48 protein-coding genes and 1 pseudogene (2 of these 49 cut by a window edge) are annotated in these 57,671 nt (G+C 67.9%); 29 read left to right on the forward strand and 20 right to left on the reverse strand.

The genetic code is table 11. The annotated features are described in order from the left end of the window. From MC45_RS13865 to phbB, 8 genes are all read left to right on the forward strand, one after another. Positions 1 to 220: the end of a helix-turn-helix domain-containing protein gene (locus MC45_RS13865; protein ID WP_081974444.1), read on the forward strand. Its footprint begins 737 nt before the window's first position; only the last 220 of its 957 coding nucleotides appear in the window; its start codon lies off the left edge, out of view; it ends in the stop codon at positions 218 to 220. Between the two features lie 75 nt (positions 221 to 295). Then, positions 296 to 1,234, forward strand: a complete 939-nt coding sequence (locus MC45_RS13870) for a tetratricopeptide repeat protein (RefSeq protein WP_038667456.1) — start codon at positions 296 to 298, stop codon at positions 1,232 to 1,234. After that, positions 1,197 to 2,228 carry a tRNA lysidine(34) synthetase TilS gene (tilS, locus tag MC45_RS13875; RefSeq protein ID WP_038664306.1) on the forward strand — a complete coding sequence of 344 codons (1,032 nt, stop codon included), beginning with the start codon at positions 1,197 to 1,199 and terminating at the stop codon, positions 2,226 to 2,228. The genes MC45_RS13870 and tilS overlap by 38 nt, the downstream gene beginning before the upstream one ends. 55 nt (positions 2,229 to 2,283) lie before the next feature. Continuing rightward, entirely contained in the window at positions 2,284 to 4,257 is a 1,974-nt protein-coding gene (gene ftsH / locus MC45_RS13880; RefSeq protein ID WP_038664309.1) for an ATP-dependent zinc metalloprotease FtsH, read from the forward strand. Between the two features lie 72 nt (positions 4,258 to 4,329). Continuing rightward, positions 4,330 to 4,695: a hypothetical protein gene (locus MC45_RS13885; RefSeq protein WP_245640730.1), complete on the forward strand. Its 366-nt coding sequence runs from the start codon at positions 4,330 to 4,332 to the stop codon at positions 4,693 to 4,695. A 318-nt stretch (positions 4,696 to 5,013) separates the two neighbouring features. Then, positions 5,014 to 7,203 carry a xanthine dehydrogenase family protein molybdopterin-binding subunit gene (locus tag MC45_RS13890; RefSeq protein WP_038664314.1) on the forward strand — a complete coding sequence of 730 codons (2,190 nt, stop codon included), beginning with the start codon at positions 5,014 to 5,016 and terminating at the stop codon, positions 7,201 to 7,203. A 1-nt stretch (position 7,204) separates the two neighbouring features. Then, positions 7,205 to 8,212 (forward strand): ferrochelatase, encoded by a 1,008-nt coding sequence (gene hemH / locus MC45_RS13895; RefSeq protein WP_038664317.1) that lies wholly within the window; start codon positions 7,205 to 7,207, stop codon positions 8,210 to 8,212. Positions 8,213 to 8,283: 71 nt separating this feature from the next. Then, positions 8,284 to 9,006: an acetoacetyl-CoA reductase gene (phbB, locus tag MC45_RS13900; protein WP_038664319.1), complete on the forward strand. Its 723-nt coding sequence runs from the start codon at positions 8,284 to 8,286 to the stop codon at positions 9,004 to 9,006. A gap of 460 nt (positions 9,007 to 9,466) precedes the next feature. Here the strand turns inward: phbB and MC45_RS13905 are convergent, their stop codons facing one another. After that, the gene (locus tag MC45_RS13905) at positions 9,467 to 9,850 is read right to left on the reverse strand and encodes a glycine zipper 2TM domain-containing protein (RefSeq protein WP_038664322.1); all 384 of its coding nucleotides are present in this window, start codon (positions 9,848 to 9,850) and stop codon (positions 9,467 to 9,469) included. A gap of 163 nt (positions 9,851 to 10,013) precedes the next feature. Between MC45_RS13905 and MC45_RS13910 the strand changes: the two genes are divergently transcribed. Then, positions 10,014 to 11,024 carry an esterase-like activity of phytase family protein gene (locus MC45_RS13910; protein ID WP_038664325.1) on the forward strand — a complete coding sequence of 337 codons (1,011 nt, stop codon included), beginning with the start codon at positions 10,014 to 10,016 and terminating at the stop codon, positions 11,022 to 11,024. 77 nt (positions 11,025 to 11,101) lie between these two features. On the opposite strand, the gene rpmB is transcribed toward MC45_RS13910, so the two are convergent. Beyond that, positions 11,102 to 11,407: a 50S ribosomal protein L28 gene (gene rpmB / locus MC45_RS13915; protein WP_038664329.1), complete on the reverse strand. Its 306-nt coding sequence runs from the start codon at positions 11,405 to 11,407 to the stop codon at positions 11,102 to 11,104. A 155-nt stretch (positions 11,408 to 11,562) separates the two neighbouring features. On the opposite strand from rpmB, the gene MC45_RS13920 reads away from it, so the two are divergent. Together MC45_RS13920 and MC45_RS13925 are read left to right on the forward strand one after the other, a co-directional pair. Continuing rightward, positions 11,563 to 11,772: a hypothetical protein gene (locus MC45_RS13920; protein WP_038664332.1), complete on the forward strand. Its 210-nt coding sequence runs from the start codon at positions 11,563 to 11,565 to the stop codon at positions 11,770 to 11,772. A gap of 58 nt (positions 11,773 to 11,830) precedes the next feature. Further along, positions 11,831 to 12,259, forward strand: coding sequence for a nucleoside deaminase (locus MC45_RS13925; protein WP_038667459.1), 429 nt, complete (start codon positions 11,831 to 11,833; stop codon positions 12,257 to 12,259). A gap of 300 nt (positions 12,260 to 12,559) precedes the next feature. Here MC45_RS13925 and MC45_RS13930 read toward each other — a convergent pair whose 3' ends face one another. Next, the gene (locus tag MC45_RS13930; RefSeq protein ID WP_038664335.1) at positions 12,560 to 13,231 is read right to left on the reverse strand and encodes a YiaD family glycine zipper/OmpA-like lipoprotein; all 672 of its coding nucleotides are present in this window, start codon (positions 13,229 to 13,231) and stop codon (positions 12,560 to 12,562) included. A gap of 151 nt (positions 13,232 to 13,382) precedes the next feature. On the opposite strand from MC45_RS13930, the gene MC45_RS13935 reads away from it, so the two are divergent. Further along, the gene (locus tag MC45_RS13935) at positions 13,383 to 14,684 is read left to right on the forward strand and encodes a hemolysin family protein (protein WP_038664338.1); all 1,302 of its coding nucleotides are present in this window, start codon (positions 13,383 to 13,385) and stop codon (positions 14,682 to 14,684) included. Positions 14,685 to 15,041: 357 nt separating this feature from the next. Next, positions 15,042 to 16,019 (forward strand): phosphatase PAP2 family protein, encoded by a 978-nt coding sequence (locus tag MC45_RS13940; RefSeq protein WP_038664341.1) that lies wholly within the window; start codon positions 15,042 to 15,044, stop codon positions 16,017 to 16,019. Here MC45_RS13940 and ppc read toward each other — a convergent pair. From ppc to MC45_RS13955, 3 genes are all read right to left on the reverse strand, one after another. After that, a complete protein-coding gene (ppc, locus tag MC45_RS13945; RefSeq protein ID WP_038664344.1) occupies positions 16,002 to 18,686 on the reverse strand; it encodes a phosphoenolpyruvate carboxylase in 2,685 nt (894 codons plus the stop codon). The genes MC45_RS13940 and ppc overlap by 18 nt on opposite strands. Positions 18,687 to 18,958: 272 nt before the next feature. Further along, on the reverse strand, positions 18,959 to 19,414 hold the full coding sequence (locus MC45_RS13950) for an EF-hand domain-containing protein (RefSeq protein WP_245640731.1): 456 nt from the start codon (positions 19,412 to 19,414) through the stop codon (positions 18,959 to 18,961). 17 nt (positions 19,415 to 19,431) lie between these two features. Then, positions 19,432 to 19,998, reverse strand: coding sequence for an HNH endonuclease (locus tag MC45_RS13955; RefSeq protein WP_038664347.1), 567 nt, complete (start codon positions 19,996 to 19,998; stop codon positions 19,432 to 19,434). A gap of 107 nt (positions 19,999 to 20,105) precedes the next feature. Between MC45_RS13955 and gluQRS the strand changes: the two genes are divergently transcribed. From gluQRS to MC45_RS19595, 7 genes are all read left to right on the forward strand, one after another. Then, on the forward strand, positions 20,106 to 20,978 hold the full coding sequence (gluQRS, locus tag MC45_RS13960) for a tRNA glutamyl-Q(34) synthetase GluQRS (RefSeq protein WP_038664350.1): 873 nt from the start codon (positions 20,106 to 20,108) through the stop codon (positions 20,976 to 20,978). 3 nt (positions 20,979 to 20,981) lie between these two features. Continuing rightward, on the forward strand, positions 20,982 to 21,212 hold the full coding sequence (locus MC45_RS13965; protein WP_038664354.1) for a twin transmembrane helix small protein: 231 nt from the start codon (positions 20,982 to 20,984) through the stop codon (positions 21,210 to 21,212). Positions 21,213 to 21,216: 4 nt separating this feature from the next. Then, the gene (locus tag MC45_RS13970; protein ID WP_038664356.1) at positions 21,217 to 21,765 is read left to right on the forward strand and encodes a cob(I)yrinic acid a,c-diamide adenosyltransferase; all 549 of its coding nucleotides are present in this window, start codon (positions 21,217 to 21,219) and stop codon (positions 21,763 to 21,765) included. 346 nt (positions 21,766 to 22,111) lie between these two features. Next, positions 22,112 to 23,362 (forward strand): ergothioneine biosynthesis protein EgtB, encoded by a 1,251-nt coding sequence (egtB, locus tag MC45_RS13975; RefSeq protein WP_038664360.1) that lies wholly within the window; start codon positions 22,112 to 22,114, stop codon positions 23,360 to 23,362. Further along, entirely contained in the window at positions 23,363 to 24,340 is a 978-nt protein-coding gene (gene egtD / locus MC45_RS13980) for an L-histidine N(alpha)-methyltransferase (protein WP_038664362.1), read from the forward strand. Positions 24,341 to 24,396: 56 nt separating this feature from the next. Next, complete coding sequence (locus MC45_RS13985) at positions 24,397 to 25,266, forward strand: 3-hydroxybutyryl-CoA dehydrogenase (protein WP_038667465.1); 870 nt, start codon at positions 24,397 to 24,399, stop codon at positions 25,264 to 25,266. Beyond that, positions 25,263 to 25,409, forward strand: a complete 147-nt coding sequence (locus MC45_RS19595; protein WP_169742552.1) for a hypothetical protein — start codon at positions 25,263 to 25,265, stop codon at positions 25,407 to 25,409. The genes MC45_RS13985 and MC45_RS19595 overlap by 4 nt, the downstream gene beginning before the upstream one ends. A 76-nt stretch (positions 25,410 to 25,485) precedes the next feature. Here the strand turns inward: MC45_RS19595 and MC45_RS13990 are convergent, their stop codons facing one another. The 4 genes from MC45_RS13990 to ykgO form a co-directional block, all read right to left on the reverse strand. Continuing rightward, the gene (locus MC45_RS13990; RefSeq protein WP_081974445.1) at positions 25,486 to 26,844 is read right to left on the reverse strand and encodes an amino acid permease; all 1,359 of its coding nucleotides are present in this window, start codon (positions 26,842 to 26,844) and stop codon (positions 25,486 to 25,488) included. 10 nt (positions 26,845 to 26,854) lie between these two features. Next, a complete protein-coding gene (locus tag MC45_RS13995) occupies positions 26,855 to 28,186 on the reverse strand; it encodes a NupC/NupG family nucleoside CNT transporter (RefSeq protein ID WP_038664365.1) in 1,332 nt (443 codons plus the stop codon). Between the two features lie 232 nt (positions 28,187 to 28,418). Continuing rightward, positions 28,419 to 29,048 carry an HAD family hydrolase gene (locus MC45_RS14000; protein ID WP_245640732.1) on the reverse strand — a complete coding sequence of 210 codons (630 nt, stop codon included), beginning with the start codon at positions 29,046 to 29,048 and terminating at the stop codon, positions 28,419 to 28,421. Between the two features lie 25 nt (positions 29,049 to 29,073). After that, entirely contained in the window at positions 29,074 to 29,199 is a 126-nt protein-coding gene (ykgO, locus tag MC45_RS14005; RefSeq protein ID WP_003046794.1) for a type B 50S ribosomal protein L36, read from the reverse strand. A 137-nt stretch (positions 29,200 to 29,336) separates the two neighbouring features. Between ykgO and MC45_RS14010 the strand changes: the two genes are divergently transcribed. The 6 genes from MC45_RS14010 to MC45_RS14035 all read left to right on the forward strand — a co-directional run bounded on the left by MC45_RS14010 (position 29,337) and on the right by MC45_RS14035 (position 34,328). Then, the gene (locus MC45_RS14010; RefSeq protein WP_038664373.1) at positions 29,337 to 29,948 is read left to right on the forward strand and encodes a DUF4136 domain-containing protein; all 612 of its coding nucleotides are present in this window, start codon (positions 29,337 to 29,339) and stop codon (positions 29,946 to 29,948) included. A gap of 137 nt (positions 29,949 to 30,085) precedes the next feature. After that, complete coding sequence (locus tag MC45_RS14015) at positions 30,086 to 31,195, forward strand: M14 family metallopeptidase (protein ID WP_038664376.1); 1,110 nt, start codon at positions 30,086 to 30,088, stop codon at positions 31,193 to 31,195. Next, positions 31,195 to 31,659, forward strand: coding sequence for a GNAT family N-acetyltransferase (locus MC45_RS14020; protein ID WP_038664379.1), 465 nt, complete (start codon positions 31,195 to 31,197; stop codon positions 31,657 to 31,659). The genes MC45_RS14015 and MC45_RS14020 overlap by 1 nt, the downstream gene beginning before the upstream one ends. Positions 31,660 to 31,671: 12 nt before the next feature. Further along, positions 31,672 to 32,358, forward strand: coding sequence for a 2,3-diphosphoglycerate-dependent phosphoglycerate mutase (gpmA, locus tag MC45_RS14025; RefSeq protein ID WP_038664381.1), 687 nt, complete (start codon positions 31,672 to 31,674; stop codon positions 32,356 to 32,358). 438 nt (positions 32,359 to 32,796) lie between these two features. After that, on the forward strand, positions 32,797 to 33,273 hold the full coding sequence (gene purE, locus MC45_RS14030) for a 5-(carboxyamino)imidazole ribonucleotide mutase (protein WP_038664385.1): 477 nt from the start codon (positions 32,797 to 32,799) through the stop codon (positions 33,271 to 33,273). Beyond that, positions 33,273 to 34,328 carry a 5-(carboxyamino)imidazole ribonucleotide synthase gene (locus tag MC45_RS14035; protein ID WP_038664388.1) on the forward strand — a complete coding sequence of 352 codons (1,056 nt, stop codon included), beginning with the start codon at positions 33,273 to 33,275 and terminating at the stop codon, positions 34,326 to 34,328. The genes purE and MC45_RS14035 overlap by 1 nt, the downstream gene beginning before the upstream one ends. 6 nt (positions 34,329 to 34,334) lie before the next feature. Here MC45_RS14035 and MC45_RS19940 read toward each other — a convergent pair whose 3' ends face one another. The 4 genes from MC45_RS19940 to MC45_RS14055 all read right to left on the reverse strand — a co-directional run bounded on the left by MC45_RS19940 (position 34,335) and on the right by MC45_RS14055 (position 40,246). Next, entirely contained in the window at positions 34,335 to 35,099 is a 765-nt protein-coding gene (locus MC45_RS19940; protein ID WP_038664390.1) for an energy transducer TonB, read from the reverse strand. Positions 35,100 to 35,109: 10 nt separating this feature from the next. Then, entirely contained in the window at positions 35,110 to 37,008 is a 1,899-nt protein-coding gene (locus tag MC45_RS14045; protein WP_038664393.1) for a CocE/NonD family hydrolase, read from the reverse strand. A gap of 78 nt (positions 37,009 to 37,086) precedes the next feature. Further along, positions 37,087 to 37,386 (reverse strand): hypothetical protein, encoded by a 300-nt coding sequence (locus MC45_RS14050; protein ID WP_038664396.1) that lies wholly within the window; start codon positions 37,384 to 37,386, stop codon positions 37,087 to 37,089. Positions 37,387 to 37,396: 10 nt separating this feature from the next. Further along, positions 37,397 to 40,246: a M16 family metallopeptidase gene (locus MC45_RS14055; protein WP_038664399.1), complete on the reverse strand. Its 2,850-nt coding sequence runs from the start codon at positions 40,244 to 40,246 to the stop codon at positions 37,397 to 37,399. Positions 40,247 to 40,442: 196 nt separating this feature from the next. On the opposite strand from MC45_RS14055, the gene clpB reads away from it, so the two are divergent. After that, complete coding sequence (gene clpB, locus MC45_RS14060) at positions 40,443 to 43,022, forward strand: ATP-dependent chaperone ClpB (protein WP_038664403.1); 2,580 nt, start codon at positions 40,443 to 40,445, stop codon at positions 43,020 to 43,022. A gap of 49 nt (positions 43,023 to 43,071) precedes the next feature. Here the strand turns inward: clpB and MC45_RS14065 are convergent, their stop codons facing one another. Then, complete coding sequence (locus MC45_RS14065; RefSeq protein ID WP_081974446.1) at positions 43,072 to 46,353, reverse strand: TonB-dependent receptor; 3,282 nt, start codon at positions 46,351 to 46,353, stop codon at positions 43,072 to 43,074. A gap of 552 nt (positions 46,354 to 46,905) precedes the next feature. Between MC45_RS14065 and MC45_RS14070 the strand changes: the two are divergent. Continuing rightward, a pseudogene (locus tag MC45_RS14070) lies at positions 46,906 to 47,499 on the forward strand (AAA family ATPase); the annotation flags it as partial. 75 nt (positions 47,500 to 47,574) lie between these two features. On the opposite strand, the gene MC45_RS14075 reads toward MC45_RS14070, so the two are convergent. The 4 genes from MC45_RS14075 to xseA all read right to left on the reverse strand — a co-directional run bounded on the left by MC45_RS14075 (position 47,575) and on the right by xseA (position 53,405). After that, entirely contained in the window at positions 47,575 to 50,646 is a 3,072-nt protein-coding gene (locus tag MC45_RS14075) for a TonB-dependent receptor domain-containing protein (protein WP_038664408.1), read from the reverse strand. 280 nt (positions 50,647 to 50,926) lie between these two features. Continuing rightward, complete coding sequence (locus MC45_RS14080) at positions 50,927 to 51,766, reverse strand: M23 family metallopeptidase (protein ID WP_038664412.1); 840 nt, start codon at positions 51,764 to 51,766, stop codon at positions 50,927 to 50,929. Next, entirely contained in the window at positions 51,763 to 51,963 is a 201-nt protein-coding gene (locus MC45_RS14085) for a DUF2093 domain-containing protein (RefSeq protein ID WP_038664415.1), read from the reverse strand. Before MC45_RS14085 ends, MC45_RS14080 begins: the two co-directional genes overlap by 4 nt. Before the next feature lie 14 nt (positions 51,964 to 51,977). Beyond that, entirely contained in the window at positions 51,978 to 53,405 is a 1,428-nt protein-coding gene (gene xseA / locus MC45_RS14090; RefSeq protein WP_038664418.1) for an exodeoxyribonuclease VII large subunit, read from the reverse strand. On the opposite strand from xseA, the gene purD reads away from it, so the two are divergent. After that, positions 53,404 to 54,663 carry a phosphoribosylamine--glycine ligase gene (gene purD, locus MC45_RS14095; RefSeq protein WP_038664421.1) on the forward strand — a complete coding sequence of 420 codons (1,260 nt, stop codon included), beginning with the start codon at positions 53,404 to 53,406 and terminating at the stop codon, positions 54,661 to 54,663. The two genes, xseA and purD, sit on opposite strands and share 2 nt — an antisense overlap. Positions 54,664 to 54,735: 72 nt before the next feature. Here purD and MC45_RS14100 read toward each other — a convergent pair whose 3' ends face one another. Then, a protein-coding gene (locus tag MC45_RS14100) for a TonB-dependent receptor domain-containing protein (RefSeq protein WP_052075681.1) crosses the window boundary here: on the reverse strand, positions 54,736 to 57,671 show its 3' portion. Its footprint extends 115 nt past the window's final position; 2,936 of the gene's 3,051 nt are visible here — the last part of the coding sequence; the start codon falls outside the window, past its right edge; its stop codon occupies positions 54,736 to 54,738.

Consider the following 57,671-nt stretch of genomic DNA (forward strand, 5'->3'; position numbering starts at 1 on the left):
CAAGGATGTCGCGGTCAGCGGCTCGGCGGTCGCGCTGCGCCTCGCCGGCCAGCCCGCCGCCCAGCCCGCCGGGACGCCGACGGCGGCGCCTCGACCGACCCGCAGCGGCGGTGCGCGGCGCGACGGCGGCAACCGGCGCAGCAGCCCCGCCGACACCGCCGGCGCCGACCGCATCGTCCCGCAAGAGCCGGCGGCGACAGGCAATTCTTTCGCACCTTAAGGCTGGCGACAGGTGGCCGGATGCAGCTATGGCGGCATGGAATTGACCCAAGCCGCGCCGGGGGGTGCCAAGATTATGCGTACGATCATCTGGGCGCTTGCCGCCACCTCGCTGATACCGGTCGCCGCCGCGGCGCAGAGCAACGTCGAAGGCCGCGTCGGCAAGCTCGAGAGCGAGATGCGCGCGGTGCAGCGCAAGGTGTTCCCAGGCGGCGCCGGCCAGTATCTCCAGCCGGAGATCACCCGCCCCGACGCGCCGCAGCAGGCGGGCGGCACCCCGGCGACCAGCGCGGTCGCCGACCTCACCGGCCGCGTCACCGCGCTGGAACAGCAGATGGCGTCGATGACCGACCAGATCGAGCAGACCGGGTTCAAGCTGCGCCAGCTGCAGGATCAGTTCGACGCCTATAAGCGCAGCAACGACGCGCAGCTGAAGGCGCTGGCGACTACCCCGGCGCTCGCCGCCGCGCCCGGCTCGGCACCGCTCGGTGGAGGCGACGACACTGCGCGCCCCGCCGCCACGCCCGCCCGGAGCAACACGCCCGTGTCGGTCGCCGCCGCCGGTGACACCGCCCCCTCCGCCGCCGCGGTGGCCGGCGCCAAGGTCGACAAGCCGAGCACCGGCGACACGCCCGAGGACGAATATCTCTACGGCTATCGCCTGTGGGCGGCGAAGCAATATCCGCAGGCCGAGGTGCAGCTGAAGAAGGTCGTCGCCGACTATCCCAAGCATCGCCGCGCGAGCTGGGCGCAGAATCTGCTCGGCCGCGCCTATCTCGACGAGGGCAAGCCGAGCCTCGCCTCGATGGCCTTCTACGACAATTACAAGAAGATGCCGGACGGCGAACGCGCCCCCGACAGCCTCTATTATCTCGCCCAGGCGCTGATGAAGCTCAACAAGCCGGCCGACGCATGCAAGGTCTATGGCGAACTGACCGACGTCTACGGCACCAAGATCTCTCCGAGCATGAAGGCCGATGTCCAGAAGGGCCGTACCGCCGCCAAGTGCAAGTGACCCGTTCGCCGTCGCGGCGGAGCGGTTCCATCACGACCTCAACCGCGCGCTCGGGGTCGAGCCGCGCGGGGTGATCCTGCTCGCCGTGTCGGGCGGGCCCGATTCGATGGCGATGCTGACGCTCGCCGCGGCGACCTTCCCCGGCCGTATCCGCGTCGCCACCGTCGACCACCGGCTGCGCGCCGCCGCGGCCGGGGAGGCGGCGATGGTGGCGAACCATTGCGCGTTGCTCCACGTGCCGCATGCGACGCTGATCCCCGACCAGCCGATCACCGGCGCGAGCATCCAGGCGGCGGCGCGGCAGGTCCGCTATCGCCTGCTCGCCGACCACGCCCGCGCCATCGGCGCCGAGACGATCGCCACCGCGCACCATGCCGACGATCAGGCCGAGACCTTCCTGATGCGCGCCGCGCGCGGATCGGGCATCGCCGGGCTCGCCGGGGTGCGGCCGCGTGCGACGATCGAGGGCGCCACCGTCATCCGGCCGCTGCTCGAATGGCGCCGTGCCGAACTGCGCGCGATCGTGCGGCGCGCCGAGGCGCCGTTCGTCGACGATCCCTCCAACGCCGATCCGGCGCACGACCGCACCCGCTTCCGCCGCCTGCTTGACGCCAACGAATGGCTCGGGCCGCCGCAGCTCGCCCGCGCCGCCGCCGCGCTCGCCGAGGCGGATGGCGACGTGCGTGCGATCGTCGAATGGCTGTGGTCGAGCCGCGCGGCCGCCGACGGCGCCGGGGTGCGGATCGACATAGCCGGCCTGCCCCGCGAACTCGTCCGCCGCCTCGCCCGCCGCGCGATCGGCATGGTGGTCGAGGCCGCCGCTTTGCCCGCGCCGAAGTGGAGCGACTCGGCGAATATCGAGGCGCTGCTCGACGCGCTCGCCGCCGGCCGGCGGGCGACGCAGGCGGGCGTGCTGGTGTCGCCGCACGGCGACAGCTGGCGTTTCCGTCCCGCCCCGGCGCGTCGTTCTTCCGGATCGGCCGAATCAGGCTGAGCGTTCCATTGCCATTAACCTCCACACGCCTATCTTGTGCTGCGAAAGGTTCCCCATGAACGATAACGACAAGCAGCCCCAGAACGGCGATGGCGGCAACGGCGGCAACGGCGGCAACCCCTGGATGAAGAGCCTGCTCATCTGGGTCGGCATCCTGCTCGCGCTCGCGCTGTTCGTCACGATGTTCAACGGACCGAATACGGCCGGCGCGCGCAACACCGTCGCCTATTCGAAATTCCTCGACCAGGTCGACGAAGGTACCGTGAAGGATGTCGCGATCAGCCGCGACGTCATCACCGGCACCTATTCGAGCGGCGAGACGTTCCGCACCTATCCGATCCAGGACCCGACGCTGGTCCCGCATCTGCGCCAGAAGAACGTCACCATCGCCGCCAAGCCCGACGAGGGCACGTCGATGTGGATGCTGCTGCTCTACCAGTCGCTGCCGTTCCTGCTGTTCCTCGGCATCGCCTTCTTCGTCATCAAGCAGATGCAGAAGAACACCGGCGGCGGCGCGATGGGCTTCGGCAAGAGCCGCGCGCGCATGCTGACGCAGAAGGAAGGCAAGGTCACCTTCGACGACGTCGCCGGCATCGACGAGGCGCGCGCCGAGCTGACCGAGATCGTCGACTTCCTCAAGGACCCGACCAAGTTCGCGCGGCTCGGCGGCAAGATCCCGAAGGGCGCGCTGCTGGTCGGATCGCCCGGTACCGGCAAGACGCTGCTCGCCCGCGCGATCGCGGGTGAGGCGGGCGTGCCGTTCTTCACCATCTCGGGCTCCGACTTCGTCGAGATGTTCGTCGGCGTCGGCGCCAGCCGCGTCCGCGACATGTTCGAACAGGCCAAGAAGAGCGCGCCGTGCATCGTCTTCATCGACGAGATCGACGCGGTCGGCCGCCATCGCGGCGCCGGCCTCGGCAACGGCAACGACGAGCGCGAGCAGACGCTCAACCAGTTGCTCGTCGAGATGGACGGTTTCGAGGCGAATGAGGGGATCATCATCGTCGCGGCGACCAACCGTCCCGACGTGCTCGATCCCGCATTGCTGCGTCCGGGTCGCTTCGACCGTCAGGTCGTCGTGCCGCGCCCGGATATCGAGGGCCGGATCAAGATCCTCGAAGTCCATATGAAGAAGGTGCCGCTGGCGCCCGACGTCGACGCGCGGGTGATCGCGCGCGGCACTCCGGGCTTCTCGGGTGCCGATCTCGCCAACCTCGTCAACGAGGCGGCGCTGATGGGCGCGCGCAAGGGCAAGCGGCTGGTCGCGATGGCCGAGTTCGAGGAGGCCAAGGACAAGGTCATGATGGGCGCCGAGCGCCGCAGCATGGTGATGACCGAGGACGAGAAGCGCATGACCGCCTATCACGAGGCGGGCCATGCGATCGTCTCGATCCACGAACAGGCAAGCGACCCGATCCACAAGGCGACGATCATCCCGCGCGGCCGTGCGCTGGGCATGGTGATGCGCCTGCCCGAGCGCGACAGCTACAGCTATCATCGCGACAAGATGTACGCCAACCTCGCGGTGTCGATGGGCGGCCGCGTCGCCGAGGAGATCATCTTCGGCTACAACAAGGTCTCGTCGGGCGCGAGCGGCGACATCCAGTACGCTACGGGTCTGGCGCGCGACATGGTCACCAAATGGGGCATGTCGGACAAGGTCGGCCCGGTCGAATATGCCCAGCCAGAGGGCGAATCGTTCCTCGGCTATTCGTCGTCGCAGCCGGTTCGCATGTCGAATGCGACCGCGCAGCTGATCGACGACGAGATCAAGGGCATCGTCGAGGGCGGCCTCGCCCGTGCCAAGCAGTTGCTGACCGAGCATGTCGACCAGCTCCATCTGCTCGCCGGTGCGCTGCTCGAATATGAGACGCTGTCGGGCGACGAGATCAAGAAGCTGATCGCCGGCGAGGAGATCGGCCGGATCGACTCGGGTCCCAAGCCGAGCGTGCCGCGGGCCGGCACCTCGATCCCCAAGACGCGCCGCCCCGGCGGCCCGTTCGGCAACCCGGCACCGGCGGGGGCGTAACCCCCGCGGCGGTTCAGCCCGCCGTCAGTTTGTTCGCGCTAATCGGCGGCATTCCCATTCGGAGTGCCGCCGATGTCGCGTAAAGCCTTGATCGCCCTTGCCGTTTCCCTTGCCGCCGCGGCGCCGGCCAGCGCCGCGATGAGCGTCGGCACCTTCCTGACCCGCGCCGCGCCGCTGCGTGAGAATCCCTTCACCGCGCTGACCAACCCCGATTATCAGGTGCTCAAGGCGGAGGCCGATACCGCCACCCGCCAGCTCCGCGCCGACAGCGCCGCGCGCGTCGCCGCCGGCAAGAAACCGATCGCCTGCATGCCCGAGGGCGCCAAGATCGGCATCCTGCAGATGCTCGGCGGCCTCGACGCCCTGTCGCCGGCGGAGAAGAAGCTGCCGCTCAAGGAGGGATATGCGCGGGTGCTGGCGAAGACTTATCCGTGCTGAGCGTAGCGGGCGGGTTCTACGCGCAGAGGCACGGAGGCGCGGAGATGCTGCTGGGTGGCGGGCGATGCCCAGTCCGTCATCCCGACGAAAGTCGGGACCCATGGACGCGCTGGCGGACATGATGGGCGGACATCGGCGGCGTCGTATCCATGGGTCCCGGCATCCGCCGGGATGACGAATGGGAGCACGGCGCTCGCGGGGGGATATGCGGGCGGGGTTCGCAGGCGGTAGCCGGCTTCCCGGCGCCCCCGCCACGCCGCCGCGCTTAGATCGCCCGCCGACCTTCCCACGCCCGGCAAGCCCCGATACAGCCGCACGATGAGCCCCACCCGACGCACGTTCCTGATCGGCGGTGGTGCCGGCGTCGGGCTGGTCGTCGCCTGGGGTATATGGCCGCGCCGCTACGCGCCCAATCTCGCCACCATCCCGGGCGAGACCGGCTTCGGCGCCTGGCTCAAGATCGGTGCCGACGGCCATGTCACGGTCGCGGTGCCGCAGCTCGAACACGGGCAAGGCGTCTATACCGCCCTCCCCCAGATCGTCGCCGACGAGCTCGGCGCGGACTGGCGCACCGTCGGGGTGGAGGCGGCGTCGATCAACCCGCTGTACGCCAACCCGCTCGCGCTCGACGAGCTGTTCGAAAGCACGCTCATCCACGTGCCCGAATCGGTTGAGATGACCGTCGCCCGCCGCGGCGCGCTGATCGTCACCGGCGGATCGACCTCGGTGCGGATGTTCGAGGACGATTGCCGCACCGCCGGTGCCGCCGCCCGCGCGTTGCTGTGCAAGGCCGCGGCGCGGCGCTGGGACGTCGTCTGGACCGATTGCGCGGTCGATGCCGGCTTCGTCACCCACGGCACGCAGCGCCTCCGCTTCGCCGACTTCGCCGCCGCCGCGGCCGCCGAGACCATCCCCGACCCGCTGCCGATCGGCGTGCAGGGCGCGGGCAAGCTCGTCGGCCGGTCACTGCCGCGGCTCGACGTCCCCGCCAAGGTCGACGGCTCCGCCGGCTTCGCCGGCGACATCCGCCTGCCCGACATGGTCCATGCCGCGATCCGCCAGGGGCCGATCGGCGACGCGCGGCTGATCGGCGTCGACCGCGCCGCCGCCGATCGCATCCGCGGCGTGCTGACGGTGGTCGAGACGCCGCTTTGGGTCGCCGCGATCGCCACCACCGGCTGGGCCGCGCAACGCGCGCTCGACGCGCTCGCGCCGCGCTTCGCCAGCGACGCGCCGCTTCCGGACAGCGCCGGCATCGCCCGCAGCCTTTCCGATGCGCTCGCCAAGCCGGGCCAGCGCATCGCAGCGGTCGGCGACCTCGGCACGTTGCTCGACGGCGCCGGCGTCGTCACCGCGGACTATACCGCCGCCCCCGGCGTCCACGCCGCGCTGGAGACGACCAGCGCCACCGCCGCGTGGCGCGACGGTCGGCTCGAACTATGGCTGCCGACCGCGGCGCCCGCCGCCGCCCGCGCCGCCGCGGCAAAGGTCGCAGGGATCAGCGAAAGCGCGGTCGTCATCCATCCGACGCTCGCCGGCGGCGGCTTCGGCGCGACGCTCGACCCGTTGGTCGCCGAACAGGCGGCGCTGCTCGCGATGCGGCTCAAGCGCCCGGTCAGCCTCGTCTGGTCGCGCGGCGAGGACAATGCGCACGACCGTTTCCGCCCGCCCGCGCACGCCCGGCTGCGCGCCCGCCTGTCGAGCAACGGCGCGATCGCGGCGTGGCACGCCGCGATCGCCGCGCCCGCCACCGGCCATGCGCTCGCCCGCCGGTTGCTGCCCGGCGCCGGCTGGGCGCTCGGCACGGGCGATCCCTATGCGGTCGCCGGCGCGCAGCCACCGTACCGCATCCCGGCGCTGCGGATCGACCATCACCCCGCGGAGATCGGCGTCCCCACCGGTCATCTGCGCGGCGGTGCGCACGGCTATACCGCCTTCTTCACCGAATCGTTCGTCGACGAGCTCGCGCAGGTCGCCGGCACCGAGCCGCTCTCCTACCGGATCGGCATGCTCGGCGGCGACGCGCGGCTGGCGCGCTGCCTCACCACGGTGGCGGCGCTGGGTGGCTGGTCGGGCGGCGCGGCGGGATCGGGCCAGGGCATCGCCTGCCACAGCTTTCGCGGCAGCCATATCGCGGTGCTCGCCGAGGCGGAGCTGGCGAACGGCCGCCCGCGCGTCGCCCGACTCGTCGCCGCGGTCGATTGCGGGCGGACGATCAACCCCGATCTGGTGCTGCAACAGATCGAGGGCGGGCTGATCTTCGGCCTCGCCCACGCGCTCGGCGCGTCGACGGGGATCACCGCCGAGCGCAGCGACGTGCGCGGGCTTGCCGGCCTCGCACTGCCGCGACTCGCCGATACGCCCGACATCGTCGTCGAGATCGTCCGCTCTGACGAGCCGCCCGGCGGGGTCGGCGAACTCGGCGTCCCCGCGGTCGCGCCGGCGATCGCCAACGCGCTGCATGCCGCAACCGGTATCCGCCTGCGTCACCTGCCGCTAAGGCGGTAAGATGTTGATCCCCGCCGACCATCCGCCGATCCCCACCCGCAAGATCGGCGTGCTGCTGACCAACCTCGGCACCCCCGACGGCCCCGACGCCAAATCGGTCAAACGCTATCTCGGCGAGTTCCTGTCCGACAAGCGCGTCGTCGAGATCCCGGCGATCGCGTGGCAGCCGATCCTGCGCGGCATCATCCTCAACACCCGCCCGAAGAAGTCGGCGCACGCCTATGGCCTGGTGTGGAGCGAGGAGGGCTCGCCGCTCGCCGCGATCACCCGCCGGCAATCGCAGGCCTTGCAGGGCGCGTTCGGCGACGGCGTCATGGTCGATTATGCGATGCGCTACGGCAATCCGGCGATCGCCGACAGGCTGACCGCGCTCAAGGACGCTGGGTGCGAGCGCATCCTGATCGCGCCGCTCTATCCGCAATATTGCGCCGCGACGACCGCGACCGCCAACGACAAGGCATTCGCCGCGCTCGCCGGCATGCGCTGGCAGCCGGCGATCCGCACCTTGCCGCCCTATCACGACGATCCCGCCTATATCGCCGCGCTCAGGACGCAGGTCGAGATGCAGATCGCGACGCTCGATTTCGTCCCCGATGCGGTGATCGCCAGCTTCCACGGCATGCCGAAGCGGACGCTCCAGCTCGGCGACCCCTATCATTGCCACTGCCAGAAGACCGCGCGGCTGCTCGGCGAGGCGATGGGGCGCGAGCTGGTCGTCGCTTTCCAGTCGCGATTCGGCCCGGCGAAATGGCTCGGCCCGGCGACCGACGAGACGCTCGAGGCGCTGCCCGCCAAGGGCGTCCGCAAGGTCGCGGTGATCGCGCCGGGCTTCTCCGCCGACTGCCTGGAAACGCTGGAGGAACTGGCGATCCGCGGCCGCGAGAGTTTCATGACCGCCGGCGGCACCGATTTCGCCTATCTGCCCTGCCTCAACGACGGTGCGCCGGGGATGGCGATGCTGCGCACGCTGATCGCGCGCGAGCTCGCCGGCTGGATCGCCGAAACGTAAAATTACGCTACGGCCATTGCCAGTTCGGCGGCCTCTGCCTAGCCTCGGGTTAAGCATAAGGAGAGGTACGGATGGCCAGGGTAGCGATCGTCACGGGTGGTACGCGTGGCATCGGCGAGGCGATCAGCCTCGCCTTGCAGGAAGCGGGCGTCACCGTCGCCGCCAATTATGCCGGCAACGACGAACGCGCCCGCGCCTTCACCGAGCGGACCGGCATCCGCGCGTTCAAATGGGACGTCGCCGACTTTGACGCCTGCCAGCAGGGCTGCGCGCAGGTCGCCGCGGAGCTCGGCCCGGTCGACATCGTCGTCAACAATGCCGGCATCACCCGCGACGGCACGATCCTGAAGCTCACCTATCAGGCGTGGAAAGAGGTGATCGACACCAATCTCGGCGGCTGTTTCAACATGGCGAAAGCGGTGTTCCCCGGCATGCGCGAACGCAAATGGGGGCGGATCGTCAACATCGGCTCGATCAACGGCCAGGCCGGCCAATATGGCCAGGTCAATTACGCCGCGGCGAAATCGGGCATCCACGGCTTCACCAAGGCGCTGGCGCAGGAGGGCGCGCGCGTCGGCGTGACGGTCAATGCGATCGCGCCGGGCTATATCGACACCGACATGGTCGCCGCGGTCCCCGGCGACGTGCTGGAGAAGATCGTCGCCAAGATCCCGGTCGGCCGCCTCGGCCAGGCGAGCGAGATCGCGCGCGGCGTCGCCTTCCTGTGCTCGGACGAAGCCGGCTTCGTGACCGGATCGACGCTGAGCATCAACGGCGGCCAGCATATGTATTGACCGTTCGAGGCGCGGCCACGCCCGCGCCGCTGCATGCAGCGCACGAACGGTCACGGCCGGCGGGTCGGCCAAGGCCGAACCCGTCCGACGACGGCTTTGCCGGCGTCCTGATTGGCCCCCGGCTGTCATCACGTCGCAGCGAGGAGAACGGCTGGGAGAGCGCACGCGGGCGGCCCGTCCCTCGAGCGAATCCCATGTCGTAACCACGCCCGTGCTCCCGCGAAAGCGGGAGCCCAGGAGTCACGTACGTCATCAGATGTTGCTCTGCTTGGCCCTGGGTTCCCGCCTTCGCGGGAACACATGCAGGGTTTGACAAAGGCCGGGCGAATCGCGCGTAAGCGAATAACCCGGGACGGCCCCAAGCCTCGCCATCGCCATCCCCGAACGACACGAAGCCCGGTCGCCATACGGCAACCGGGCTCCACCCCTCGAAACGCTACGCGAGGGCAAGCACTGCCGCTTAGCGGCAGTAACCGGGGCGATCCGAGCGTTCGACCGCGCGGCCGGCGAGCGCGCCCGCACCGGCGCCGAGCACCGTGCCGAGCGCACGGTCGCCGCGGGTGTCGATCGTGCGGCCGAGCAGGCCGCCGGCGATCGCGCCGACGATCGTGCCGGTGGTGCCGCTGTTGCAGCGCTGGCCGCCGCGATAGCCGCGATCGCCGTAATAGCCGCGACCGCCGCGATAGACGCGGTCGTCACGATAGCCGCGGTCGTAGCCGCGCTGCTCGTAGCCACGATCGTAGCCGCCGTAATAGCCGCGCTGCGCGGCGGCGGGGGTGGCGGGAACGAGGGCGGCGGCGGTCATCGCGAGGGCGGCGCCGGCGAGGCTCAGGGTCTTCATCATGGGTCTTCTCCCGAAAATCTGTCCAACTCGGCGGCGGCCCGGTGGGGGACCTTCCCGTCGTCGATGCACATCATTTGCCCGATTCGCGTTGAGCGGACCCTGAATGCCTCCGTTATCGTGCGTTCAGGCTATCGCCGCCGCGCCCGCCGCTTATGGAGGCGCGATGCGCGTCCTGTTCGTCGTCCTCGCCGTCCTGCTGATCGTCCCCGGCTGGACCGGGGAGGAGCGGCTGGCGCTGCTCGGCAACCGGCCGCAGCTGATCGCCACGCCGGTCGCGCTCGACCCGCACGATCCGCAGCGTCGGCGGCTGGGCTCGCTCACCTATCTCGGCGGGGTCGCGCTGCGCAGCCTCGATCCCGCCTTCGGTGGCTATTCGTCGCTGAGCGTCGTGCCGCAGGCCGACGGCGACCGCTTCACGCTGCTGAGCGACGGCGGCAACGCCGTCGCCTTCACGATGGGTGCCGATTGGGCGCCGCGCGCCTTGCGCTTCCGCAACCTGCCCGGCGGCCCCGGCATCGGCTGGGAGAAGCGCGACCGCGACAGCGAATCGATGGCGCGCGATTCGAAGACGGGGGCGATCTGGGTCGGTTTCGAACGCGCGAACGCGATCTGGCGCTATTCGGCCGGCTTCGCGCGGGCACAGGCGCAGCGCGCGCCGCGGGAGATGGCGGGCTGGCCCGACAACGGCGGCCCCGAATCGCTCGCCCGTATGCCCGACGGGCGATTCGTCACGATCAGCGAGATGCGGCACGTCCCCCGCTCGCGCTGGCATGGCCCCGAGGCGGCACGGCTCGCCAGCCGCGATGCGCTGATCTTTCCGGGCGATCCGATCGTCAGCCGGCCGCATCGCTTCGCCTATCTCGGCTACGGCCGCTTCGATCCCGCCGACGCGACCGCCTTGCCCAACGGCGATCTGCTGGTGCTCGATCGCGCCTTCCGCCTGCCCTATCGGTTCAGCAACCGGCTATCGCTGGTGCCCGCCGCGGCGATCCGGCCGGGGGCGGTGGTGCGTGGCAAGCTGCTGGCGACGCTCGACGCGCCGCTGATCCACGACAATTTCGAAGGCGTCGCGACGACGGTGGAACGGGGCCGCACGATCGTCTGGCTGGTGTCGGACGACAATCAGTCGATGCTGCAACGCACCCTGCTGCTCAAATTCCGGCTGGAGCGCTGAGCCGCGCGCAACGGCGAAAACCCGCCGCTCCCGGGGAGCGGCGGGTTTCGAACCACGGCAGTCGCGACGCGAAACGCTTAGGCGGCTTCCGCCGTCGACGTCGTCGCCAGCTTCTTGACGATCTCGCGCTTCAGGCGGCGGCAACGCAGCGAGAGCTTGTCCTCGCTGGTCTTGACCAGCCAATTGTCGAGGCCGCCGTTATGCTCGACCGAGCGCAGGCCGTGCGTCGAGACGCGCAGGCGGACGCCCTTTTCGAGCGAATCGGAGATCAGCGTGACGTTCTGCAGGTTGGGCAGGAACGTACGCTTGGTCTTGTTGTTGGCGTGGGAAACGTTGTTGCCCACCTGCCGGCCCTTGCCGGTCAGCTCGCAAATGCGCGACATGGTTTTTGATCCTGAATTCGGTTGCCCGGAAAGTCGGCGCCACTAGCGGCAATCGGCTCCGCCGTCAACCAGTGCCGTCCACCGGCGGCGATGCAACGGAGTCGCCGCACCGGCGTTGTTACGCCATCGTAAAGGTCGTCGGTAGGGGAAATCGCATGCGCACGTTGCTGGTACTGCTCGGGATCGTCGCGCTGCTCGTCGTCGCGGCGATGCAGTTCGGCCTGGTCAGCATCGATCAGACGCATCCTGCCGTCGTCCAGGCGCCGCAGTTCAAGGCGGACGTCGCCCGCGTCAGCGTCGGCACCGAGAACAAGACGGTCGCCGTTCCCACGGTCAACGTCGAAAAGCCCGCCAACGCGCAATAGGCTTTACCCGGTCGACCGGGACCGGCAGGGCGCGGCGATGTTCCCGCTGCCGATCCCGATGCGCCGCGCGCTCGACGCCGCGGCGGAGGCGGCGCTGGCCGGCGAGGTGCCGGTTGGCGCCGCGCTGGTCTGGCGCGGCGAGATCGTCGCGGTCGCCGCCAATTCGCCGCGCGCCCTGTGCGACCCCACCGCCCATGCCGAGATGCGCGTCATCCGCGCCGCCGCTGCCGCACTCGGCCGCGACCGGCTGGAGGACGCCGAACTGTGGGTGACGCTGGAGCCTTGCGCGATGTGCGCCGGCGCGATCGCGCATGCCCGGATCGCGCGGCTCTATTACGGCGCGAGCGACCCCAAGGGGGGTGCGGTGGAGCATGGGCCGCTGCTGTTCGCGCAGCCGACGCTGCATCACCGGCCGGAGATCTATGGCGGGATCGGCGAAAGCGAGGCGGCCGACCTGCTGCGGACGTTCTTCCGGTTGCGGCGATAGGGGCGCGACGGCGGGGAGTAGTTGCTTCGCGCGGAGGCGCGGAGAGGGTAAGTCGTGGATCACCCCCCCGATTTCGTCATCCCGGCGAACGCCGGGACCCATGGGTGCGGTGGTGGCAATGGTCCGCGAAACCCCGGCAGCACCGAGACCATGGGTCCCGACTTTCGTCGGGATGACGATCCGGGCGGGTGCGCGCCCACCATGAACGCGACACCCGCCGCGCCTCCGCGCGAGAACCTTCTTCGCTACCTCGCGCTAATAAAAGCGCCGCCCCGGCCCGGACCGAAGCGGCACTCCGGATCACCGCAGGTCGTTCTGCGAGATCGGCACGATCTTCACCTCGACGCGGCGGTTCGCCGCCCGCCCGGCATCGGTGTCGTTCGACGCGATCGGCTGCGTCTCGCCGAAGCCGCGCGTGCCGATTCGCGCCGGCTGCACGCCGCGGCTCGCGAGATAATCCGCCACCGAGGTCGCGCGCCGTTCCGACAGCGTCTGGTTATAGGAATCCGAACCGGTCGAATCGGTATGGCCGTACACGTCGATATAGGTCTGGTTGTACTGCGCCAGCGTCTCGGCGACCTGGTCGAGCGTGCGGCGGAACTGCGGCTGCACGTCGGCGCTGTTGTAGGCGAAGGTGATCCCCGACGGGATGTTGAGCACCAGATTGTCGCCCTCGCGCGTCACCTGCACGTCGGTGCCGGCGGTGCGGGCGCGCAGGTCGCGCTCCTGCTTGTCCATATAGGCGCCGATGCCGGCACCGGCGAGGCCGCCGATGCCCGCGCCGAGGATCTTCTCGGTCCGGTCGCGGCGTCCGCCGACGAGGTCGCCAAGCAGATAGCCGCCCAGCGCGCCGCCGATGCCGCCGATCGCGGTCTTTGAGATGCGGCGCTCGCCGGTCTCGGGATCGGTGGTGCAGGCGCTGGTGGTGACCAGCGCGGCGAGCGCCGCGGCGGCGAGGAACTTCGACTTCATGACAACCCTTTCACGTTCGTTCCCGGCTAAACTCGGGTCCGATATGGCTTGTTCCGCTAGCGATCTGAACCGCGGCTGACACGCATAATCACGTCATCGCGATACAGACAGTTGTCGCCGCGCGCGTTGTGCGGCAAAGACACGTCCGCCGATGGCACCGCTTCCGCCCTTCCCCTGGATCGACGTCGTGATCATCCTCGCATTGGTCGCGCTCAACGGCGTGTTCGCCATGAGCGAGCTGGCGATCGTGTCGTCGCGCAAGGCGCGGCTGGAGGCGATGGCGCGCTCGGGGCGCAAGGGGCCGGCCGCCGCGTTGAAGCTCGCCGCCGATCCCGGCAAGTTCCTGTCCTCGGTGCAGATCGGCATCACGCTGATCGGCATCCTCGCGGGTGCCTATTCGGGCTCCAGCCTCGGCGGGCCGACGGCGGCACGGCTGCAGGCGCTCGGCCTGTCGGCGGAGACGGCGCAGACCGCGGGCTTCGCATTGGTTATCGGCCTCACCACCTACGCCTCGCTGATCATCGGCGAGCTCGTCCCCAAGCAATTCGCGCTGCGCAAGCCCGAGACGGTGGCGTCGCTGGTCGCGTTGCCGATGCGCTATATCGCGGTGGTCTGCGCGCCGCTCGTCTGGCTGCTCGATTCATCGAGCGCTCTGGTCTTCCGCGTCCTCGGCCTCAATCGCGAATCGGAGGATCAGGTGACGGCGGAGGAGCTGCACCTGATCGTCGCCGAGGCGAGTAAGTCGGGCGTGATCGAGGAGCATGAGCGCACGATCATCTCGGGCGTCGTCCGCCTCGCCGACCGGCCGGTGCGCGAGGTGATGACGCCGCGCACCGAGGTCGACTGGCTCGACTGCAACCTCGGGCCGGAGGGCATCCGCGACACGCTGCTGGCGACGCCGCACACCCGCCTGCCGGTCGCCGACGGCTCGGTCGATGCGGTGATCGGCGTCGTCCAGGCGCGCGACATCGCCGCGGCGCTGTTCCGCGGGCAGGCGCTCGACCTGCGCAAGCTGATGCGCAAGGCGCCGGTGGTGATCGACCGGATCGATGCGATGGACGCGCTGATCGCGCTGCGTCAGGCCGAGGTGCCGATGGCGCTGATCCACGACGAATACGGGCATTTCGAAGGCATCGTCACCCCCGCCGACCTGCTCGCGGCGATCGCCGGCGAATTCGCCAGCGACGCCGATCCCGACGATGCGCCCTCGGTCGTCGTGCGCGACGACGGCTCGCTGCTCGTTGCGGGCACGATGGCGGCGGATGCGCTCGCCGAACGGCTTGGCATCGATCTGCCCGAGGACCGCGATTATGCCACCGTCGCGGGGCTCGCGCTCGCCGCCTTCCGCCACCTGCCCGGCGAGGGCGAGAGCTTCGAGGAACAGGGCTGGCGGTTCGAGGTGGTCGACCTCGACGGCCGGCGGATCGACAAGTTGCTCGTCAGCGAGGCCTGACGGCGGGCCTGCCTTTCGTCATTCCGACGAAAGTCGGGACCCATGGATGCGCTGGTGGACAGGTGAGCACGCGACCTCGACGGGCATCGCGACCATGGGTCCCGGCCTTCGCCGGGATGACGATGGGAGTAGGGACCGAGCGAGCCACGCGCGCCCCTTCGCGGCTTCGCGGCTTCGCGGCTTCGCGGCTTCGCGTGAATCAATCCTGCGACACCCCGAGGAAAGTTTCCCCGCACCACACTGTCTTCGCACGAATCCACCCGCTCACCGCGACCGACATGCAAAGGACGCATTCAATTCATCGCCACTTCAGCTAATCGGGACGACGAGCATCGTCCGAACGACCAAGGCAGTTGAATGCTATCGCAGCGCGTCCACGCGGCCCGTCCCGCCTTCTCTCCGAATATCGCCCACCGCGCCGCCGCCGACACGCCCGGCTTCTCGCGTCCGACGATCGTCGCGGCATTGCTCGCCGGCCTGATCGCCACCGCCTGGCTGCTCCACCGCGCCGAACTCAGCGTCGCAGTGTGGAGCCGCAGCAACCTGCCGTTCGTGCTCGCCGCGGTCTGCGTCGCCGCATTGCGCAGCCATGTCGTGCCGCGCGGCTGGCGTCATGCCGCGGCGCTGCGCGACGGGGCGGGCTATTATGCGGTGTTCACGCTGATCGCGCTGACCGGCGCGGTGGCGAGCTATCCGCTCGCCGCGCTCACCCACGGCTATGCCGATCAGACGCTGCAACGGATCGACACCGCGCTCGGCTTCGACTGGCTCGCCTGGTACCGGACGGTGGCCGATCATCGCCCGCTGCAGATCCTCGGCATCGCCTGTTACGAAAGCATCTATCTCACCCCCGCGATCCTGCTCGGCTGGTTCGCCCGGACCGGCCAGCGGCGCGAGGCGCATCGCTTCCTCGCCGGCTTCTGGCTCGCCGCGATGCTGACGCTGGCGCTGTTCACGCTGATGCCGGCGATCGGGCCGCTGTCCTATCTATGGCGCGGCGCGGTGCCCTATATGCCGGTCAGCGAGACCTGGCAGTCGAACCTCATCCCGGCGCTGCGGGCGCATACCATCCACGCCGTCGATCTCGGCGCGCTGCGCGGGCTCGTCTCGGCGCCGAGTTTCCACGCCGCCGCCGGCACGCTCTACCTGCGCACGATCTGGCGGACGCCGCCGCTGCGCCGCTGGCTGACGTGGCTGGTCGCGGCGATGCTGCTCGCCACCCCAGTCGAGGGGACGCATTACCTCATCGACATGATCATCGGCGCCGCCGTCGCGATGCTGGCGATGGAGATCGTCGACCTGCTGCTCGCGCGCCGCCTAGCCGCTGTTGCGTAGTGCCGTCGCGACCGCGTTGATCGACAGCAGGATGCCCTCGCCGATGCGCGGATCGTCCTCGCCGGCGCGATGGCGCTTCATCAGCTCGATCTGGAGCAGGTTGAGCGGCTCGATATAGGGCAGCCGCAGCCGGATCGACGCATCGAGCGCCGGATGCTTTTCGAGCAACCGCGTCTGCCCGGTCACCTCGAGCAATCCGTCATGCGTCTGGTGCCAGGCATCGCGGATGCGGCCGAAGATGCCGCTGCGCAGCCCCTCGTCCTCGACCAGCTCGGCATAATGGCCGGCGATGGCGATGTCCGATTTGGCCAGCACCATCTCCATATTGGCAAGCGTCGAGGCGAACAGCGGCCAGCCCTGCGCCATCTCCCGGAGCAGCCCCTTGTCCGCGAAGCCGGCGATCGCCTGCCCGACGCCATACCAGCCCGGCAGCATCACGCGCGCCTGCGCCCAACTGAACACCCAGGGGATGGCGCGCAGATCCTCGATCGCATCGCTCTTCTTGCGGCTCGCGGGGCGGCTGCCGATCTTGAGCCCGGCGATCTCGCCGATCGGCGTCATCTGGCGGAAGAAGGTGCGGAAGCCTTCGGTGCCGTAGACGAGGCCGCGATAGGCGTGGAAGGCGGTGTCCGACAGCGCGTCCATCGCCGCGCAGAAATCGTCGTTCTCTGCATTCGACAGGCGCTCGGGTTCGAGGCTGGCGAGCAGCGTCGCCGCGGCGATCGCCTCGAGATTGGTCATCGCGCTGTCGCGGGTGCCGTATTTGGCGGCGATCACCTCGCCCTGTTCGGTGATGCGGATGCGCCCCTGCACCGTTCCCGACGGTTGCGCGCGGATCGCCGCGAACGCCGAGCCGCCGCCGCGCCCGACCGCGCCGCCGCGACCGTGGAACAGCTGCATGCCGACCCCCGCCGCCTCGAACACCGGCTTCAGCGCGGTCGACGCCTTGGACAATTGCCAGGTCGAGGTGAGATAGCCGCCATCCTTGTTGCTGTCCGAATAGCCGATCATCACTTCCTGATGGCCGCGCTTCGCTGCGATCGCGGCGATCTCGGGCAGCGCGAACCAGTCGGTCATGATCCCCGGCGCCGCTTCCAGATCGCCGACCGTCTCGAACAGCGGCACCGCCATCACCGCCGCGGTCGGTGCGTCGCCGGGCCGGTAGAGGCCGACCTCCTTGAGCAGCAGGTTGATCTCGAGCAGGTCGGACACCGACTGCGCCATCGAGACGATGTAATTGGTGATGCACGCCGGACCGTATTTCGCATGCGCCTCGGCGGCGGCCTGGACGATCGCCAGTTCGGACGTCGTCTCCTCCGAATAGGTCATGAAGCGGCTGGCGAGCGGCCGCGCATTGGCGAGTTCGCGGCGCAGCAACGCGACCCGCGCCGCTTCGTCGAGCGCGAGATAGTCCGCCTCGACGCCGGCGGTCTTGAGCAATTCGGCGACGACGCGTTCGTGCACCGCGCTGTTCTGGCGCAGGTCGAGCGTCGCGAGATGGAAGCCGAACGTCTCGACCGCTCGAATGAGCCGGCCGAGCGCGCCGCCGGTCTTGAGCGCTCCGGCTGTCGACAGGCCGTGCGCGATCGCGACGAGATCGGCGCGGAACGCCTGCGGATCGGGATAGGGTTCGCCGTGGAGATGGCCGGGGCGCGGCGCCGCCTTGCCGGTCAGCGCCTGATGCGTCGCGGCGAGCCGTGCGTAGATGCCGGACAGCGCGCGGCGATACGGTTCGTCCGCGCGGCTTTGCGCGGTATCGCCGCTCGCCTCGGCCAGCGCCTCGACCGCGGCGTCGACGGGGACGTGCTCGGTCGAGATCGACAGTTCGGCGCCGAGGGCGTGCACCCCCTCCAGATAGAAGCCGAGCACCGCCTCGCAGGCGCGCCCCAAAGCGGTCCGCAGCGAATCGGCGGTGACGAAGGGATTGCCGTCGCGGTCGCCGCCGATCCAGCTCCCCGGCCTGACGAAGCTCGGCACCCGCTCGCCGAACGCGCGGTCCCAGCGCTGGTAGAGCGCGGGCAGCGCCGGCAGGAACACCTCGCGCATATAGGACAGCGCCGTCTCGACCTCGTCGGTGACGTAGAGCCGCTCGCGGCGCAGCACGCGCGTCTGCCACAGCAAGGCGATCTGGCGGGTGATCGCATCGTCGACGCGGTCGCCGTCGGGCGTCTCGTCGCGGCCCATGTCCTTGAGTGCCATCAATTGCGCGATGCGGTTGCGATGGTCGATCATGCTCTTGCGCCGCACCTCGGTGGGATGCGCGGTGAGCACCGGGACGATCAGCGCATGGGCGAGCAATTGCTGCACCTGGTCGCGGCCGATCCCCTCGCCTGCCAGCTTGGCGAGCGCGGCGGCGACGTCGGCGCCCTGTTCGGCGGCGATCCCCTGCCGGTCCTCGGCGAGATTGGCGAGCATCGAGAACAGCATGAAGCCGCGGACGAAATCGAGCGTCTCGTCGAGGCCGAGGTTCTGGAGCTGCTGGTGGACGCTGTCGCTGCTGCCGGTGCCGCGATGCCGCTCGACCGAGGCGCGGCGGATCGCCTCGGTCGCCTCGAACAGCGCCTCGCCGCCATAAGCGCGGATGACGTCGCCGAGCTGCGCGCCGAGGAAGCGGACGTCGGGATTGTTGGCGATCGGCGGAAGCGAAGCGGGGTCGTGCGTGGCCATGGCCCGATGCTGCGCTGCGGCGGGAGTCGGGTCAACCGGTCATGGCGTTGGAGACGCGGGAAATCGCAGCGGGCTCCCGATTCGATTCGTCAGAAAAGAAGAATGGTTCGCGCGAAGACGCGAAGGTGTCGCGCTTGCAGCAGTCGCGGCCCGTCACATCAAGCCATTGCAATGACAGGGCCACGCTCGTCCCAGGCGGAACACCTTCGCGTCTTCGCGCGAACGAGACCTTCTGCATCCCGTCCCGGCGTCAGGTCCTTACTAGCGAGGGCCTACCGCGTGCTATTGCCCAGCGGATCGCCCGGCACCGGCGGTGTCGGCCGCGTCGCGGGCTCGCGGCCTGCATCGCGCGCCGCGCGCCATTCCTTTTCCTCTTCCGAGGTGACGGTGCCGTCGTGGTTGAGATCCATCTGGTCGAAGCGCTTGAGCGTGCCCTCGTCCCATTCGATCAGGCTGATGACGCCGTCGCCGTTGCGGTCGAGGCTCATCAGGCGGCTGTTCTGGCGGGGCAGTTCGGTCTTGTCGAGCCGGTCGTCGGCATTGCGGTCGAGCGTGCGGAAGCGGCGCTCCATCGTGCTGGTGAAGTCGACGCGGCTGGTCACCGCCGGTGGCACGAAGCCCGCGGCGTTCGCGTCCGCCTCCGCCACCTTGTCCTCGCGCGGGCCGCATCCGGCCACCGTACCCGCCGCGACAAGCGCCGCCGCCGCGATGATGATCCCCGTCCGCAAACCCGGTCTCCGTATCGTTACGCTTCCAGCTCAACGTCCCAGTAGAGCCAGTCGTGCCACGTGTCGTGGAGATAGTTGGGCGGAAAGGCGCGGCCATGTTCCTGCAGATGCCAGTTGGTCGGCCGGATCGGCTCGACGTACAGTGGCATATGCGCCTGTTTCGGCGTCCGCCCGCCCTTCTTGAGGTTGCACGGCGCGCAGGCGGTGACGACATTCTCCCACGTCGTCCGTCCGCCTTGCGCGCGCGGCACGACATGGTCGAAGGTCAGGTCGCGCCCGACGCCGCAATATTGGCAGGCGAAGCGGTCGCGCAGGAACAGGTTGAAGCGGGTGAACGCCGGAAACGCCGAAGGACGCACATATTGTTTGAGCGCGATCACCGAGGGCAGCTTGATCTCCGCCGTCGGGCTGCGCACCGAGCGTTCGTAGTGCGCGACGATGTCGACGCGATCGAGGAACACCGCCTTGATCGCGGTCTGCCACGGCCAGACGCTCAAGGGATAATAGGACAGCGGCGTATAATCGGCGTTGAGCACCAGCGCCGGACAATTGTCGGGGTGACGGATCAGATCGGGATGAAACACGGCTCCTCCCACGGATTACCCGCGGGCCATGTCGCCCACGAGAGTGACGCTGGTATGACAGCACGCCGCATCGATGCCGGTCAAGCCTTCTGCGGCGGGACGCGCGCGTGAGCCGCGTCGTCACCCGCTTCGCGCCGAGCCCGACCGGACGACTGCATCTCGGCCATGCCTTTGCGGCGTTGCAGGCGCACGATCATGCGCGTGACGCAGGTGGCGGTTTCCTGCTGCGCATCGAGGACATCGACGGCACGCGCAGCCGCGAGGGCTTCGTCGCCGGGATCGCCGAGGATCTGGCGTGGCTCGGCCTGACGTGGGACGGGCCGGTGCTGCGCCAGTCGACGCGGCTGGACGTCTATGACGCGGCGCTGGCCGGGCTGCGCGACAATGGCCTGCTCTATCCCTGTTTCTGCACCCGCGCCGATATCGCGGCGAGCGCCTCGGCACCGCATCAGGGGCCGGATGGCCTCGTCTATCCCGGCACCTGCCGCCATCTGCCCACTGCCGAGGCGGCGGCGCGAATCGCCGCGGGCGTACCACATGCATGGCGGCTGGCGACGGACCGCGCCGTCGCCCTCGCCGGCCCGCTCGACTGGACCGACGCGCTCGCGGGGCCGCAGCACGCCAACCCGGCGGCGTTCGGCGACGTCGTCCTCGCCCGCAAGGACGCCCCCGCCAGCTATCACCTCGCGGTGACGATCGACGACGCCGCGCAGGGGATCACCGACGTGGTGCGCGGCCGCGACCTGATGCGCGCGACCGACATCCACCGATTGCTGCAGGCGCTGCTCGGCCTGCCGACGCCGCGCTATCGCCACCATCCGCTGCTGCTCGGCCCCGACGGCACCCGCCTCGCCAAGCGCAACGGCGCCCCCGCGCTCGCCGATCTGCGCGCCGCGGGCGAGGACGGGGCGGCGCTGGCGGCGGCCCTGCGCGCCGGCCGGCTTCCCATTGGCTTTACCATCGCAAGCGCTTACCTATAGCGGATGAACACCTTTCTCGTCCTCCTGCTGATCGCGGCGATGCTGGCGACGGTGGTCGCATTGGTCCGGGGCGTCATCGCCTTCCTCCAGGAATCGCACGCGCAGGTCCGCGACGGCCAGGGGCCGTCCGCCGCCTCGCTCAAATCGAACAAGATGATGCAGATGCGCATCTTCTTTCAGGCGATCGCGATCCTGATCGTCGTGCTGATCCTGTTCCTCGCCGGACGCACCTGAGCCGTTGGTCAAGCTCAACCGCATCTACACGCGCACCGGCGACGCCGGCACGACCGGCCTCGTCGACGGCTCGCGCGTGTCGAAGGCCGATCCGCGCATGGCGGCGATCGGCGACGTCGACGAGGCGAACAGCGCGATCGGCGTCGCGATCGCCGCGCTCGGCGAGCGGGCGCCCGCCGCGGCGCTGCTGACCATCCAGAACGACCTGTTCGACCTCGGCGCCGATATCGCCACGCCCGCGGGGATCGACGGCGCGCTCCGCATCGTCCCCGCGCAGGTCACGCGGCTCGAGGCGGAGATCGACGCGATGAACGCCGATCTCGCGCCGCTGACCAGCTTCATCCTGCCCGGCGGCGATGCCGGTGCGGCGGCGCTGCATCTGGCCCGTGCTATCGTCCGCCGCGCCGAGCGCAGCGCGGTGGCGGTCGACGGGCTCAATCCGCCGGCGCTCGCCTACCTCAACCGCCTGTCCGACTGGCTGTTCGTCGCCACCCGCGTGGTCAACGGCGCGGGCGCCGGCGACATCCTCTGGCGGCCGGGCGCGAGCCGCTAGCTTCCTCCGGCCTCGCGGGACATTCCCCCGCCCCCTCCTTCCGCCCGGATTCTTTGTTCGCGCGAAGACGCGAAGACGCGAAGGTGTTCCGCCTGGGGCGAGCGTGGCCCTGTCATCGAAATGGCTTGATGTGATGGGCCGCGACTGCGGCAAGCGCGACACCTTCGCGTCTTCGCGTCTTCGCGCGAACCGTTCTTCTGTTCAGCGGAGCGCATCCGCCAACCGGATCAAGTGTGAAACAGCCTCGAACCCATCGAAATCGCGCGAAACGTCCATCCCGGCTGCAACCCTTTGCCGTTTCGCGCGCTGTCCTGACTTGCGTTAAGACGCGCGGGGGAGGCCAGCCATGTTGAAGATCGCACCTCAGCCGCTAACGCCGCTCGCCGAGCGCTTCTCTGCCGTCCGCGCACTGACGCTGGCGCTCGCCGCGCCGCTGTCCGACGCCGACGCCACCGTCCAGTCGATGCCCGACGCGTCGCCGACCAAATGGCATCTCGCGCATACGACGTGGTTCTTCGAGACCTTCGTGCTGCGCGACCACGTCTCCGGCTACCGCCTGCACGACGAACGCTTTCCGTTCCTGTTCAACAGCTATTACGAGGCCGAAGGGCGCCGCCACGCGCGCGATCGCCGCGGCATGATCACCCGTCCGACGCTTGACGAGGTCCGCGCCTATCGCGCCTATGTCGACGCGGCACTCGCCGCAGCGCTGCCCGACCTGCCCGAAGCGGCACGCGAGCTCGTCGCGCTCGGTTGCCATCACGAGGAGCAGCATCAGGAGCTGCTGGTCACCGACGTCCTGCATCTGTTCGGCGAGAATCCGCTCGAACCGGCGATCTGGCCTGCCGCGCCCAAGGTGCCGGTGGCGATGCCCGGGCCGGTGCGCTGGATCGACCATCCCGGCGGTATCGTCCGCATCGGCCATGACGGCGACGGCTTCGCCTTCGATTGCGAGGGGCCGCGCCACGACGCCCTGCTCGCGCCGCATGCCCTCGCCGACCGCACCGTCACCAACGGCGAATGGGCGGCGTTCATCGCCGACGGCGGCTATCGCGACCCAGCGCATTGGCTCGCCGACGGCTGGGCCTGGGTGAAGGCCGAGGGAATCGTCGCGCCGCTCTATTGGGAGGAGCGCGACGGCAAATGGACGCGCTTCGGCCTCGACGGCCGCCGCGCGATCGACCCCGCCGCGCCGGTGACCCACGTCAGCCTCTACGAGGCGGACGCCTATGCGAGCTGGGCGGGCGCGCGCCTGCCCACCGAATTCGAATGGGAGGCCGCGGCGCAGGCGCAGGACGCGCGCGGCGGCAATCAGATGGATGCCGCCGGCCCGGTCGAGCCGCGCCCGGCGTCCGGCCCCGCTTTCTTCGGCGACGTCTGGGAATGGACCGGTAGCGCCTATCGCCCCTATCCCGGCTTCCGCACGATCGAGGGCGCGGTCGGCGAGTATAACGGCAAGTTCATGAGCGGCCAGTTCGTGCTGCGCGGCGGCAGTTGCGCGACGCCGCGCGGCCATGCCCGCGCCAGCTACCGCAACTTCTTCTACCCGCATCAGCGCTGGCAGTTCACCGGCGTGCGGCTCGCCAAGGACCTCTGAATGTTGAAGCCCGAAGTCGAGGACGGCGAGCAGACGCTCGCCGATCCGCAGTTCCGCGCCGACGTGCTCGCCGGGCTGGAACGCCGGCCCCGCGCCATCCCCGCGCGCTGGTTCTACGACCGCCGCGGCTCCGAATTGTTCGAGGACATCACCAACGTCCCCGAATATTATCCGACGCGTACCGAGACTGCGATCCTCGAGACGATCTGTCCGGAAGTCGCGGACATCGCCGGTCGCGGCCGCGCGGTGGTCGAATTCGGCTCGGGCTCGTCGGTCAAGACGCCGCTGCTGCTGCGCTGCACCGAACCTTCCGCCTACGTCCCGATCGACATTTCGGGCGACTTCCTGCGCGACTCGTCGCGCGCGCTGTCGGAAGCCTTCCCCGGTCTGCTCGTGCTGCCGTTCGAGGCGGATTTCATGCGCCCGCTCACCCTGCCGGCGACGATCGCGGATACGCCCAAGCTCGGTTTCTTCCCGGGCTCGACGATCGGCAACATGATCCCGCTGATGGCGGTCGACCTGCTCCGCACGATGCGTGCGTCATTGGGCGAGGGTGCGATGCTGCTGATCGGCATGGACCGGATCAAGGACGAGGCGACTCTGGTCGCCGCCTATGACGATGCCGGCGGGGTCACCGCGGCGTTCAACCGCAATGTGCTCGACCGCATCAATCGTGAGCTTTCCGGCACGATTCCGGTCGAATCCTTCGCGCACGAGGCGCGCTGGAACGACGATCGCGCGCGCATCGAGATGCACCTCGTCGCCACCCGCGACGTCGCATTCACCGTCGACGGCCAGCCCTTCGCGATGGCGGCTGGAGAGAGTATCCACACCGAGAACAGCCACAAATACGGCTCGCGCGATGCGCGCATCCTGCTCCGTTCGGGCGGCTGGACACCGATCCGCGAATGGACCGATCCCGACGGTCTGTTCGGCCTGTTCCTCGCCGAGGCGCAGGCGGAGCGCCCCGCCCCCTGACGGCTGGCAGACGCGCCGAAAGCGGCTATGGCGCGTCAATAGCATAGGAGATGGACGTGGAGTCAGTCGGAGTCATCGGTTCGGGCCAGATGGGCGCGGGCATCGCACAGGTATCGGCGGCGGCGGGCTATCGCGTGTTCTTGAGCGACGTCTCGGTCGAGCGCGCCGAGGCGGGCAAGGCGGGGATCGCCAAATTGCTCGCCCGCGCGGTCGACAAGGAGAAGATCGACGCCGCGACCCGCGACGTGACGCTCGCCCGCATCGAACCCGTCGCCAATGTCGAGGCGATGGCCGATTGCGGCCTCGTCATCGAGGCGGCGACCGAGCGCGAGGAGATCAAGCGCGCGATTTTCGGCCAGGTCGGCAAGGTGCTCGGACCCGACGCGATCCTCGCCTCCAACACCTCGTCGATCCCGATCACCCGGCTGGCGCAGAGTTCGCCCGATCCGCAGCGCTTCATCGGCGTGCATTTCTTCAATCCGGTGCCGGTGATGGGCCTGATCGAGGTGATCCGCGGCCTCGCCACCTCCGACGCGACCGTCGGCGTGATCGAGGCCTATGCCGACCGGCTCGGCAAGGCGGTGGTCCGCGCCAACGACGCGCCGGGCTTCATCGTCAACCGCGTGCTGATGCCGATGATCAACGAGGCGGTGTTCGCGCTCGGCGAGGGCGTCGCGACGATCCGCGACATCGACCTCGCCTGCCAATTGGGGCTCAACCACCCGATGGGGCCGCTGACGCTCGCCGATTTCATCGGCCTCGACACCTGTCTGGAGATCACGCGGGTGTTGTTCGAGGGCACTGGCGACCCCAAGTTCCGCCCTGCCCCGCTGCTGGTGAAGTACGTCGAGGCCGGCTGGTACGGCCGCAAGACCGGCCGCGGCTTCTACGATTACAGCGGCGCCACTCCGGAGCCGACACGATGAGCCTCGACGATATGATGGTCGACACGCCCGACGGGCCGATGACCTACAAGGAATGGAAGAAGAAGAACCCGGTGCAGCTCCCCTCGCGCCGCACCAAGGGCAAGGATTTGCCCAACAAGGTCAAGATGCGGACGGACGAATAACTCATCGTCATCCTCATTATGTCATCCCCGCGCAGGCGGGGATCCAGACGCGCGGGTCCGCGCTTGAGCCGCACCGTCAGCGTCTATGGATCCCCGCCTCCGCGGGGATGACGATCGTTGGGGGGCGGGCGCGAAACCACATCGCATACACGCCCGCCAGCACCGCCAGAAACGGCACGCCATACACCAATGTCAGCGCGAACGGCGCGGTGAACGGCGTCGTCAGCAGGATCGCGACGATCGCCCCTGCCCCGGCGAGGCTCGTCCACGGATGCCCCCACAGCCGGAACGCCGCCGGCGCCCCATGCCGCCGCCGGAAGGCGAGATGCGTCACGAAGATCATCCCCCAGGTGAACAGCGCGCCGAAGATCGACACCGCGATCATCACCCCGAACGCCGCCTCCGGCCGCCACGCATAGACGCCACCCGCCACCGCGATCCCCCCGCCCGAGACGAGCAGCGCCGCCGCCGGCACGCCGCGCCGGTCGACCCGCGCCAGCGCACGCGGCGCGAGGCCGCTCTCGGCGAGGCTGAACAGCATCCGCGACGCCGCATAGAGCTGGCTATTCATCGCCGACAGCGCCGCGATCAGCACCACCGCGTTGAGCACGCCCGCGGCATAGGGCACGCCGCTCGCCTGCATCACCGTGACGAACGGGCTCGTCGCCGTCCCAGCCTGCGTCCACGGCACGATCGCCAGCATCACCGCGAGGCTGCCGAGATAGAAGAGCGCCAGCCGCAGCATCGTCGAGCGGAAGGCGCGGACGATCGCCCGTTCGGGATCGCGCGCCTCGCCCGCCGCGACCGCGATCATCTCGATGCTGATATAGCTGAAGATCGCGACGATCACCGCGGTCCAGATCCCGCCCAGCCCATGCGGCGCGAAGCCGCCGGCGTCGGTATAATGGGAAAAGCCGATGCCATGCGCGGCGATCACCCATGATCCGACCGCGATGAAGATCAGGATCGCCGCGATCTTGATCGCCGAGAAGACATATTCGACCGCGCCGAACAGCCGCACGCTGGCGAGGTTGACGCCGAGCAGCGCCAGCGAGAAACCGGCGATCCACCACAGGCCCGGCACCCCCGGCGCCCAGTAGCGCATGTAGATCGCCACCGCGGTCACCTCGGTGCCGATCGCGAGGATCACCGCCGCGGCATAGGCATAGCGGACGAGGAAGCCCGCGAACCGGCCGAGATAGCGTTCCGCGAACAGCCCGAACGACCCCGTCGCCGGATCGGCGACCGTCATCTCGGCAAGGCAGCCCATCAGCGCCAGCGTCACCAGCCCGCCGATCGCATAGCTCACCAGCACCGCCGGCCCGGCCAGCCCGATCGCGAGGCCGCTGCCGAGGAACAGCCCGGTGCCGACCGCGCCACCGATCGCGATCATCGCGAGCTGGCCCGGCCCGAGCGTGCGTCGCAAGCCGGTCATCGCGTGCGGCTCACCCGATCAGCAGCCCGGCGAGCGCCGCGCTCATCAGATTGGCGAGGCTGCCCGCCGCCAGCGCGCGCAGGCCCAGCCGCGCGATCGTCGGCCGCTGGTTGGGCGCGAGGCTGCCGGTCACCGCCATCTGGATCGCGATCGACGAGAAATTGGCGAAACCGCACAGCGCGAAGGTCACCACCGCGACGGTGCGCGGCGACAGGCTCGTTTGCGTGCCGAGATCGATATAGGCGACGAATTCGTTGAGCACGATCTTCTCGCCGAACAGCCCGCCGGCGATCCCCGCCTCGTTCCACGGCACGTTGAGCAGGAACATCACCGGCTGGAAGACATAGCCGAGCAGCGCCTGGAAGCTCAGCCCCGGCAACCCGACCATATTGCCCAGCCCGCCGAGCAGTCCGTTGGCGAGCGCCACCAAGGCGACGAAGGCCAGCACCATCGCGCCGACCGCCACCGCCAGCCGCACGCCGGTCTGTGCTCCCTGCGCGGCGGCCATGATGAGATTGGCGGGCTTTTCCTCGTCATGCGTCGCGTCGGGCAAAGGCTCGCCCGGCACGCCCTCGGGCAACAAGGCGGCAGGGCCGGCGCCGCTGATCCGCGCTTCCGCCAGCCGGATGTCGCGATTCTCGTCGGGCAAGTCGCCGAGCGGCAGCTCGCCTTCGGGGGTGACGCGGCGATCGGGCATGATGATCTTCGCCATCAAGATGCCGCCCGGCGCCGCCATAAAGCTCGCCGCGAGCAGATATTCGATGCGGATGCCCATCGAGGCATAGGCCGCGAGGATCGTGCCGGCGACGCCCGCCATACCGCTGGTCATCACCGTGAACACCTGCGGCGGGGTGAGGCCGGCGAGATAGGGGCGGATCACCAGCGGCGATTCCGACTGGCCGACGAAGATGTTCGCCGCCGCGCAGAGCGATTCGACCTTCGAGGTGCCGATGACGGTCTCGATCGCGCCGCCGACCCAGCGCACCACCACCTGCATCACGCCGAGATAATAGAGGATCGAGACGAGGCTGGCGAAGAAGATGATGACCGGCAGCGCCGCGATCGCGAAGCTCTGGCCGCCGATCTCGGGTGCGGCAAGCTTGCCGAACAGGAATTCGGTGCCCTTCTGCGAATAGCCGAGCAGCGCGGCGACCCCGGCCGAGGCGCCGGCGAGCGCCTGCCGCCCCGGCCCCCAATAAAGGACGACGGTGGCGATCAGCGCCTGCAACGCGAACGCCGCGCCGACGACGCGCAGCCGGATCGCGCGACGATCGGCGGAGAGCAGCACGGCGATGCCGAGGATGACGAGGATGCCGGCGACGCCGATCAGGATACGATGCATGATTCATCCCGCGGGGAAGTGAACGACGCGGCCCCCCGGCAGCGCGGCCGCACCATACACGGCGTTTATCAGGAGACTAGCGGCGAATGGGCGGGGGGACGCCCCCTCCCTTCCACATCCGTCATCCCCGCGAAGGCGGGGATCCAGACGCGCGGGTCCCGCTTACGCCGCACCGTCGGCGTATATGGATCCCCGCCTGCGCGGGGATGACATGGAATTCGAAGGTCGGGACCTAAACCGGCTGCGCCAGCAACCCCAGCGCCACCAGCTCGCGCCGCAGCGTCGGCTCGTCGGTGAAGTGCAACCCGATCAGCCCGACGCTGCGCGCGCCGTCGATGTTCGCCGCATTGTCGTCGATGAACACCGTCCGCGCCGCCGCCAGCCCGAACCGGTCGAGCGCCAGCCGGTAGATCGCCGGATCGGGCTTCACCATCTTCTCCACCCCCGACACGACGATGTCGCGGAAGCGATCGAACATCGCCGCCTCGCGCGCGCGGAACGGCGGCCAGAATTCGTGGCTGAAATTGGTGATCGCGAACAGCGGCACGTCCGCCGCCTCCAGCTCGTCGACCAGCGCCGCCATGCCGGCGATCGGCGCGCCGATACTCTCCAGGAACCGCGGTCCCCAGAGTCCGATCAGCGCCGCATGCTCCGGATACAGCGCGGCAAGCTCCGCCGAGGTCTCGGCGAAGTCGCGTCCAGCATCGTGCTGAAAATGCCATTCGTGCGTGACGACGTCGCGCAGGAACGCATCGAGCGCCCGATCGTCGTCGATCAGGCGCCGGTAGAGGATCCGCGGATCCCAGTCGTACAGGACCCGGCCGACATCGAAGATCACGGCCGTCGGGGCCGTGAGCGACACGTCGGCCGCGGGCATACCCAAAGGGTTAGCCCTGGCGCGCCTTGAAGCGGCGGTTGGTCTTGTTGATGACGTAGGTGCGGCCGCGGCGACGGATCACGCGATTGTCGCGATGACGGTCCTTGAGCGACTTCAGGCTATTGCGGATCTTCATGATCGATTCGCTTCTTTTCGAAATTGACGGTGTCGGTGAAAGCGCGAGCGCCTAAGGGCGGAGGCCGTAATAGTCAAGCAACGCCACACGCGTTAGAGCGTTTCCCAGACGCAACGTATCGCAAAGGTATCCCCGTGATGAGCATCCGTCCGTTCCTGGCCCTCGGCGTTGCCGCCGCGGCACTTGCAGGCTGCGCGACCACGTCGCCGCTCCCGCCGACGGAGGTGATCCGCTACCATCTCGGCGCGCCGATCGCGCGCGGCACGATCGCGGTCGAGCCGCTCTCGGGCGGCGCCCCCGCCAGCCTCGAGTTCAAGACCTATGCCGCCGCGGTCGAGGCCGAATTGCTCAAGGTCGGCTATACCTTGCCGGCGCAGGGTGCGACCCCCGATTATGTCGCCACCGTCGCCTTCACCCGCACCAGCCGCGAGGGCCCGCCGCGCCAGTCGCCGGTCAGCATCGGCATCGGCGGCGGCGGGTTCAGCGGCGGTGGTGGCCGCCGCGGCGGCGGTGGCGTCGGTCTGGGCGGCGGCATCGGCTTCCCGATCGGCAGGAGCCGTCCGACCGAATTGCTCGTCGCCGAGCTCGCGGTGACGATCAAACGCCGCGCCGACCAGTCGCCGGTCTGGGAAGGCAAGGCGCAGGGGATCAGCGACATCAAAGGCGCCGACCAGCAGGCCGGCAAGCTCGCCCGCGCGCTGTTCACCGGCTTTCCGGGCGATTCGGGCCGCACCATCACGGTGAGGTGACCGCCCTCGCCCTCACCCTGCGCCGCCTGCGGCGTCTTTCCCTCTCCCGGCGGGAGAGGGAGGCGCGCAGCGCCGGAAAGGGGTGAGGGTGAGGTCATCCCCTTCGCCAAGCATCCTCTACCAATCAGGCACGCCTCATGACCCTCAGCATCAACGCCGCCTTCGACGGCGGCAACATCCGCGTCGTCGCCATCGAGGGCGACCGCATCGACCTCGAGATCGTCAAGGACCACGAGTCCGACTTCTTCCAATGGTTCTATTTCCGCGTCGCCGGCGCGCACGGCCGACGGCTGCGCTTCCGCATCGTCAACGCCGGCCAGTCGGCCTATCCGTTCGGCTGGCCCGGCTACAGAACGCGCGTCAGCACCGACCGGCAGGCGTGGCGGATGATCGACACCACATATGACAAGGGCGTGCTGTCATTCGATTACGCGGTCGAGTCCGAACTCGCCTGGTTCGCCTATTTCGCGCCCTATACGATGGAGATGCACCACGATCTCGTCGCGCGCATCGCCGCCCGGCCCGGCGTCACGCATCGCGAGCTCGGCACCTCGCTCGACGGGCAGAGCATCGACTATTTCCGTATCGGCGACGGTCCCAAGCCGGTGTGGCTCTACGCCCGCCAGCATCCCGGCGAATCGATGACCGAATATTGGATGGAGGGCGCGCTCGACTGGCTGACCAGCCCCGCCGCCGCGCCGCTGCTCGCCAAGGCGACCGTCCATGTCGTCCCCAACATGAACCCCGACGGCACGCGCCGCGGCCATCTGCGCACCAATGCGGCGGGCGTGAACCTCAACCGCGAATGGCACGCGCCGACGCCCGAGCGCAGCCCCGAAGTGCTGTGCGTCCGCGATGCGATGGACGCGACCGGCGTCGCCTTCGCGATCGACGTCCATGGCGACGAGGCGATCCCGGCGAATTTCATCGCCGGCTTCGAGGGCATTCCCAACTGGACCGAAGAGCATGGCGCCAAATTCTACGCCTTCGGCCAACGCCTCGCCGAGCACACGCCCGATTTTCAGACCGAGAAAGGCTATGAGAAATCGAGCGCGGGCAATGCCAATCTCTCGATGTCGACCAACCAATTGGCGCAGCGCTTCGGCGCGGTGTCGGTGACGCTGGAGATGCCGTTCAAGGATCATGATCCCAATCCCGACGCCGAATTCGGCTGGTCGCCCGAACGCTCGCGCGCGCTCGGCGTGTCGTGTCTCGAAGTGCTCGCCGGGATGATCGACGAAATCTGATGGAGATCAGGCAGGACGATCCCGCCGCGCCTTATGTCGCGGACCTGCTCGCGCATCACCTCACGGAGTTGCGCGGGCAGATGGCGGATTACGCCTTCGCGCTCGATGCCGGCGGCCTGTCGGCGCCGGGCGTGACCTTCTGGACCGCGTGGCGCGATGGCACGCTGGTCGGCTTCGTCGCGCTCAAGCAGCTCGATCCGCGCCACGGCGAGGTCAAGTCGATGCGCGCCGCCCCGGCCGCGCGCGGCACCGGCGTCGGCCGGGCGCTGCTCGATCATGTCGTCGCGGTCGCCCGCGATCGCGGCTACGACCGGCTCAGCCTCGAAACCGGCACCGCCGCCCTGCACGCGCCCGCGGTCGCTTTGTATCGCAGCGCCGGCTTCATCGACACCGGGCCGTTCGCCGACTATCGGCCGAGCCCGCACAACCAGTTCTTCGCCCTCGACCTTCGTCCTCGACCCTAAAGGGAGCTTCCGATGCCGCGCCTCGTCCTGATCCGCCACGGCCAGTCCAGCTGGAACCTCGAAAACCGCTTCACCGGCTGGTGGGACGTCGACGTCACCGAAAAGGGCGCCGCCGAGGCGCGCGCCGCGGGCGAGATGATGGCCGCCAAGGGCCTCGACTTCGACATGACCTTCACCTCGCTGCAGACGCGCGCGATCAAGACGCTCAACCTCGCGCTCGAGGCGATGGGCCGGCTGTGGCTGCCGACCGAGAAGGACTGGCGTCTCAACGAGCGCCATTACGGCGGCCTCACCGGGCTCGACAAGGCGGAGACGTCGGCCAAGCACGGCGAGGCGCAGGTCAAGATCTGGCGCCGCAGCTTCGACGTGCCGCCGCCGCCGATGGAGGCCGGCAGCGACTATGACCTGTCGGCCGATCGCCGCTATGCCGGCATCGCCATCCCGGCAACCGAGAGCCTCAAGGACACGATCGCACGCGTCCTGCCTTATTACGAGGAGCGGATCGTGCCGGCACTGCGCGACGGCCAGCGCGTGCTGATCTCGGCGCACGGCAATTCGCTGCGCGCTTTGGTCAAGCATCTGTCGAACATCCCCGACGACGAGATCACCGGTCTAGAAATTCCGACCGCGCAGCCGATCGTCTACGAACTCGACGACGCACTGAACGCCACCGACCGTTATTATCTCAGCGAACGGTAAGTGTGGAGGGCGCCACGCCCTCCCCTCTTCCTTCGTCGTTTCGCGGGAACAGGGTCCTTGCGAACGTCCACCAGTGCTCCTGCGAACGCAGGAGCCCAGGAGTCTCGAACTCGATAAGCTGTTGCTTTGCTTGACCCTGGGTTCCTGCTTTCGCAGGAACACTGGAAAGCCCAAGTGACCGAGCGAACTCTAGAGAGGTTTCGGCTCCGCAGGGATGACGAAGGTGGCACCAGATTTTCGCCCCTGTCCTACACCGGTCCCACGCGCTAAACCCGCCGCGCTCTGTCTCATCGTGACCCCCGATCACCACCAAAACGGAAACGATAGACCCGGATCGTTTCCGTTAAGGTGTCCATCTTGTCCATGTCGTCCAACACGGGTGCGCGCCTGCCGGTGCAAGCCGTTGCCCTCCCTCCGCTCTGCCGCTAACCGCCGTCTATGACATTGGTCGGCATCATCATGGGTTCGACGTCCGATTGGGACACGATGCGGCACGCGGCGGACGTGCTCGCCGAACTGGGCGTCGCGCACGAGACGAAGGTCGTCTCCGCGCATCGCACTCCCGACCGGCTCTACGATTACGCCAAGACCGCGGCGGACCGCGGCCTCAAGGTCGTCATCGCCGGCGCCGGCGGCGCCGCGCACCTGCCCGGCATGGCCGCGGCGATGACGCACCTGCCGGTGCTCGGCGTGCCGGTCCAGAGCAAGGCGCTGTCGGGGCAGGACAGCCTGCTCTCGATCGTCCAGATGCCCGCCGGCATCCCGGTCGGCACGCTGGCGATCGGCAAGGCCGGCGCGACCAACGCCGGGCTGCTCGCCGCGGCGATCCTCGCGACGCACGATGTCGCGCTCGCCGAACGCCTGCAAGCCTGGCGCCAGCGGCAGACCGACGCGGTCGCCGACGAGCCCGCCTGATGCTCACTCCCGGCAGCACGATCGGCATCCTCGGCGGCGGGCAATTGGGCCGGATGCTCGCCGTCGCCGCAGCGCAGCTCGGCTATCGCACGCACGTGCTCGCCCCCGAGGCGGACAGCGTCGCGGCGCAGACCGCGGCGAGCCTGACCCGCGCCGATTACCACAATCGCATCGTCCTCGCCGACTTCGCCGCCGCCTGCGACGTCGTCACCTACGAGTTCGAGAATATCGCGCTCGGCCCGGTCGAATGGCTCGCCGAACGCGTGCCGGTCCATCCGCATCCCCGCGCCCTCGCCGCCGCGCAGGAGCGGATCGCCGAGAAGCGCTTCGTCGAGCGCGTCGGCGGCCGCCCGGCGCGCTGGGCCGCGGTCGACAGCCGCGAGACGCTGATCGCGGCGCTCGACCATGTCGGCACGCCCGCGGTGCTCAAGACCGCGCGCTTCGGCTATGACGGCAAGGGCCAGATGCGCCTCCACGGCCCCGCCGACGCCGATGCGGCGTGGGAGGCGATCGGCGGCCCCGCGGTGCTCGAGGCGTTCGTCGATTTCAGCCATGAATTCTCGATCCTGATCGCGCGCGGTCAGGACGGCGCCACCGTCCGCTACGACCCGCCGCAGAACGTCCATGTCGATGCGATCCTGCGCACGTCGCGCGTGCCGGCGCCGCAGCCGATCCTCGACCAGGCCGAGGAAGCGACCGCGCTCGCCTGCCGCATCGCTGCCGAGCTCGATTATGTCGGCGTGCTCGCCTGCGAATTCTTCGCCACCGCCGACGGCCCGGTGTTCAATGAAATGGCGCCGCGCGTCCACAACTCGGGCCATTGGACGATCGAGGGCGCCGAGACCTCGCAGTTCGAGAATCATATCCGCGCGATCTGCGGCCTGCCGCTCGGCAGCACCGCGCTGACGGGCAGCGCAGTGGCGCTCGAAAACCTGATCGGCGACGATGCGTGGCAGCCGGCGCTGACCGAGCCCGGCGCGCATCTCCACCTCTATGGCAAGGGCGCAGCGCGGCCCGGCCGCAAGATGGGCCACGTCACCCGCGTCCAGCGCTGAAACGGATCAGCGCGTCTTCGCCGATGGCGGCTTCGCGATGTCGAAGGCGACCGGCACGATCACCGGCACCGGCAGCACCTTGCCGTTGCGCAGCACCGGCCTGATCCGGAACAGCGGCGCCATCTGCACCGCGGCGGCGCCGAAGCCGATGCCGGTGGGCGTATCCGATACCACCCAGCACCGTTCGGGCCGGCCCGAGCGCGGCACCCGACAGGCGAGCAGGGCATGCCCCGAAACGCGGTCGCGCACCGCATCGGGCGGCCAGAAGCGCCGCAGTTCTGCGTCCGTTGGCCGGTAGATCCAGCTCGCCCGCGCATAACGGACCTTGCCGCCGCCACCATCGCCCGCGCCATTGCCTGCACCGCGACCGGTTCCCGTCCCCAGGCCCGCCCCGACCGACGGCGGCCCGACGAGCTGTGCCACGTCCTGATCCGCACCGAACGGTGACGGTATCACCGCGCTCGGCGGCGGCGGTGGCGCGAGCGGTTGCGGCGTCGTGTCGATCGGTGGCGGCGGCGGCGGTCGCGAGGCCGTCGGCGGCGCGCCGCCTGACGGTGCCGGTACGGGCGGAGGTGGCCGTTTCGGCGGCGGCGGCAGTTCGGGCGGTGGCGGCGGCGGCGGTGGCGCCACGTCGAACAGCGTCAGTGCCGGTGGCGATGGCGGCGGTGCCGGCAACGGCGGCCGCGCCAGCAGGAGCAGCAGCAGCAACGCGCCATGCACGCCGAGCGCCAGCGCGAGCGCCGGACGATCGGGGGCATGGCGGTGTCTCACCGCGGCACCGTCATTTCACGACGGGCAACGCGATATAGCTCGCATCCGGCCCGGCGACGGTGATCTTCTGCGTCGCCGTCACATAATCCTTCGGCTGCGCGAAGAAGATGTTCGGCACGAAGGTCTGCGGATTGCGGTCGTAGAGCGGGAACCAGCTCGACTGGACCTGCACCATGATACGGTGGCCGGGCAGGAAGACGTGGTTGGTCTCGGGCAGCGCGAACTGGTATTTCAGCGGCGCATTGGCGACGAGCGGCTTGGCGACCGCCAGATCCTCGCGGTAGCGGCCGCGGAAGATGTCCATCGCCACCGCGAGCTGATAGCCGCCCATCTCCGCCTGCTTGGGCATCACCTCGGGATAGACGTCGACCAGCTTGACCACCCAGTCGCTGTCGGTGCCGCTGGTCGAGGCGGTGAGATGCACCTCCGGCGTGCCCGCGATCGTCACCGGCGCGGTGAGCACGTCGCTGGTGAAGGTGACGACGTCGGGCCGCCCCGAAACGGCCCGCTGGTCGTCGACCAGCCAATTCTTCCACGTCGATCCCTCGGCATAGATCGGCCGCGTCGGGCGGACGCGATAGGACACCGGATGCGCCGGGTCGGAAACGTAATCCGCGGTTTGCGCCGCGCCGCCCGCCGCGGCGAAGCCCAAGGCGCCGCCGGGCTTGAGATAGAGCGGCGTCGGCGTCGACGACGTCCACGCCTGCAACCGCTGCCATTCGTTGGCGCCCGACTGGAAGGCGGTGACCGGGGCGACGTCCATCGCCGGCTGGCCGCTCTTGAGATAATGCGCGAGGAACGGCCGCAGCACGTGCCAGCGCCACCATTTGGCGGTGTCCTGATCCCATTTGATCGCGCCGAGCGCGCTGCCGTCGCCGGCCTCCTGCCCGTGATACCACGGGCCGAGCGTCAGGAAGACCATGTCGTTCTTGGTGTCCTTGGGCTCGAGCGCGCGATAGACCGCGGGCGCGCCGTAGATGTCCTCCTGATCCCACAGCCCCGCGACGAGCATCGTCGGCACCTTCAAGGGCTGCGCGGCCAGGATCTTGTCCATCGCCGCGCTCGACCAATAGCCGTCATAGGCGGGATGCGCGGCGACCTTGCGGTAGAAGCCCGACGCCTGATCGACGCCCTGCGCCTTCGCCACCGCACCCGCCGAGACGTTGCGCAGCCAGTAATCGTAATCGTCGGCGGTGTCGGTGATCCACGGCGTGCTGGCGTCGCGCGTCCCCTGCTGGCCGAGCATATAGGGCAGGCCGATCTGGCGGAAGGCGCCGTTGTGGAACCAGTCGTCGCCGCGCCAGCCGTCGACCATCGGGTTCATCGGCACCGACACCTTGAGCGCCGGATGCGGGTTGATCAGCGCCATCAGCGGCAGGAAGCCGTCGTAGCTGATGCCGCTGATCCCGACGCGGCCGTTGCTCTCCGGCACGTTCTTCACCAGCCAGGCGATCGTGTCGTAGGTGTCGGTCGAATCGTCGGTCTTCGTTGGATTGTTGGGCGATCCGGCGGGCGTCGGGTTCATCAGCGTGATGCCCTGGCTGCCGTGCATGCCGCGCACGTCCTGGATGACGCGGATATAGCCGTCCGCCGCGATGAGGTCCCACGGCCCGTCGCCATGCGACAGGATGCCGGCGAAGGTACCGCTGTCCGCCTTGGTCTGGTCGTCCGCGTCATAGGGCGTGCGGGTCAGCAGGATACCGGCGTCCTTGGTCCCCTTGCGGATGACGATCACGGTGTGGAGCTTGACCCCGTCGCGCATCGGTATCTCGACCGCCTTGCGGACGTATTCGTAATGGGTGTCGCGCGGCGCCAGTTTGGCGGGGCGCTCGTCGTAACTCTGCGCGCCGGCGGCGGCGGCGGTGGCGAGCGCGCCCAGAGCGCAGGCGGCGAGAAGCGATCGGATCATGCGGCGGCAACCCCAAAACGAAACGGCCCGCCTCCGGAGGGAGGCGGGCCGCAATGTGTCCCGATTATTGCCGGCGAATCAAGCGCTACGCTTGCCCGACAGCGGGAAGCTGCCGAAGGCGCCGGCACCGACCGTACCGGTCAGCGTATCGCCCTCGGCGGTCGCCTCGCAATCGAGCGTCATCGGCATCGGTACGGTCATCTGGAGCTTCCAGCTGATCGTATTGCCCGACACCGTGCCGGCGACGTCGCCCGAGCCCATCGCACCCGAGGCGCTGCCGGTGAAGGCATCGCCCTCGCTCTGCACGACGAGCGTCAAATTCTGATCGCCAAGCGGCGACTTCACGATGCAATCCCAGCTGCCATCAACCTCGGCCATCACGCTCTCCTCATTTCGCTGCGGTCACAGCACCGGCCGGGGCGCCGGCGACTGCGCTTGCCGGGACGACCTCGACCGGCAGGCCGAGGCTGTCAAGCTGCGGCTTTACCTTGGAAGCATCGCCGACGACGATCCAGGTCAGCCTGGCCGGATCGATCGTCTGCGCCACCGCGCTGCGCAACTGCGGCAGCGTCATCGCGCGATAGCGGGTGGCGACCGTCGCGTAATAATCGTCGGGCCGCTTGAACAGGTCGTTCGCCTGCATCGCCCCCAGCACCGCCTGCGAGGTTTCGAACTGGCCGGGCAATTGCAGCGTCGCGCCCTTGATCGCGAGGTCGAACTCTGTTTCCGTCATCGGTTTGGTGGTGACGAACTGCGCGACGTCGTCGCGCGCCGAGGCGAGCGCCGGGCCGGTCTTGTCCGCCTGCACCCCCGCCTGCAACAGATAGGGTGCGGCGAATTCCGACGGCTGGAAGCGGCCGCCGGCACCATAGGACCAATGCTTCTCCTCGCGCAGGTCCATGTTGAGCCGGCTGAGGAAACTGCCGCCGAGCGCATCGTTGACCGTGTTAAGGACGAGCAGGTCGTCGGTGCCCTTCAGGCCGGTGCGCTGACCGCCGACGATGATCGACTGCGGGCTGTCGGGGCGATCGACGAGGACAATGCCCGGCTTGAGCGGCGACGGCGTTCCGGCGAACGTCTTGGTGCCGGCCGTGCCCGTCCCCTTCCAGTCGCCGAACCGCGCCTCCAGCGCCGCCTGCACCTCGGCGAGCGGCCGGTCGGAGACGACGAACAGCTTCGCCTTCTCGGGCCGCAGCCACGCCTGCTGGTAACTGCGCAGGTCGGCCGGCGTCAGTGCCGCCACCGCGACCGGATCGCCGCTGCCCTGCGCCTTCGCATAGGGCGTACCCGCCGCGAGGATGCGCGTCGACATGCGCTGCGCGAGCGCTCCGGGGTTGGTCAGCTCCTGCTGGATTTGCGCGACCTGCTGCGCCTTGAAGCGGGCGACGTCGGTGTCGCCATAGGCCGGCCGCCGCGCGACCTCGGCGAACAGGTCGAGCGCCGGGCCGAGGTTGGCGCTCGGCACGCCCATCGACAGCGTGCTGCGATCGTTGCCCGCCCCCGACGACAATTGCATGCCGAGCCGCTCGCGTGCTTCGGCGAGCGCGTTGACGTCGTAATGTTCGGTGCCTTCGTCGAGCATGTTGAGCGCGACGAGCTGCGTGCCGAGCTTGCCCGGTACATCGGCGGCATAGCCGGCATCGAAGCTCAGCACCGCCTGCGTCACCGGCACCGCACTGCGCTGCGCATAGACCAGCTCGATGCCGTTCGACAGGCGGCTGCGCTCGACCTTGGGGAAGGAAAGGCCGGTGACCGCACCGACCGCGGGGATCGCGCCACGCGTCCCTTTCGCCGGCTGTTCCGGTGCGGCGACGACATCGACCTTGGGCGGCACTTTCGCCTCCGCATAAGCGTCGCGCGCGCCGGGAACCACATTCACGGCGAGCACCGGACGGCCGAGCCATTTGTCCGCCGCCGCCTTGACGCTTGCCGGGGTCTGCGCGGCGAGGTCGGCGAGCTGCTTCTTGTAGAAGCCGGGATCGTTCGAATAGAGCGCGCCCTCGGCGAGCGCGACCGCCTTGCCGCCGAAGCCGCCGACGGCCTCGAGCCCGCGGACGCGGCCGGCGACGCGGGTGGTGACGAAGCGCGACACCTCGTCCTGCGTCGGGCCGGTGCGCAGGAAGTCGGCGACGACCGCATCGAGCCGCTGCGCCGCAAGCGCCGGATCGACGCCCGGACGCACCAGCCCCTCGATCGCGAACGTACCGACCTGCGCGAAGGCACTGTTGTCCGCGGAGATTTGCGTGAACAGCTTCTCCTTGCGGATCAGCTCGTTGGTCAGGCGCGACGAGGCCATGCCGCCGAGCACGCCGGCCGCGACCTCGAGCGGTGCGGCGTCCTTGTCGTTGAGCCCCGGCACCGTCCAGTTGCGGCTGATCATCGTCGCGGCGACACGATCCTTCAGCGTCACCGTCTTGGCGGCGGGCAAGGTGATGACCGGCGCGGCGGGCAGCACGCTCTTGGGGCCGGCCTTGATCGCACCGAAATATTTCTCGACCAGCGGTCGCGCGCTGGCGACGTCGACGTCGCCGGCGAGCACCAGCACCGCATTGTTCGGGCCGTAATGGCCGCGGAACCAGTTCTTGACGGTGTCGAGGCTGGCGGCGTCGAGATCGGCCATCGATCCGATCGTGTCATGACCGTACGGGTGCGTCGCCGGGAACAGCCCCTCGGTGACCGCATAGCCCATCAGGCCATAGGGGCGGTTGTCGCCCTGCCGCTTCTCGTTCTGAACGACGCCGCGCTGCTCGTCGAGCACGCCCTGCGTGATCGCGCCGAGCAGATAGCCCATCCGGTCGGATTCGAGGAACAGCGCGCGCTCCAGCGCCGCGGTCGGCACCGTCTCGAAATAATTGGTCCGGTCGAAATAAGTGGTGCCGTTGAAGTCGGTCGCCCCAACCTGCTTCAGCGGTGCGAAGAAGTCCCCCGGTGCATTCTCCGACCCGTTGAACATCAGATGCTCGAACAGATGCGCAAAGCCCGTCGAGCCCTGTGGCTCGTGCTTCGAGCCGACGTCGTACCAGACGCTGACCGCGACGACCGGCGCCTTGCGATCGGTATGGACGACAACGCGCAGGCCGTTCTTCAACGTGAATTGCTGATAGGGAATGTCGACCGCCTTGACGAGCGCGGCGACCGGCGCGGCCTTCACCGGGGCGGGAGCGGGCGTGGTCTGCGCGTGCAGCGGCGCCACCAGCGCGATCGATGCGACGCCGGCAAGTGCGAATAGCTTCGTCATGAGAATAGAGTCCCCCGCTTCGTCCTGAACCTATGAACTGGTCGAGCATAACCGGGGGGCGAACACTGGCAAGCGACCGCGGCGGCTTTTTTGAAAATGCGTCGCGACGGCGACGCCATCATCCCAGTCTCGATCGGATACCCTTGTGTTGCACAATGGCAACACTACATCCGGGCCATACAAGCAAGGGGATTTTATGAACCTCGAACGATTTACCGACCGCGCCAAGGGATTCCTCCAATCGGCGCAGACCGTTGCGATCCGCATGAACCATCAGCGGATCGCGCCGGACCATCTGTTGAAGGCGCTGCTCGAGGACGAGCAGGGCATGGCCGCCGGGCTGATCCAGGCGGCTGGCGGCGATGCGAAGCGCGCGGTCGCCGAGACCGACGCCGCACTCGCCAAAATTCCCGCCGTCTCGGGATCGGGCGCACAGCAGACGCCGGGACTCGACAACGATACCGTCCGCGTCCTCGATCAGGCCGAGCAGGTCGCCCAAAAGGCGGGCGACAGCTTCGTCACGGTCGAGCGGCTGCTGCTCGCACTCGCGCTGGCGACCACCACCGCCGCGGGTCGCGCGCTGGCGAGCGCCGGCGTGACCGCCGAGGCGCTCAACGGCGCGATCAACGCGCTGCGCGGCGGTCGCACCGCCGACACCGCCAGCGCCGAGGATCGCTACGACGCGCTCAAGAAGTTCGCCCGCGATCTCACCCAGGCGGCGCGCGACGGCAAGCTCGACCCGGTGATCGGCCGCGACGAGGAGATCCGCCGCACGATCCAGGTGCTCGCCCGCCGCACCAAGAACAATCCGGTGCTGATCGGCGAACCCGGCGTCGGCAAGACCGCGATCGTCGAGGGGCTGGCGCTGCGCATCGCCAACGGCGACGTGCCCGACGGCCTCAAGGACAAGACTCTGATGGCGCTCGACATGGGCGCGCTGATCGCCGGCGCCAAATACCGCGGTGAATTCGAGGAGCGGCTGAAGGGCGTCATCGACGAGGTGAAGCAGGCCGAGGGGCAGATCGTCCTGTTCATCGACGAGATGCACCAGCTGATCGGCGCCGGCAAATCCGAGGGCGCGATGGATGCGGGCAATCTGCTGAAACCCGCGCTCGCGCGCGGCGAGCTGCATTGCGTCGGCGCGACCACGCTCGACGAATATCGCAAATATGTCGAGAAGGATCCGGCGTTGCAGCGCCGCTTCCAGCCGGTGTTCGTCGGCGAGCCGACGGTCGAGGACACGATCAGCATCCTGCGCGGCCTAAAGGAGAAATACGAGCTGCATCACGGCGTGCGGATCACCGACGGCGCGCTGGTCGCCGCGGCGACCCTGTCGAACCGCTACATCACCGACCGTTTCCTGCCCGACAAGGCGATCGACCTGATGGACGAGGCCGCGTCCCGCATCCGCATGGAGGTGGAGAGCAAACCCGAGGAGATCGAGACGCTCGACCGCCGCATCCTGCGTCTCAAGATCGAGCGCGAGGGGCTGCGCCGCGAGACCGACGAGGCCTCCCGCGACCGGTTCGCCGCGCTGGAGGAGGAGCTGGTCAATCTCGAGGAGCAATCCGCCGCGCTGACGCAGCGCTGGCAGGCCGAGAAGGACAAGATCGGCCGCGAGGCGAAGCTCAAGGAGCAGCTCGACGCCACCCGGCTCGAACTGGAACAGGCGCAGCGGGCCGGCGACCTGACCAAGGCGGGCGAGCTCGCCTACGGCCGCATCCCGACGCTGGAGAAGCAGCTCGCCGAGGCGCAGGGCGCGACGCAGGGCGCGATGCTGCGCGAGGAGGTGACCGCGGACGACATCGCCGGCGTCGTCAGCCGCTGGACCGGCATCCCGATGGAGCGGATGCTGCAGGGCGAGCGCGACAAATTGCTGCGCATGGAGGAGGTGATCGGCCAGCGCGTCATCGGCCAGGCGCAGGCGGTGCGCGCCGTTTCCACCGCGGTGCGGCGCGCGCGCGCGGGGCTGCAGGATCCGAACCGGCCGTTGGGCTCGTTCCTGTTCCTCGGCCCGACCGGCGTCGGCAAGACCGAGCTGACCAAGGCGCTCGCCGAATTCCTGTTCGACGACCCGTCCGCGATGGTCCGCATCGACATGAGCGAATTCATGGAGAAGCATGCAGTCGCGCGGCTGATCGGCGCACCGCCGGGCTATGTCGGTTACGAAGAAGGTGGCGTGCTGACCGAGGCAGTGCGACGCCGGCCCTATCAGGTCGTGTTGTTCGACGAGGTCGAGAAGGCGCATGGCGACGTGTTCAACGTGCTGCTGCAGGTGCTCGACGACGGCCGGCTGACCGACGGCCAGGGGCGGACGGTGGATTTCAGCAACACGCTGATCATCCTGACGTCCAACCTCGGCTCGCAATATCTCGCCGCGGTCGAGGAGGGGCAGGCGGTCGAGACGGTCGAGCCGCAGGTGATGGAGGTCGTCCGCGCCCATTTCCGGCCCGAATTCCTCAACCGGCTCGACGAGATCATCCTGTTCCACCGGCTGGGCCAGAGCCACATGGCGCCGATCGTCGACATCCAGGTGGCGCGCGTCGGCAAATTGCTCGCCGACCGCAAGGTGACGCTCGACCTGACCGATGCTGCCCGCAACTGGCTGGGCCGGGTGGGCTACGATCCGGTCTACGGCGCCCGGCCGCTGAAACGCGCGGTACAGCGCTATCTGCAGGATCCGCTCGCCGACCTGATCCTGCGCGGCGAGGTGAAGGACGGCGCCACGGTGCACGTCGACGAGGGCGACGGCAAATTGGTGCTGACGGTGGCTTGAATAGAAAGGGCCGGCGATGCCAGCCCTTCCATTCACACCTCTGATCGGATCAGAAGTTGACGCCGAACTGAATGCGCGCCGCGCGACCCGCGTTGTACTGCGTTGGCAGCGAATAGGTCGGCAATGGCGCACCTGCCGACGTGGTCCCAGTCTCCGAAAGCCGGAGCGCGGGCAGAGAGTTGAAGACGTTGAATACCGACAAGCGAACAAACCCGTTGAACGCGTCGGTCGGCAGCGCGACGGTCGCATCAAGGTTGATCTGCGCCAGCCAATCCGCCGTCAATTGCGAGCCGCGAGGCACGATGCCTAATGTGCTCGACCGCACTCCTCCCGCCCGGTCAAATCGATCGTTGATCACCGTAAAGCCGGTCGGGTCACGGACAACCGCACCGCTAGCCACGTTACAATAGGCGCCGCTCGTTCGATAATACAGGCCGGTGACCCCACCCGGGGCCGTAGCGTCGAAATCGCGGCTGGCCGGAGCCCGGCCATAGCAGCCGAACTTCCGTGGCGAGGTGACGTTGGCGTTCACGCCAAGCGTCAGCCAGTCGGTAAATTTGTAAGATCCCCAGATCTTGAAGTTGTGACGGCGATCATTAGGCAGATATCCATACGTGCCATCGACCAAGGCGGGCAGATCGAATGCCGTCGTCAAGCCGGCGTCAGTCTGACCGTTGTCCGAACGAACACCGCCTTCGATATTCCCATACAGCTTCGAATAGGAGTAGTTGGCGTGCAGTTCCCATTTGCCGTCGGTTTCACGATCAAGCGTGAAAACCACCCCTCGAAAGGTGCGTTGGGCACGCGGATATTGCAGGGCCACAGAGGGCAGGGTTACGGTTTGGCGCGACGTTTCGCCGGGAAGCGGATCGCTCAACGCGACGATGACATCACGCCCGGGATTGATCAGCGCGAACTGATGCACACCGTTCCAGATGGCACGGCAATCTGCGGCAGCTTTGCCCTGCGCGATGCAATAAGGCACGATAGCCTGATCGAGCGACGCATCCTCAAGCGAGTTATTCAATTTGGTCTGGGTGAAGTTGAAGCCCAGCCGGATGTGGTTGCCCAGTCGCCGTTCGATGCCGAAGACGATCTCGTCGGCCGACTGCGGCTTTAGATTCGCCGCAACCACCGAATCGGTATTCGGAACCGTCCCGTCATTGCTGATCGTGCAGGCAGTCCCAGCCGGTGCATTGTTTGGACAGGCGGTGAAGCCGGCTCCCGTAGTGATCGGCGCGCCCAAGATCGGCACGTTGGTGGCCGTCAACCCGCCGAAGCGATAAAAGGCATTGTAGTCGAGTTCGCCGCCGGCGAGCCGGACGTTGGTGTTCACCGCCACCGGCAGATAATAGCGGCTGAATGATCCAAAGAACTTGGTCCGTCCGTCACCGAGGGGATCGACGCTTGCACCAAGCCGAGGCGCCCACTGGTTCTTTGCGACGAAAAACGTCTGCCCTGCCGCATTGCGATTTTCGAACCGATCGTTGCGTATGCCGAGATTCAAGTTGATGCGGTTGTCGAACAGCCGCCACTCATCCTGCGCATAGAACGCCGTGTTGCGGGTCGCGAACTGACCGCCGGTCTTAAACGTGCGCGCGGAGATATAGGACGTTCCACCGGCAAGACCCACGGTCGGATCGATCGTCGCAGCGCTCCCAGAGGCCGTAAGCAGCGTGTATTGCGCGCCGCCATTGGCGATCGTCGTTGAATTCTCGTCCAAATCCTCACGATCATAGCCGCCACGGATATGGTGGGACCCGACCAAATCGAAACGAAGGTCGGCGTCGGCACGATAGAACGTGCGCTTGTCGAAATTAAGCGACGCATTGGACAGCGTATTGCCGATGCTGCTATTCGCGCCGTTACGCTGATCGAGCACGTAGGGAAGGTCAGCGACACTCGACTCGGTAGTATCAGTGTTCTTGTTGACGCCATAAGCCGCCGACAGTGTCAGCCAGTTGGTGAAGCTGCCGGTATATCGGAAGACATAATTCTCGCCGCCTGAACGATATATATTGGTCGCGACATAACCGCCCGGCGAATTCGTGTTCAGATTATAGCGAAGGCCACTCGCCAGCGTATACTGACTGGTTCCGAACACGTCCTCGATTTGCTTGCCACTGGTGTTCCAGTACGTAGCCTCCAGCCGCTGCCCGTCAATGATGACGGCGTCTACCTTGCCGCCCCAGAACGGGCTGGCATTGGAATTCCGGCTGTACGAAGTGCCGACCAGTTGCTGCCCGCTCGAGCGCAGATCCGCGTAGTCGGCGCAGACGTTCGCGTTGCTTGCACATCCCGATGCGCCTGTCTGTGCGGCGGATACAGTGCCTGTGTAACCCTGTCCCCAGCGGCCATCGCGCGCATTGTAGATACCATAGAAGAACAAATGATCCTTTATGATCGGGCCGGATAATTGGGCAATGAATTCGCTATTTTTTGAATATGCAGAATCATTATCCGCAGCATAGGTATTCTTCGTCTTGGAGATGAGGCTGTTTGGCTGCCAGTTAAAGGTGATGCCGCCGTGCCATTCGTTGGACCCAGACTTGGTGGTGGTGTTGATCATGCCACCGGTAAACCGCCCAAATTCCGCGGGGACCCCACCGGTCTTGATCTGGACGGTTTGGTAGAATTCAAATGGAATCGCGACCGCGCCAAGCCCATTGCGGAATTGCGTGATGTTCAGCCCGTTGACGTAATAGATATTTTCGGAGACCGACCCGCCGTTGACAGACGGGAGCCCGTTGTCGCGCACGGAGCCGAATCGATTGTCGCCGCCCGTCGTTCCGGGTGCCAGCAGGACGACCGACGTGAGATCGCGGGCGACAGGGACCCGGATCGCGACATCCGCGACATCGACGGTCTGGCCGACGGTGTTGCTGCTGAAATCGACGACCTGCACCCGCCCTGCGGTCACCACGATGTCCTCGCCCGTGCTGGCGTCAGTCAGTTGCAGATTGAATTGATTCGCCGCGCGCCCCTGGATTAGCCGAACGGTCGGGTCGGTAAAGCTCTGGTAGCCCTCAGCAGAAACGGTGAAGCTGTACGTACCTTGCGGCAAAGCCGAGATCACGTAGCTCCCATCCTGACCAGTCACGGCACTGCGCGTAAAGCCCTGGGCCACCGACGTAACCGTCACGTTTGCGCCGGCGATGGCCTTTCCATCAGTTCCTAGGACCCGCCCAGTTGCGTTGACTTGGGTATAGTCCTGCGCCACCGCGGGCACGGCAACCGTCATCATGGCAGCGCCCGCCCCCATCAATGTCAGCGCCTGCATCGCAGCGCCGGCGCGTAATGCGTGGCGCGCAATTGTCGTATTCGTGATCATGCGTTTCCCCTTCGCTCGACCGGAATCACCCCATGCTGGAGCGATGTCTCGGTCAGCCTACCCTGTGCCCTCCCGTACTTGGCCAGTGCCGTACGGACGACATGACCATGAAACTATTCCTGCCGCAGACTGTAAAGCCGACCACCTCTCTTATTTAGATAATCGTATAATATCGTGCCTTTTATGTCACGATTGCAATCGTGATGGTACTTAACCCTGATTACCACTGTTGGTCCATGCTAAATCATTGATGATAAATAGCTAAGTTTGTCATTCCTTGATCGCAATGGTTGTCAGCCGTAAAAATTACGCACTTTCTGTATTACGTGAGGGGACTCAGTGTGCCCGCGATATGTGGATGCAGAGTACTGACCTTGGCTATCCCTCCGCTCGAGAGACCGAGAATGCGACGCTCCGCGAGGAGGCACCAAGAACGACATCGGCGGCGGCGTCGGGTGCTGGACCGGCAATCTATGGAGCGGTGCTGCAGGACAAATGCGACAAATCGCCCAGCATGGAAGAGGTGATCACCGGTGCGTCATTGACCAAGCGCAGGCCGTGCGGCGCCGGCCCTATCAAGTCGTGCTGTTCGACGAGGTCGAGAAGGCGCACGGCGACGTGTTCAACGTGCTGCTGCAGGTGCTCGACGACGGCCGGCTGACCGATGGCCAGGGGCGGACGGTGGATTTCAGCAACACGCTGATCATCCTGACGTCCAACCTCGGCTCGCAATATCTCGCCGCGGTCGAGGAGGGGCAGGCGGTCGAGACGGTCGAGCCGCAGGTGATGGAGGTCGTCCGCGCCCATTTCCGGCCCGAATTCCTCAACCGGCTCGACGAGATCATCCTGTTCCACCGGCTGGGTCAGAGCCATATGGCGCCGATCGTCGACATCCAGGTGGCGCGCGTCGGCAAATTGCTCGCCGACCGCAAGGTGACGCTCGACCTGACCGACGCCGCGCGCAACTGGCTGGGCCGGGTGGGCTACGATCCCGTCTACGGCGCCCGGCCGCTGAAACGCGCGGTGCAGCGCTATCTGCAGGACCCGCTCGCCGACATGATCCTGCGCGGCGAGGTGAAGGACGGCGCCACGGTGCACGTCGACGAGGGCGACGGCAAACTGGTGCTGACGGTGGGACAGGCATAGCCCGACCTTCCGGACCGGACACAAAAAAGGGCGGGTCGTGAGACCCGCCCTTCTTCGTTCGGAAGGCGAAGCGCTTTAGAAGTTGAACTTCGCGCCGGCACGGTAGGACCGGCCGAAAATGCCCTCGCCGCCCTGCACCGCATTGTACAGATAGGCGCCATAGGTGACCGGATCGATCGGAGGCAGACGGTTGAAGATGTTCAACGCGTTCACGTAGAACGAGAACTTGTCGTTGACCTTGAACGTCGCATTCGCGTCGGCCGTGATGTAGCTCTTCACGCGGCAACCCGAATAGGCAGGTGCCTGGCCGCAATCCTTATACGCGTCACCCTGATCCATCGCCGACAGGTCATAGCCCGACGTATAGTTGACGGTACCGGTCAGCGCGAGGTCGCCGAAGTCGAACGTGTTGGACCAGTTGCCCTTCCACTCGAACGTCCCCGAACCCGCGGTCAGGTTGAAGTTGCCGAGCGTGTCGACATAGGTCTGGCGAACGCCGTCGACCGTCGTGCTCAGCTCCAGGATGAGGCTGGCGTTCAGGTTGGTCGTCCACTTCACCCCGCCGAAGTCGACGAAACCGTTGGCGCCGAAGTCGATGCCCTCGGACTTGATCGTCTGCGCGTTGATCAGCTGCGAACGGACGAAGGCGATCTTTGGCCGTGCGGTCGGGTTGTTCACGTCGACCGCGTCCGGGATCACTTCGAAGCCGGTCGGGATGGCCTGACCCGCATAGTAAGCGGCGATCGCCGGCGAGAGGTCCGGCGTGGTGATCGCGCCGGTCTTCTTGATGTTATAGTAATCGACCGTCAGCGACAGGCTGCGGATCGGTTCGAACTTGATGCCGGCGGTGAAGCTGCGCGACTTCTCCGGCTTCAGGTCCGGCGACGCCAGGGTGGTCTGGCCGATCGAATAGGCGGTGATGTAGCCCGAGCAGTTGTTCGGGGTGTTCGCCGTACAGATCTGGCCGGCACCCGGATTGGTGCTGTACTGGCTGAGGAACGCGGCCGGAATGCTCGAAAGCTGCTGCGTCACATAGCCGGTCGTCGGCAGGGCGTTCGCCTCGCCGAACGAGGGGATGCGGAACCCGCGCGAATAGGTGCCGCGGACGGTGACCTGCTGGATCGGGGTGAAGATCGCGCCGAACTTCGGCGAGAAGTTGCTCTGACCGGTCGAATAATGGTCATAGCGGCCCGAGGCGTTCAGGGTCAGCTGATCGAGGATCGGAGCGTTGATTTCGCCGAAGGCCGAGGTGACGGTACGGTTGCCGCTGGTGCCGAAGGCGTTCTGGCGGAAATAGCGCTGCGTCGGGCCGTTGGTGTCGGGGTTGCCGCTGGGGGCGTCGACCGCCTCGTAGAAGACCGATCCGCCGACCGCGACGCGAAGATCGCCGCCGGGCAGCGCGAACAGCGCCTTACCGAGGGTGAACTGCGCCTGGTAGAGGTCCGAGCTGCTGTTGGTGATGTTCTGCGGCGTCAGATAGTCGAGCGTCGCCTGGCTGTTCAGCTCGGGATTGACGAAATTGTAGCTGCCGTCGGCGATGACATCGAGCAGATGCTGGATGTAGACATAGCCGTCGGTACGACGACGCAGGTCGGTGTGCATCGCGGTCGCATCGGCCCGGTAATCGACGTCGCCGAAGATGGTCCCGTTGATGCCCATGGCGGCGCGATAGACGCGGCTGCGGGTTTCGTTGAACTCACGCTCGTTGGCGAGGGTGCCGACGAGGCGGGCGACCTGGCCCGATGCCGCGAACGGGTTGTTCGGGTTGAGCGTCCCGTTGGTCGCGTTGCACGTCGCCGTGCCGCGTGCGCAGATGTAGACCGGCAGGGCGAGGATCGCCGAGCGCGGATCGATCGCTGCGGTGGCGTTCTGCGAGGTCGAATATTGCGGGAACAGGATACCCGCCGGCGCATTCGCGCGGATCGTCGCCGGCACGCCCGTGTAGCTGGCGGTCGACTGCTGGAAGTTGACCTGGAAATAGGCTTCCGACGTATCGCCGACCTTCGCGGTGAAGCGTGCCGAACCACCGAAACGCTCCTGATCGGGCGTCACGTTGCCATAGAGGTTCTGCGTATCGACCTGGCAGACCGTGCCCGGAGCCGTCGCGTTGATCGGCAGCGCCAGTTCGGCGGCGGTCGGATTGTAGGGGGTGCCGACGCGGCAACCGGCCGTCGGATTCAGCAGCTGGTAGCGGCCGAGCGCGGTCGTGTTGGTGGCGTTGGCCGGACGGACGTAGAAATTGCCCGTGCCGATCGCGAACCCGTTGGTGAACGAGCCATTGGCGTCGAGGCCATTGGCGACGTTGTTCGGGCCGCAGACGCGCGTACCGGTGCGATCGCCACACAGGCCGCGTTCGTCGCTGCTGTTGAACGGTGCCGGCAGCGACTTGGACTGCACGCCTTCGGCGCGATAGTAGAAGCCGCTGACGTAAGCGTTGTAGCCCTTTTCGTCGAGATCGCCGGTGCCGGCGGTCAGCGACAGGCGCTGGTTGGCGTTGTAGCCGCGTTCCGCGATACCGGCTTCGACGCGACCGGTGACGCCCTGGAACGAACGCTTGGTGATGATGTTGACCACACCCGCGATCGCGTCCGCGCCGTAGCTCGACGACGCGCCGTCGCGCAGCACGTCGACGCGCTCGACGATGTCGTCGGGGATCGTGTTGAGATCGACGAAGTTGCGCGAGCCGTCGTCCGACAGCGGATAGTAAGCGGCGCGCAGGCCGTCGAACAGGACCAGCGTCGAGTTGGTCGACAGACCGCGCAGCGATACCGACGATGCGCCCGATGCGAAGGCACCGTTCGCGGTGAAGGAGTTGGTCAGCGCCGGACCGTTGTTGGACGACAGCGCCTGGATACCAGCCTGCACCGTGTTGATGCCGCGGGCATCGAGATTCTCGGTGGTGATCGTGCTGACCGGCGACGGACCGGCGTCGGTACCGCGGATGATCGAACCGGTTACGACGATGTCATTGCCGGCCTGATCGTCTGCCGCCTCGGTACCCTGCGTCTGCTGTGCGATCGAAGCGGCATCGGTGGACGCGCCTTCCGGCGCGGTCTGCGCCGAGACGGCGCCCGCATAAAGCATCGCGAACGGCGTAACGGCTGCGAGCAGCGCCGCCTTGCGCGTGGAACGGTGGATCGTGAACATGTGTTTCCCTTGCCTGACCCAAACGTGTCGACCCGCTGTGACGGTATCGGCCCGGGTGTTTGCCAAGCCCCCCTCGACCGCTGGAGCGGCCCTCAAGAGACATACCGCTGAAATGCGGGCGGAAATTTTTGCTGTAAACCTGCGTTTCAAAAACCGGCAACGTTTGCCGCACAGTGTAGCCTAAATGACACAATTATTGTCGTTGTTCGGCTGTCGCGGTAGAATCCCTGCTCGCAATTGCAGCATGACGACGCGATCTGTCGTTTTGAGGGGCAGGCCCTCAGGCCCCCGGCATAGCCCCCGCCACCAGCAACGGGTCGAGCCGCGCGTCGCGCCAGCGCAGGCTCCAGTGGAGATGCGGTCCGGTCGCCCGGCCGGTCGCGCCGACCGCACCGATCGGATCGCCCTGGCGGACGTGGTCGCCGACGCGCACGTCGATGCGCGACAGATGGAGGAAGGCGCTATTGAGACCGTGGCCGTGGTCGATCATCAGCAAATTGCCTTCCAGGGTGAAAGGATGGTCCGCGGCGAGGATGACGACGCCGTCTGCGGGCGCGACGACGGGGGTGCCGGTGGGGCGGGCGATGTCGATGCCCGAATGGTAGCTGCCGGGTTCGCCGCGATAGATGCGTTGCGCACCGAACAGCCCCGAGATGCGGCCGATCGCAGGCCAGCGGAACGCCTGGCGCCAGCCGGTCGCGTCGGTGACCTCAGCACGCGCCGCGGCGATCCGGGCGAGCTCGGCGGGGCGCAGCTGCGCCATGACCGGATCGGGGGCGGGGAATTTGGGCAGCGTGTCGAGCCGCTCGATCCGCCATGCCCGCGCCGCCACGGCGAGTGGCTGGGTAATCCGGCGGCCGTCGTCGAGCGTCGCGACGAGCACGGCCTGCGATCCGGCGTCGCGATCGAAGCCGGCGATGAAGCGGCCCGCCTCGACCGCGATCGGCTGGCCGTCGAGGGTCACCGTCACGCTTCCCGTGGGGACGGTGCCGGCGATCAGCCCGCCCTGCGTCGGCGTTCCGGTCCAGCGAAACGCCGGGGCAGCGACCGGGGCGGGCGCCTGGGGCGACGCCGCCGCGGCCAGGCAGACGAGCGGTGCCAGCGCGGCCGGCAGCCTCATCGCGGGCTGAGTGCCTCGCTGGCGAGATGCGCGCTGGCGAAGGCTTCCTGCCGCGCGACGCTCCAATAGCGCAGCAGCTCGATCGGGATGCGGGCGCCGCTCACCGCACAGACGACATGATCGCCGGGAGTCAGCACCCGGAAGCCGTTGGCCATATAGTGAAGCCGCGCCGGGCGATCCGAGTTGGAAACGAGCATGTCTTGAGATCCTGTCAGAGCAACGTCGGCTGGTCGGGCTTGGGATAGGCCCTGGCGGGTTTGCGCTCAACCTTGCGCTCGGCGGCGGGCTGGACCGTGCCGTCGTCGACGACGGCATCGATGCTGCCGTCGCGGAAGCGCAGCGTCACCGCCCCTGCCTCGCGCACCGCCGCGGCGGACGCCAGCGTCTTGCCGCCCTCGCCCCCGCCCTCGCGGCGTGCGGTGACCCGCGCATAGCCGCGGTCGAGCACCGCATCGGGGTTGAGCGACCGGACCAGCCGCCACGTCGCCGCCAGCCGGTCGCGGTTGCGGTCGACCTGTTGCTGCAGCACCGCCGGACGCAGCGCGCCACTCGACCGGTCGAGCTGGCCGCGCGCCAGCGTCACCCGCCGTTCGAGCCCGCGGTCGAGCCGCTGGCCGGCATCGTCGGCACGCTGGCGCTGCGGCCCGAGCAGCGTGTCACGCTTGGGCAGCAGCCGGGCGAGCCCGGTCAGCCGCTCGCGGCCGCGCTCGACATAGCGATTGGCGCAACGCTGCGTGCGCAGGCCATGGCTCTGGATCGTGTGGCGCAGGTCGGCGAGCACCGGCACCGCCAGCTCCGCCGCCGCCGTGGGCGTCGGCGCGCGCAGGTCGGCGGCGAAGTCGCACAGCGTCGTATCGGTCTCATGGCCGACCGCGGAGATGATCGGGATGGTACAGCCGGCGACGGCGCGGACGACGACCTCCTCGTTGAACGCCCACAGATCCTCGATCGAACCGCCGCCGCGCGCGACGATGACGAGGTCGGGCCGCGGCATCGGGCCGTCCGCGGGCATCGCGTCGAAGCCGCGCACCGCGGCGGCGACCTCCTCGGCCGCCCCCTGCCCCTGCACCTTGACCGGCCAGACGAGCACGTGGGTCGGACAGCGATCCTCGAGCCGGTGGAGGATGTCGCGGATCACCGCGCCGGTCGGCGAGGTGACGACGCCGATCGTCCGCGGCAGATAGGGCAGCCGCGCCTTGCGCGCGCCGTCGAACAATCCCTCGCCCGCCAGCTTCGCCTTGAGCTTCTCGAACAGCGCCATCAGCGCGCCGGCGCCGGCGAGCTCCATCCGCTCGATGACGATCTGATATTTGGAGCGGCCGGGATAGGTGGTGAGCTTGCCCGTCGCGATCACCTCGATGCCGTCCTGCGGCGCGAAGGCAAGCGCATTGACCTGCCCCTTCCACATCACGCCGTCGATCACCGCGGCATCGTCCTTGAGCGCGAGATAGACGTGGCCCGAGGTCGCGCGCTTGTAGCCCGAGATCTCGCCGCGGATGCGGACGTGGCCGAACTCCCCCTCGACCATCCGCTTGAGCTTGAAGCTGAGTTCGCCGACCGACATGGCGAGCGCGTTGTCGCCGGGCCGCTCCTCGGCTAGCAGCCGGGCGTCGTCGGTATCGGATAGGAACTCTGGCATGAACGTCCTGCTGTTGGGCTCAGGTGGCCGCGAGCACGCACTCGCATGGAAACTGGCGCAATCGGCCCTCCTCGATACGCTCTATGCCGCGCCTGGCAACCCCGGCGTCGCCGCCCATGCGACGTGCGTCGCGCTGGATGCGACCGATCATGCCGCGGTGGTGGATTTCGTGGCCGGCCATGACGTTGGCCTCGTCGTCATCGGGCCGGAAGCGCCGCTGGTCGACGGTCTCGCCGACACGCTGCGCGCGGCGGGCGTGCCGGTGTTCGGGCCGGGCAAGGCGGCGGCGCAGCTCGAGGGATCGAAGGGCTTCACCAAGGATCTGTGCCGGCGCGCCGACATTCCGACCGCGGGCTATGTCCGGGTGGGCACGCGCGCCGATGCGGAAGCGGCACTGGCGAGCACCTTCTCCTATCCGGTCGTGATAAAGGCGGACGGGCTCGCCGCGGGCAAGGGCGTGGTGATCGCGACCAGCGAGGCCGAGGCCGCCGCGGCGTTCGACGCGATGTTCGCGGACGGCGATGCGCCGGTGGTGCTGGAGGAATTCCTCGACGGGGAGGAGGCGAGTCTGTTCGTGCTCACCGACGGCGTCGCGCTGCTGCCGTTCGGCAGCGCGCAGGACCACAAGCGCGTCGGCGAGGGCGATACCGGTCCCAACACCGGCGGCATGGGCGCGTACAGCCCGGCGCCAGTGCTCACCCCCGAGCTGGAGCGGCGTGCGCTCGACGAGATCGTCGCGCCGACGGTGAAGGCGCTCGCCGAGGAGGGGACGCCGTTCAGCGGGGTGCTCTACGCCGGGCTAATGCTGACCGCGACCGGCCCCAAGCTGATCGAATATAATGCGCGGTTCGGCGACCCCGAATGCCAGGTGCTGATGCCAAGGTTCGAGGGCGATCTGGTCGCGACGATGCTGGCGGTGGCGGAGGGACGGCTCGGCGAGCTGCCGGCGGCGCGCTTCGCCGACGCGGCGGCGATGACGGTGGTGCTGGCGGCGGCGGGCTATCCGGGGACGCCCAAGGCAGGCGGCGCGATCCGCGGGATCGACGCGGCGGAGGCGACCGGCGCGACCGTCTTCCAGGCGGGGACGCGATTGGAGGGCGACACATTGGTGGCGTCCGGCGGCCGGGTGCTCGCGGTGACCGCGATGGGGGCGGACATCCGCGCGGCACGCGATGCGGCCTATCGCGGGGTCGATGCGATCGACTTTTCGGACGGCTTCTGCCGACGCGACATCGGCTGGCGCGAACTGGCGCGCTGATCGCTCGGTGCGGAGAGACGGAAAGGCCCGCCGGATCGCTCCGGCGGGCCTTTTTTCGTGCGCGACAGACGATCAGAAGGTGATCGTAGTGCCGATCGCGATCTGGCGGCCGAGCGCGTCATAGCGCTGCGGGATCGTGTTGTTGCGCGCCAGACTGATATTGTACGAATTCGCCAGGATCGGCGGGTTCTTGTCGAGCAGGTTGTTCGCGATTACGCGGAAGGCGAACTGCCGTGCGATGTTGAAGGTCAGCGCGAGGTCGAAATAGCTCGCCGGGGCGATGCGGTAGAAGGTCGTCTGCGCCCGATCGGGCGTGCCACCGATCGCCGCATCGCCCGAGTTGTTCGCGCTGGTCAGCGAGCCGATGTAGCGCCAGTTGAACGAAGCGTTGAAGATGCCGTCCGAGGTCGAATAGGTCGTCCGCAGGCCATGCGTCCACTTCGGCAGCAACTGGCTGCACCCGTTGGCGAAATAGCCGGTGCAATTGCGCTGCGGCTGGACCGGCGAATCCTGGCCGCCGGCGAAGGTGGTCAGCGAGCCGTTGAAGTCGAAGTCCAGCCGGCCGACGCTGCCGAGACCAAGCGCGTAGCTGCCTTGGAAATCCCAGCCCCGGGCAATCGAATAATAATAATTGGTCGTACCCGCCCGGATGAAGCCGCTGGTCGGGTTGCCCGATGCCGCAGCATAGAGCGTGCCGTTGGCGGCACGGACGATCCCCGAGCAGAAGAATGGATCGCCGTTCGAGCGCTGGCAGCCATCGGTATAATAGCTGTCGTCGTTATAGCCGAGCGAGTTGTTGATCTTGATCCGGTAGCGATCGACCGAGAAGACCAGCCCCTTGATGAAGCGCGGCTTGACCACGAGGCCGTAGGTCTGGGTGTAGGCGGTTTCGGGATCGGCGGTGAAACCGCCCGAGCGCACGGTGCACTGGTCGTTGGGGCACAGCAGCGTCGTGCTGCCGTAAAGCGCATCCGACAGGCCGGTGGCGCGGCAGACCTCGCGCGAGGCAATCGGCGTGCCATAAGTGATCGTGCCGTTGGTGTTGGTCACCGTCGGTGCGCAGAAGTCGTTCTGCGAACCGCCCTGACGCGAGAAGCTGATGTTCGACGCCTGATAGGCTTCGACCACGGTCGGCGCGCGCTGCGCCTTGTTGAACGAGGCGCGAAGGGTCAGGTCGGCGACCGGAGCGTACAGACCCTCGATCTTCCAGGTGGTGAACTTGTTGGGATTGCTGCTGTACTTGGACAGGCGATACCCACCGTTGGCCTGCAGCAGATGCGCGAACGGGCGATCCTGGATCAGCGGCGCCTGCACCTCGATGTTCGATTCCCAGACGTGCTGGCTGAGGTCGGACGGCGCGCCGCCGTAATCCTCGATGAAGCCCGGCGTCAGCTCGGAGAACTGGCGATCCTTGCGGAATTCGGTGCCGAGCGCGAAGGCGACGCCGTCGGTGGCGAGCGGCGAGGTGATGCCGTAGCGGCCGAGATCGCCGGTCATGTTCGCCTGCACATCGTAGAGCAGGCCGACGGTCTTCTGCCGGGCCGGGTCGAGGTCGCCGTACAAATAGTTGATCAGCGCCTGATTGCCGTTGCCGGCGCTGAATGCGTCGAACGGTACGCAGGCGCCACCGGACACGCAGGTCGGCGTGCCGTTGACGTTGACGACGTTAAGCGAATTGTTGACCCGGTCGAAGTTAGGCAGGCGCGACGAATCCCAGATCTGCTGGTTGCGCGAGAAGACGCCGCCGATGTCATAGGTCCAGGCATCACCGACCTTGCCGCGCACGCCGCCGGTCGCGCGGATACCGGTGTTGGTATAGGTGTCGGTCATGAACGGCGCGTTGAACCGGTAGCGGACGTCGACCGGCACGGTGGTCGCCGTCCCGGCGGCGGTACCGCAGAGGATGCCGGCCTGCTGCGTCGACAGGAACGGGTTGTTGCAATTGACCCGGAAGAGATCGGAGCCGTAATTCGCCGCCGCGAAGACGCGGGTCGGATAGCGGTTGATCGACTTGTCGCGGAACCACAAGGCCGAGCCATAGACTTCGAATTCCGGCGACAGCTTCAGCGTGACGAAGCCGCCGGCGTTCACGCGATTGTCCTGCCGCTGGTAGGAATAGCCGTCATACGGATTGGCGGCATTGCCCACCCCGGTGCCATAAGGCACGAAGGTGCGCGTACCGTTGGGATCGTTGACGAACTGCCGCCCGGCATTGGTGCCGCTGCCCGGCGAGACGAAGCCGCTGACCGAATAGGTCGACAGCGAGCAGCTCAGCGGGCCGTCCTTGCCGGTCTGGATGAGCTGGCACGCCGAGGTCGAGCGCGCGTCATAAGGCACCAGATCGGCGTGGCGGTAATTGACGAAGCCCGACATGTTGAGCTTGCCGTCGAACAGCGAGGTCCCTGCGGTAAGCGCCAGATCGGCACGGCCGCCGTCGTTGACCTGGCCGAGCCGCGGCGAGAAGCCGGAGTTCTGCGCGGTCTGCGTCACCAGATTGGACTTGTTGACGTGATTGTAGAAATTGTAGTTGGCGTCGATCCGCACGCCGGTGAAATTCTGCTTCATCACGAAGTTGACGACGCCGGCGACCGCATCCGAACCATAGACCGACGAGGCACCGCCGGTGAGCACGTCAACGCGCTCGATCAGCGCCACCGGGATGATGTTGGTATCCTGGCCGTTCTGCGTGCCGAGCCGCTTGCCGTCGACCAGCACCAGCGTCCGTTCGAACCCGAGGCTGCGCAGCTTGATCCGCTGGCGACCGTCGGAATCCTGATAGTTCTGCTGGCTGTCGGGCGAGATCTGCGGGAGCCGGTTGAGCACCTCTTCGACGTTGATCGGCGCCTGCGCCCGGATGTCGGCAGCGGTGACCGAGGTGATCGGCGCGGCGGCGGTGCTGTTGGGGCGGACGATGCGCGTGCCGGTGACGACGATCTCGCCATCGCCGCTGCTGTCCGGCGCCTGGCCGCTGATCGTCGCGGCCTTGACGCTGCTGCTGTCGGCGGCGG

Origin of the sequence: Sphingomonas taxi, assembly GCF_000764535.1 — a bacterium.
GTDB lineage: Bacteria > Pseudomonadota > Alphaproteobacteria > Sphingomonadales > Sphingomonadaceae > Sphingomonas > Sphingomonas taxi.

Bases quoted from the DNA above. Each gene is read 5' to 3' on its own strand.
- MC45_RS13870 (WP_038667456.1), top strand. From the start codon at position 296: ATGCGTACGATCATCTGGGCGCTTGCCGCCACCTCGCTGATACCGGTC.
- tilS (WP_038664306.1), top strand. From the start codon at position 1,197: ATGTCCAGAAGGGCCGTACCGCCGCCAAGTGCAAGTGACCCGTTCGCC.
- ftsH (WP_038664309.1), top strand. From the start codon at position 2,284: ATGAACGATAACGACAAGCAGCCCCAGAACGGCGATGGCGGCAACGGC.
- MC45_RS13885 (WP_245640730.1), top strand. From the start codon at position 4,330: ATGTCGCGTAAAGCCTTGATCGCCCTTGCCGTTTCCCTTGCCGCCGCG.
- MC45_RS13890 (WP_038664314.1), top strand. From the start codon at position 5,014: ATGAGCCCCACCCGACGCACGTTCCTGATCGGCGGTGGTGCCGGCGTC.
- hemH (WP_038664317.1), top strand. From the start codon at position 7,205: ATGTTGATCCCCGCCGACCATCCGCCGATCCCCACCCGCAAGATCGGC.
- phbB (WP_038664319.1), top strand. From the start codon at position 8,284: ATGGCCAGGGTAGCGATCGTCACGGGTGGTACGCGTGGCATCGGCGAG.
- MC45_RS13905 (WP_038664322.1), bottom strand. From the start codon at position 9,850: ATGATGAAGACCCTGAGCCTCGCCGGCGCCGCCCTCGCGATGACCGCC.
- MC45_RS13910 (WP_038664325.1), top strand. From the start codon at position 10,014: ATGCGCGTCCTGTTCGTCGTCCTCGCCGTCCTGCTGATCGTCCCCGGC.
- rpmB (WP_038664329.1), bottom strand. From the start codon at position 11,407: ATGTCGCGCATTTGCGAGCTGACCGGCAAGGGCCGGCAGGTGGGCAAC.
- MC45_RS13920 (WP_038664332.1), top strand. From the start codon at position 11,563: ATGCGCACGTTGCTGGTACTGCTCGGGATCGTCGCGCTGCTCGTCGTC.
- MC45_RS13925 (WP_038667459.1), top strand. From the start codon at position 11,831: ATGCGCCGCGCGCTCGACGCCGCGGCGGAGGCGGCGCTGGCCGGCGAG.
- MC45_RS13930 (WP_038664335.1), bottom strand. From the start codon at position 13,231: ATGAAGTCGAAGTTCCTCGCCGCCGCGGCGCTCGCCGCGCTGGTCACC.
- MC45_RS13935 (WP_038664338.1), top strand. From the start codon at position 13,383: ATGGCACCGCTTCCGCCCTTCCCCTGGATCGACGTCGTGATCATCCTC.
- MC45_RS13940 (WP_038664341.1), top strand. From the start codon at position 15,042: ATGCTATCGCAGCGCGTCCACGCGGCCCGTCCCGCCTTCTCTCCGAAT.
- ppc (WP_038664344.1), bottom strand. From the start codon at position 18,686: ATGGCCACGCACGACCCCGCTTCGCTTCCGCCGATCGCCAACAATCCC.
- MC45_RS13965 (WP_038664354.1), top strand. From the start codon at position 20,982: ATGAACACCTTTCTCGTCCTCCTGCTGATCGCGGCGATGCTGGCGACG.
- egtB (WP_038664360.1), top strand. From the start codon at position 22,112: ATGTTGAAGATCGCACCTCAGCCGCTAACGCCGCTCGCCGAGCGCTTC.
- egtD (WP_038664362.1), top strand. From the start codon at position 23,363: ATGTTGAAGCCCGAAGTCGAGGACGGCGAGCAGACGCTCGCCGATCCG.
- MC45_RS19595 (WP_169742552.1), top strand. From the start codon at position 25,263: ATGAGCCTCGACGATATGATGGTCGACACGCCCGACGGGCCGATGACC.
- MC45_RS13990 (WP_081974445.1), bottom strand. From the start codon at position 26,844: ATGACCGGCTTGCGACGCACGCTCGGGCCGGGCCAGCTCGCGATGATC.
- MC45_RS13995 (WP_038664365.1), bottom strand. From the start codon at position 28,186: ATGCATCGTATCCTGATCGGCGTCGCCGGCATCCTCGTCATCCTCGGC.
- ykgO (WP_003046794.1), bottom strand. From the start codon at position 29,199: ATGAAGATCCGCAATAGCCTGAAGTCGCTCAAGGACCGTCATCGCGAC.
- MC45_RS14010 (WP_038664373.1), top strand. From the start codon at position 29,337: ATGAGCATCCGTCCGTTCCTGGCCCTCGGCGTTGCCGCCGCGGCACTT.
- MC45_RS14015 (WP_038664376.1), top strand. From the start codon at position 30,086: ATGACCCTCAGCATCAACGCCGCCTTCGACGGCGGCAACATCCGCGTC.
- MC45_RS14020 (WP_038664379.1), top strand. From the start codon at position 31,195: ATGGAGATCAGGCAGGACGATCCCGCCGCGCCTTATGTCGCGGACCTG.
- gpmA (WP_038664381.1), top strand. From the start codon at position 31,672: ATGCCGCGCCTCGTCCTGATCCGCCACGGCCAGTCCAGCTGGAACCTC.
- purE (WP_038664385.1), top strand. From the start codon at position 32,797: ATGACATTGGTCGGCATCATCATGGGTTCGACGTCCGATTGGGACACG.
- MC45_RS14035 (WP_038664388.1), top strand. From the start codon at position 33,273: ATGCTCACTCCCGGCAGCACGATCGGCATCCTCGGCGGCGGGCAATTG.
- MC45_RS14045 (WP_038664393.1), bottom strand. From the start codon at position 37,008: ATGATCCGATCGCTTCTCGCCGCCTGCGCTCTGGGCGCGCTCGCCACC.
- MC45_RS14050 (WP_038664396.1), bottom strand. From the start codon at position 37,386: ATGGCCGAGGTTGATGGCAGCTGGGATTGCATCGTGAAGTCGCCGCTT.
- MC45_RS14055 (WP_038664399.1), bottom strand. From the start codon at position 40,246: ATGACGAAGCTATTCGCACTTGCCGGCGTCGCATCGATCGCGCTGGTG.
- clpB (WP_038664403.1), top strand. From the start codon at position 40,443: ATGAACCTCGAACGATTTACCGACCGCGCCAAGGGATTCCTCCAATCG.
- MC45_RS14065 (WP_081974446.1), bottom strand. From the start codon at position 46,353: ATGATCACGAATACGACAATTGCGCGCCACGCATTACGCGCCGGCGCT.
- MC45_RS14075 (WP_038664408.1), bottom strand. From the start codon at position 50,646: ATGTTCACGATCCACCGTTCCACGCGCAAGGCGGCGCTGCTCGCAGCC.
- MC45_RS14080 (WP_038664412.1), bottom strand. From the start codon at position 51,766: ATGAGGCTGCCGGCCGCGCTGGCACCGCTCGTCTGCCTGGCCGCGGCG.
- MC45_RS14085 (WP_038664415.1), bottom strand. From the start codon at position 51,963: ATGCTCGTTTCCAACTCGGATCGCCCGGCGCGGCTTCACTATATGGCC.
- purD (WP_038664421.1), top strand. From the start codon at position 53,404: ATGAACGTCCTGCTGTTGGGCTCAGGTGGCCGCGAGCACGCACTCGCA.
- xseA (WP_038664418.1), bottom strand. From the start codon at position 53,405: ATGCCAGAGTTCCTATCCGATACCGACGACGCCCGGCTGCTAGCCGAG.